Here is a 55,872-nt window from a genome sequence, read left to right as displayed (position 1 = left end):
GCAATGGTCCGCCAGCACCTTCTCTCCACGCTTGAACCTCTTTCGCGGCGACCCGCTGGTGTGGCGCACCTTTGCCCTGGCCGTCGGCGTCTTCACCTTCGCCGTGACCGCCGGAGTGGTCAGCCTCAACTCGACCGACGTGACCGTGCTCGTGCCGGCCACAGCGATACTCGCCGCGCTTGTCACGTTCGGGCTGATACGGGCATTGCAGATTCGCGCATTTCTGTCGCTCCAGCTGGCCTCTGTTCTCGACGCCGTGACCTCGCGCGGCCGCGCCGTGATCGCCGCTGTTTACCCGTTGCGCTCGGAGCCACCACCTGCGACAGACGAGCCTTCTGCGGAGCTACCCGAACTGCGGCGCACCGTGACCTGGGCCGGTGCGCCCGGTGTTGTTCAGCAGCTGGAACTCCGATGGCTGATCGAGGCGGCCACGCGAGCAGACGCATTGGTGGTGTTCCGTGTCGGCGTGGGAGACACCGTGCACGATGAGTCGCCGCTTGCCGACATCCACGGAGGTGAGCTGAGCGATCAGGTCGTACGCGCGGCAGTGGTGCGCGGCGCCGAGCGCTCGTTCGGCCAGGACCCAATGCTGGCTTTCCGGTTGCTTGCAGACATCGCGCTCCGAGCGCTGTCGCCGTCGGTCAACGACCCGGCGACCGCAGTGGATTCCATCGACGCTACCGAGGGGCTGCTGCGGGCGGTGGCGATGAGGGAGCTGGCAGTGGCGGATGTGACGGATGCCGCTGGTGATACACGGGTCCGGCTGGTGCTTCCCGCGTGGGAGGACTACCTGCGCGTCGCCATCGAGGATCTGATGCAGTTCGCGACACCGTTCACCATGGTGCTCGAACGACTCCGGCGGCTACTGGTCAATCTGCTCGAAATCTGGCCTGCCTCCCACGCACCGTTGCTCCAGCTCCAGAGCCGGGTGAACGCCGCCCTTCTCGCAGCGCAGCCGACGACGCCACGGGAATGAACCCATCCGTTCAAATTTCGATCCTTCCTCACCACGATTCGATGCGCGTGAGGAGCCAACGCAGTTCCTTGGGCGGTCCCGGGGGAGGCCTGCTATAGTCCCTCGCATGGCCACATCAGAGGGTGGAATAACGCAGCCGGGACTCAGTGTCGGACCGACGAGCGAGTTCAGTTTGTTCTTCCGCGTCAAGCCGGGCGAGGGGCCGCCATTGCGCGCCGCGCTCGTCGATCTGCAGGACACGCCTGGCTACCGGCCCGGTGACTACGGGATGGCGGTTCAGACAATTCACGAGGCGCGGTTCGTCATGTTCGACGACGACACGCGGCTCGCATTCGTAACCAGCTTCGATGGCCCGTGGGACGCCTACATGGAGGACTTCTTCACCTCTGGTCCAACCTTGGCGCTGTTCGACGTCATCTTCCGCCATGTCGAAGGATACGACGGGCTGCCCGACCTGGCCGCCCTGCGGGCCTTTATCCTCGACGCCGAGCAATCGGCAGCCGCATACGCCCGGAACTACGGCGGGACGGTGAGAGAGATCCGGAAGGCTCAGCGTGTGAACAACGCCTTCCAACAGGTGCTCGACCACCCTCAGGCCGCAGAGATCCTCCAGCATCCAGCGCTGAAGCCTCTGTTGGACGAGGCCGGCGACTAAACGCAACAGAGACGGGCACTGTCATGTCGGACCACATTTCTGGGCCACGCGCCCTCGCCAACCCGATCGCGGACATCACGGACGTGTATGCATTCCCCAGCCCCGAGCGGCCGGGCTGGCTCGTGCTTGTCCTGAACACCTTGCCGATGGCCAAGCCCTCCGATTTGTTCTCCGAGGGTCTGCTGTACCGCTTCCGCCTTCGGCCACTCCACCAGCCGAGCCCGAACGACGCCGGGTGGGGGTTCGTTCCCGGGGATGAGGAGATCGTCGTGGAGTGCGTGTTCGACGCTCCGGACGACGCTCCGGGCAATGCCGAGGAGCAGCCGAGCCGTCAGCAACAGGGCACCTGCAGTGGTCCCTCAGGACAAATCTCCTTCCTCGTCAACGATCCGCAAGGAGGTGCTGGGCACGGCATGAGGGTCTTCGCCGGCACGCGCTGGGACCCGTTCATCATGGATGCCCGCGCCGCCCTGGCGACGATCGCGACCCGGAAGCTCGCTTTCACCGATCCCGGCTCGATCTTCCTCGACGGCAAGAACGTGCTCAGCGTCGTCGTCGAGATCGAGACCAGCCTCTTGCCAGGCGGGGATCTCGTGGGCGTCGTTGCTGAAACCCTCACCAGGGGAACATTCAACGTCAGGATCGAACGAGTGGGTCGCCCCGAGGTGAAGAACATGATGCTCGCACCGAAAGATTTCGATACCGTGAACCGGGATCTCGAGATCCGCGACCTATACAACATGGATAACGCGTTCCACCTCGGAGACTCCTACCTGAGCGCCTACCGAGCGCGACTGGACGCCAACCTCGCCTTTTGGGATTCCCTGGACGGAAAGATGGACTGGCCCATTGACGCGAACGGCCGTCACCCGCTGACAGACCTGATGCTCGCTGACTATCTGATCGTCGACGTCACGAAGCCCTATCTCGAGCACGGCTCGTTCCTCGAGATCGAGCTCGCCGCACGGCGAGGCGAAGTTCACCAGACGTGCGGGGGTCGCACGTTGAACGACGATGTGATGGACACGATCTTCACCCAGCTCGTCAACGCTGGTCAGGGCCCGACCATCCGCGATGGCGTCGACTCCGCCACCCAGCAAGCCACTGGCAGCTTCCCGTACCTGGCGACGGCGAATCCGAACCCGCCCGAACCCCCCGAGCACCACTGAGCACGAAAGGCGCATGATCGATGGCGGCCACGACAGGCGTAACCCTGGAGCTTGACGATATCCAGGCCGGCGCGTTGTACGAACGCCCCTCGCCATACGTCGGAACCTATCTCTTGCTTCGCATCGCGGACCGCGCTGACGGCCGTGAGCTCGTCCGGAGACTGCACCGAATCGTCAACCCCGCCGGAGCCGCCGACACCCCGGACAACACCTCGCTCACCGTCGCCTTCACCTACCCCGGGTTGAAGGCCCTTGGTGTGCCGCAAGCGTCACTGGATAGCTTCGCGCCGGAGTTCCGTCAGGGGATGGCAGCCCGTGCAGAAGTTTTGGGGGACGTCGGTGAGAGCGCCCCCGAGCACTGGGAGAAACCGCTCGGCACCGACGATGTGCATGTCGCGATCGCTGTGCTCTCCTCCGACGAGGAGCAGCTTCACGCTGCCGTCGAGAAGGCACGCAACGCCTTGGCCGAGCTTCCGGGGGTCGAGCTGGTCTGGCATCAGGACTGCTACCAGCTCGCCACCGGCCGCACCTCCTTTGGATTCAAAGACGGGATCAGTCAACCTGCCGTCGAGGGGAGCGGCCGACGCCCCAGCAATCCCCACGAGCGACCGCTCAAAGCCGGCGAGATCGTCTTGGGCTATCCCGATGAGACGGGGGAGCTGCCGCCGATGCCCACTCCAGAGGTGCTGGGCCGCAACGGCACCTACGTCGTGTTCCGAAAATTGCACACGAAGGTGGCGGCCTATCGGGCCTATCTTCGCACTAGGGCTGCGAGCCGCGAGGAGGAAGTCCTTCTCGGCGCGAAAATGGTCGGGCGCTGGCAGAGCGGTGCTCCGCTCGCGATCTCTCCCGAGCGAGACGACCCCGAACTCGGGAGCGACCCACTGCGCAACAACGACTTCCTCTTCGCCGATGACCCGCGCGGCTTCAAGTGCCCGGTGGGGGCACACGCCCGGAGGGCAAACCCACGCGACGCATTCGACCACGACGGCAGCGTGGATGTCCGGCTCCACCGGATGATCCGACGCGGCACGAGCTACGGACCGATGCTCCCCGACGGAGTGCTCGAGGACGACGGGATCGACCGCGGGATCGTCTTCGTCTTCGCCGGCGCCCACATCAAACGTCAGTTCGAGTTCGTGAAGACTCAGTGGCTGAACGATGGCATCTTTATCGGCGCTCCGCTTGAGTCCGACCCCCTGGTCGGACCTCACGACGAGTCGAGCGGCTTCACCATCCCGCAACGACCGATCCGGCGCAGGTTGCAGAACCTCCCACCCTTCGTGGTCACCCGTGGAGGCGAGTACTGCTTCGCCCCCAGCCTGCGGGCGCTGCGCTGGCTCGCCGAACTCGACACCTGACGAGTCCACACCCGAGAGGAGCATGATGAGCTCATCAAGCACAGACCGTTGGGCAGCACTCGACTTCGGCCCACCGGCGCCGGACGTCGAGGAGACCGAGGCACCCGTGCTGCTGGAATATCTCTCCAACGGTCGAGTTGCCCTGATCACCCTCAACCGGCCCCATGCCGACAACGCGATCACCACAGAGATGGGAGCCCTGCTGACCGACGTCGTCGAGGAGATAGCCGTTCGCACCGCGGTACGGGTCGTCATCCTGACGGGAGCCGGCGACCGCGCCTTCTCGGTCGGCAGTGACTTGCGGCAGCGCAAAGCCATGACCAAGGAGGACTGGCTGCGTCAACGCCAAGCTTTCGACCGCACCCTCTACACGGTTCGCCAGCTCCGTAAGCCGATCTTCGCCGCCGTCAACGGAATCGCCTACGGGGGAGGGTGTGAGCTCGCCCAGAGCACGGACTTCATCATCGCCTCGGCCAACGCGACCTTTGGCCAACCCGAAGCCATGCTCGGCCTGGCAGCCGGCGGAGGATCACCGGCCTTGCTGCCCCGTCTCCTGCCCCGCGGCAAGGCACTGCAGATGCTGATGACCGGCGATCCAATCACTGCCCAGGAGGCATACCGACTCGGCATGGTCAACGAACTCCACGATCCCGCCCAGTTGATGTCCGCAGCCCGGCAGATCGCCGACGAGATCGCTAGCAACTCGCCAACCGCCGTCCAGGCGGTGAAGCGCGCGGTTCACCTGGGCGAGGGTGAGCCGATCGAGCAGGCGATCGCAATCATGATGGACGCACACTGGCGCTCTGCTGTCCATCCCGACCGCGTCGAAGGCATCGGCGCCTTTAACGACGGCCGCGAACCGACCTTCAGCGACTCCGATTTTTGAGAGAGCCACAACGCGCTTGACCTGCCCCAAGGAGGCTGCCATGACCGCCGCTCATGATCTCGATGCCGCACGCGCTGCATTGGTGATGATCAACCCCGCGCCCTACAACGCCGAGGCGCCGCCAACGGCACTCGACGGTGAGATCACCCCCACCGAGCTCCACTACGTGCGAAGCAACTTTGCGGTGCCCGCTCACGACGGCACCTTGGAGATCGGTGGCGCGGTAGCGAATCCGACCATCCTGACGCTCGACGACCTGCGCGCGATGCCGGCACACGAGCACACGGTCACCCTTGAATGTGCAGGAAACGGCCGCCTGGCCATGAGACCCTTGCCGACCGGTGAACCCTGGGGTGACTTTGCCGTCTCCACGGCACGCTGGACTGGCGCGCTTCTCCACGAGGTGTTGGCGAAGGTCGCGCCAGCGGCGCAGGGGGTAGAAGTCCGCGCCCAGGGTGCCGACCACGGTCCCTACCACCTTCAGGCGATCCTCCCCGATACTGACCAGGACGACCTCACCTTTGTCCGGTCCCTGCCACTCGCACACGCCACAGACCCTGCGTCAGGAATCCTCATCGCTTATGAGATGAATGGGGAGCCTCTGGGTCCCGACCACGGCGCACCGTTCCGGTTGATCGTGCCCCACTGGTACGCCGTGGCGTCGGTGAAGTGGCTGAAGCGAATCGACGTGCTCACCGAGCCCTATGCCGGCGAGTTCCAGACCGGCCACTACATGTACGAGTGGCCAGACCGACCTCCTGAATCGGTGACCCTGATGCGGCCACGCGCCCGGATCACCGATCCAGCGCCAGGCTCCACCATCGGCCTGGGGGCATACACGGTCCGGGGAAAGGCCTGGTCGGGCAACGGCCCCATCACGCGCGTCGAGGTCAGTCTCACCGGAGAAGGTGACTGGTACCCGGCACAGCTGGAACCAGCCGGGAATGGATTCCACTGGCAGGACTGGACCTTCACCTGGGACACCAACAACGTTGGAAGACACACTCTGAGAGTCAGAGCGACCGACGCCGCCGGGAACGTGCAACCCGACCTTCCGCCGTGGAACCGGCTGGGCTACGGAAACAATGCCATCGAAGTCATCTACGTCGATCGCCGATGACCACACCAGCCTCCCCGCCGTTGCTCTTCGATGCAGACCGGCCTACCGTGTAGTACCAGATCCGATCAGCAATCAATCCGTGATCCGCACACGAGGTGACTGATGACTATCAGTGTTCTGCACGGCAACGAAGCCGAAAAGTGCAGCCTTGAACCCGCCCGAGACGGTCAACGATGAGTGTGGAAAGCGACGCCCCCTCCACCGCGGCCCCCATGCGGCCTGCGGCCAGCACGCCGTCGCGGGGAATGCGACCGGATGGCACAACCAAGCGGCGACACGTCGTCGAGTGGCTCACGACAACCGATCACAAGAAGATCGGTTACTTGTACCTGATCACGTCCTTCATCTATTTCAGTCTCGGCGGCGTGCTCGCGCTCATCATGCGCGCGCAACTCTTCGCTCCCGGTCTGTCCGTGCTGCAGACCAAAGAGCAGTACAACCAGATGTTCACGATGCACGGCACGATCATGCTGCTGATGTTCGCGACACCTCTCTTCGCGGGTTTCGCCAACGTGCTCATGCCATTGCAGATCGGCGCACCCGACGTTGTGTTCCCGCGTCTGAACGCGTTGGCCTACTGGCTTTATAACTTCGGGAGCCTCATCGCCGTCGCCGGATTCCTCACCCCGCAAGGCGCTGCGTCATTCGGATGGACGGGGTACGCCCCTCTGTCCAGCACGACATTCTCGCCGGGCGTCGGTAGCAATCTCTGGGCAATCGGCCTTGCCCTGAGCGGATTCAGTACCATTCTCGGTTCGGTGAACTTCATCACCACGATCATCACGATGCGAGCCCCCGGGATGACCATGTTCCGCCTGCCGATCTTCACCTGGAACATCCTGATCACCTCGATCATGGTGATCATCGCCTTTCCCGTGCTGGCGGCAGCGCTCCTCGCCCTCGCCGCCGACCGCGTCTTCAACGCCCATATCTACGACCCGGCGAATGGCGGCGCCCTGCTCTGGCAACACCTCTTCTGGTTCTTCGGGCATCCGGAGGTGTACATCATCGCGTTGCCGTTCTTCGGCATCATTTCCGAAGTCTTACCGGTGTTCAGCCGCAAGCCGATCTTCGGGTACAAGACCCTCGTCTACGCCACGATCGCCATTGCCTCGCTGTCCATCACTGTCTGGGCACACCACATGTTCGTCACCGGTTCGGTGCTGCTCCCGTTCTTCTCCGTGATGACGATGCTCATTGCCGTTCCGACCGGTGTGAAGATCTTCAACTGGATCGGAACCATGTGGCGTGGTTCCGTCACCTTCGAAACCCCGATGCTCTGGGCGATCGGCTTCTTGGTCACGTTTACCTTCGGTGGTCTAACCGGTGTCATCCTCGCTTCGCCGCCGCTCGACTTCCACGTGTCAGACACCTACTTCGTTGTCGCCCACTTCCACTATGTGGTGTTCGGTACCGTCGTGTTCGCGATGTTCAGCGGGTTCTACTTCTGGTGGCCGAAATGGACCGGCCGGATGCTCAATGAGCGTCTGGGCAAGTGGCACTTCTGGTTGCTGTTCATCGGCTTCCACACCACTTTCCTGATTCAACACTGGCTCGGAGTTGTCGGGATGCCGCGACGTTACGCGACCTATACGGCCGACGACGGTTTTACCTGGATGAACGAGCTATCGACGGTCGGGTCGGCGATCCTTGCCGTGTCGATGATCCCGTTTCTACTGAACGTGTACATCACCGCCCGGAAGGCTCCCCGCGTCATCGTCAATGATCCGTGGGGACACGGCCGGTCGCTGGAGTGGGCCACCTCGTGCCCTCCGCCGCGACACAACTTCACGTCGGTTCCGCAGATCCGCAGCGAGGCTCCCGCGTTCGACCTGAATCATCCCGAGACAGTCGCGCGTTCACGCAGTCAACAGGCCCCTCCAGTCGTCTGACCGACCTTCAACGCGAGGGAACCGTTCAGATGTACTGGAACCGTCTCGGCCGAGCGAGCCCTCGTCGGGCTCAGCTAGCTAAGGGGTTGGCGGGTTCACCGCAAGGATGAATTCAACAGGGTGCGTGCCGTTGTTGATGTACTGATGGGGTTGACGGGAGTCGACGGTAATGGCGTCCCCGGCTGCGAGGATATGGGCGCCGTCCCCGACGACAACGGTCAATGTGCCCTGCAACACATAGGCACATTCAAGCGCTTCATGTGACCATGGCTCGTCACTGGACGTCTCACCGGGACCGAGCAACCCCTTGAGGAATTCCAGCTGTCCATTGCCGGGCGCTAGTCGCTCGTACTGGATATGCCCTTTGGGAGAGCTGATCCTCGAGCGCTCTCCCTCGTGGCTGACATGAACCACGGGAAAGGATTCCTCTTCGAAGAGAGTCGAAATCGACTGCCCGAAAACACCGGCAAGCAAACGAAGGGACCTCAGGCTTGGCTCGGTCACCCCACGCTCGATCTGGCTCAACATCGTTGGCGACAGCCCGGTTTCCCCCGAAAGACTCCGCAGGCTCATGCCTCGAGCCGACCGCAATGCCTTCAATCTCGCTCCAACCATGATGCCAACTTACACTCTCACTGCACGCTCCTGTAGAGGTTGAGCGTACAGGCCTGCTCCGCACCGATCATTCTGAGTCAAAGGAATGACGGCGAGCATCCAAGAATGCCCGCAATCTAGATGTATAGCACCTCTTTCACGATGACGTCACATGACCGCGACCCGTCAATCTTGTGCAGTCCTATTGCATGTTTTGGGTGGAGTGTAGATACTGAGTGCACAGTCGAGAGGTTCGACCTACATCGGCCAAAGCGGACCCGGGAACGGGCCGCAGTCGGCCATATCCGCGGGATGTGGCCGACTACCCTGCAACGCCGAAAACAATTGTCAAACGCTTTTCGATACAACAGTTCAGGAGCTCAAATGCAGTCTTTCGATGTGGTCGTTATCGGCGCTGGTATCCAAGGTCTGGTTGCTGCGGCCGTTCTCGCCGATGCAGGTCGCACGGTGCTCGTGCTGGAGCAGTCCGACGAGGTAGGGGGCTGCGTAAAGAGCGGCGAGGTGACGCTTCCGGGGTATGTTCACGACTTGTATGCGATGAGCATGAACCTCTTCGTGGGCTCCCCGTTCTACGCCAAGTATGGAACGGAACTTCGCGGGTTGGGACTCGACTTCGTCACCGCCGCGCATCCGTATGCCTCGGCGTTCCCCGATGGGACCAGCCTGCGGGTGAGTACTGATGAGAGCGAAACGACCAAGATGTGGGAGGACCACTCTGCCGCGGATGCCAAGGGGTGGGAAACGCTGGGCAGGCTCTACGACGACTTCACCCGGGTGTACTTCCCGCTGTATGTGAGCCCGCTACCTTCAAAGTCGCTGTTCACGGCACTTCGCGCGGCATGGGTCATTCGAAAAACCACCACGCTTGCCGAACTAGCGCCCTTGATGCTGTCCTCGACGAGAGGTTTTGGCGACAAGTACTTCTCCACCCCGGAGGCCAAGTCGCTCGCTGCGGCATGGGGAATGCATCTAGATTTCGGACCAGACATCGGATCGGGGGCGCTCTTCCCGCTTTTGGAACTCTATGGAAACATGCGCGGCGGAATGAGCGTCGTGAAGGGAGGCGCCGCGAAACTGCCGGCGGCAATCGCCAGTCTCGTGCGGGCTCGCGGAGGAATCATCCGCACCGGAGCCGACGTGACGCAGGTTCTCACGGACATCAACGGTGTAACCGGGGTGCGGCTGTCCTCCGGAGAAGAGATTGCCGTCGCGCACGGAGTCATTGCCACGACGCCGGTGCCCCTCGTGGTGAACCGTCTCCTCAGTGAGCAACGAGTGCCCGCTTCGATGACCGCGGCCGCCGACAACTATAGGTTCGGCCCTGGAACGTTCATGATGCACTTGGCATTGGACGGACCCATCCCCTGGACGGATCCGCGCCTTGAGCACGTCGCGTACGTGCATCTTGGTCCCTACGTTGACGACATGGCCCGAACCTACCAGCAGGCGATGGCTGGGACGCTGCCAGATGAGCCATTGCTCGTCATTGGACAGGCAAGTGCCGTTGACCCGAGTCGTGTCGAAAAGCCTGGCCACCACACCGCGTGGGTTGAGGTTCGAATGGTCCCCGCCGACATCCGGTCTGACGCAGCCGGATCACTGGCTGGAAGGACATGGGAGGAAGCCCGCACCGAGTTTTCTGAACGAATCATCGACAAACTTGCCCGCTACGCGCCCGAGATCAGGGAACGCATCCTGCACTCGGTGTCGTTGACTCCAGATGATCTCGAGAAAGCGAATCCCAACCTGGTCGGAGGGGACTCCGTGAGTGGAAGCCACCACCAAAACCAGCTGTTCGGCATGCGGCCGTCCCTGGGCCTCGCTCGCTACTCCACTCCCGTCGACGGCCTCTACATTTCGGGGGCGGCAACGTGGCCTGGCGGAGGGGTCAATACCATTTCTGGTCAGCTCGCCGCCGAACGGTTGCTCGGCGACACCCCTCAAGGCGGGCGACGATTCGCAGCTCGAGCGCTGCGTTCAATTGCGAAATCCGCGCGCCGAGCTCGAATGAAGAGAAGCGTGCCTGTCCCCGTGAACTAGTCGCGGACCATGGGCGGCGACGCCCGGTAGTGCCGACCGCCTGTGGTCGATCTCCAGGAACCAGATCAAGTCTTCCCGTTTGCCCTCTTTGACCACATCTACAGAAAGAGAACACGATGTCAGCACGCGTATTGATCAGCCCACCGGAGATGCATCCTGCCCCCGGGTTCAACCACATAGCCATAGCCGACGTGGGCCGCGTCGCGTACATTGCCGGCCAGGTCGCACTCGCTCCCGACTTCAGCATCATTGGGCCGGGGGATCTCGCTGAACAGACACGTGCTGCCATGCGCAACGTGGAACTTGCATTGAATGCAATCGGCGCAACGTGGCAGGACGTCGTCCGGCGAACCATCTACACGCTGACGCCCACCGAATACGCGACCATCACAAGTGCCATCGAAGAAATCCAGGGCTCTCAGGTACACCCCGCGCAAACCATTGTCGGAGTGACTGGGCTGGCAATTGAGGGCCTACTCATTGAGATAGAGGTGACGGTGGCACTCAACAGCCATTCCTAATCGCGCCGTCCTCGGACTCCTGACGTCTGCGCAGCGAAGCACGATCGCGCGCGGGTCCTCGGATGGTGCCGCGCGAAGTCCCGCGGCACCATCCGAGGACTCCAGACCTACGCAGAAGCCTGGCCGATCGCCAGCTTGTCAGTCGTGCGCCCACACCTGGTCGATCGGGATGTCCCGCTGCAGGATGTTCGATGCCGCCCGGTGGCCGGAGTACAACGCTGCAGGTACCGTCGCCGGGTCGTCCGTCCAGGTCGCCTCCCCGGCGAGGTGGAGCACTCCACCGACTGGGGTTGCAAGGTCGTCGTGGTCGGCCGTCGTCGATCCGACCGTCATGAACGCGTACGAACCGCGAGCGAACGGATCGTCCTGCCACGCGGTCCTGTGCACAGCAGTTGGGCGCTCGACGCGATCGCCGTAGAGCCGCCGCAGCTGCGCAAGGATCGACTCGACGACCCGCTCGTCATCCCAATTGCGCGTGTCTTGCGCCGCCGGTCCCGCGGCGAAGGTCAGCAGCGTGGGTGTTCCGTGCAGAGGCGTGAGGTCGTACCAGGAATGCCACCAGCGGCTTTCGGGGCCCTGCTGCCGGATCGCGTAGACGTCGTCGTCCCAGAATGTGGACGGGAACCGCAGAAAGACCTTCTCGAAAGCGTTCATCTCAAGCCGGCCCAGGGCGCCGATCAGGGGTTCGGGAAGTGGGGGTTCAATAACGAAGTCATCTGACTGAAGCACCCCGATCGGCACCGTCACCACGACGCTGCCAGCCGTCAGCGTGCCATGGTTCGTCGTCGCTGCCACACCTTCGGCTGACCATCGCACATGGGAGACGACGTGCTCGAGGCGCACGTCGAGCCCTGCCGCGAGGCGTGCGGGAAGGCGGTCGTATCCATCGGGAAACACCACCTCGTCGCCGTCGACAGAGTCGTCATCGAGACCGTGCGCGGCGAGATCCTCAATCCACGCACCATACTGCTCCTCCGTACGGTGTTCCAGGAATTCGCGAACTCGCTCGACGCGGTCGGGGCCCCAGCTCTGGGCGGCGAGGGCCGTCTCTGTCACGTCGCGATACGAGGCATCCGTATCCGAGGCCGCGATGGCTTTCGAAAGCGTGGCATCGACTGCCCGGATGTCGTCTGCGAATTGCTGTGCGGCAGCATCCGCAAGGCGCTTCCCATCAGGACCGTAGTAAGCGATCGGCCGACTGTCCGGCTGGTACCCGCCGACAGAGAACTCCACGGTACTCATCCCGAATGCCTCCGCTGCCCGACTGACCGGGTCGTCGGTGACGCCGTGGATCCAGGATGCGCCGAGGTCAGTGACGAGGCCGTCGCTGCGATCCGTCCAGACCCGCCCGCCCACGCGGTCGCGAGCCTCGAGCACGACGACGTGACGGCCGGCCTTCGCCAGCAGCCGGGCGGCGGTGAGTCCGGCCACCCCTGCGCCGATCACGATTGTCTCGAAATGATCCATCCCGTACCGTTCCCTCAAGCGTCCACCCGACATGTGCGCTCCGACACTATCGGGGACTGCCGCTCCTGTGCGAAACGGCCGTTGGAGTCAGGGCAAACCGTTCACGGTCGCCGACGTCGCCTTCGCAACGTCGCGTCCCCACTGCTCGGCACGGTCGAGTTCTCCGTCGATGAGTGGTCCCTCATATCCGTGCACGTGAAATGACTTCTGCTTGACCACAATGTCGAAGCCGAGTTCCTTGAGTTCCCGCTTGGCGGCCTTGGCTGCTGATCCGGGCAACCGAGGCGCGTTCACCCGGGTATCAAATGTGGTCGCCGCAATCGCACGACCGGGTGGGGTGAGCGCAACGAGCCATTCCCGAATTCCGCGTTCCGGGGCTCGAGGGGCTCCGCGCTCGGTGACCGCACCCTCGCGCGTGGAGGAACGCGTCATTGAGAATGCATGAGTCGGCCCCCCGACAACGACCAGGTCATAGGCGTTCACGACATTCGGCGCCGTCTCAGAATCCATGACGTCGACGTTGAACGTACCGCGCAATCCGGTGGCGATGGCGCGAGCAACCTGCTCGGTGTTGCCCCAGATCGTTTCGTAAACCACGAGTGCCTGCATGACGCCCCAATCATTGGATGTGACGTCAGACTAGGTCGAGGCATCTCAGCAAGCAAACCACTCAGCGCACCAGTCGCGTGCCTTCAGCGTCTCTTTTGGGTTGGCGTGTGGAGCGGTCGCCCGGAACCACGAGCACAGGACAATGCGCGTGTTCGGCACATTGCGCGCTCACCGAACCGATCAGCAGCCCGGTGATACCGCCGAACCCTCGGCTCCCCACAACGATGAGATCGGCGGAGGAACTCCGAGCGATGAGTACGTCTGCCGGAGATCCCTCGTGAATCGCGGTGGTGAACCAGCCCGGCCAGGTCGACCCGAAAACGGTGTCGCCAACCTGGTTCACAATCTGTTGGGCAGCCTCATCGGGGTGCCACGCAACAGGGAGAGGGGAGTAAGAGACAGGAAAGCTCCAGACGCAGATCGCCTCAACGGTCGACCCGAACGTCTGCGCGAGGCCGATGGCGTGGCGCAGGGCCTTGAGCGATCCCTCGGAACCGTCGACCCCGACAACGATTCGTGAATAGTCGTTGGGCTGGCCGGCCGAGTTCTGAATCTCGTTCATGGTGTCGACCAGTGGTCGAATTAGAACCGCTCGGGCTCGGGCCCCAACACGAAACGGCGACCAAAAAGCTCCTGCGGAGTGATCTCGACGTAGATGTACTTCAGTGTGGGAATGAGCGGACGCAGGGGAAGCTCATCGGCCGCATCGATCTCAGCTCGTTTTTCAAGAACTCGAGCGGTGCCCTTCACGACAACGCTCCAGGCTTCCTCACGTCCGACGCCGTCGGTTTCGAAAGCAATGCGGTCATTCACCGTGAGTTCCAGCAACTTCGAACCTTCCGCGGTGCGAAAGTAGAGCTTTCGGTCAGCGGCCACGAAGTTCACCGGGAAGATGTCGGGTTCATTGGCGACGCTCACGGCGAGACGACCCAGACTTGATGAGAGGAGCAGCTCCCAACATTCGTCTTCATTGAGATGTTCGATCGGGTATTGATCGTCGATGTCCATGTTTCATGGTCCCACTTCGTTACTCAGAACACGATCCCCATTCTTGGATGAGAAGGGTTCAGGCACGCCGGCCCGGGCCCGGGTATACGCCCGCTCAGGCCGAAGCCTCGGTTAAGCCTCAGGGGGCGTCCAGACCCAATCGCGAATTTCGGGCAGATCTTCAAGATGCTCCCGGATGTAGTCGTGGTGCAGAGCGAGCATCCGTTCACAATGCTCGACGAGAGCGGCAGCGCCGTCGAACTGACCTGACACGCGGTGGAGTGCCTCCAGCGTGAGGTGGAATCTGCTCATCCGGTTGACAACCACCATGTCGAACGGCGTTGTCGTCGTGCCCTGTTCGTTGTATCCGCGCACGTGAAAGCGCTCGGGGCCCGGCCTGCCGTGGAGCAGCTGGTGGAAGGCCCGCGCGTATCCGTGCCAGGCGACAACGACATCGCTGTCGGCGGTGAAGAGCCGCTGGAAGGCTTCGTCGGCGAGTCCGTGCGGATGCACGTCGCGTGGGGGGAGCACGAGCAAGTCCATGACGTTGACCACTCGCACGGTCAGGTCGGGCACATAGCGTTGGAGCAGCCAAGCAGCGGCCAGCGTCTCTTCTGTCGGTACATCTCCGGCGCACGCCAGCACGATATCGGGCTCGGCCGTCTCGTTTTCGCCGGCCTCGCTTGCTGCTTCGTTGCCGGCCCACTCCCAGATCGACGCTCCCGCCGCAGCATGCGCCCGCGCCGCCTCGATCGACAAATATTGAGGATGCGACTGCTTGTCGACGACGAGCAGGTTCACGTAGTTGCGACTTTCGAGCACATGCGCGGCCGCCGCCAGCAAAGTGTTCGCGTCCGGCGGCAGGTAGACCCGCACGACCGACCCCGACAACGAGAGAGCGGTATCGATCAGGCCCGGACCTTGGTGACTGAAGCCGTTGTGATCGTTGCGCCAACAGGTCGATGTGAGCAGGATGTTGAGGCTCGGAACCGGCCTCCGCCAGGGGAGTTCCTGCGCATGTTGCAACCATTTCGCATGCTGTACGGTCATGGAGGCGCTGACCATCGCGAACGCCTCGTAGGTGGCGAACAGACCGTGCCGCCCGGTGAGCAGGTAGCCTTCCAGCCAGCCCTGGCAGAGATGCTCCGAGAGCACCTCCATCACCCGCCCCTCCGGTGAGATTTTCTCGCCGCCATCCTCAGCTGACTCCATCAGCGCGCGGTCGGTGACCTCGAATACGGCGCCCAGGCGGTTGCTATTGGTTTCGTCGGGGCAGAAGAGTCTGAATCGCGGATCGGTTGCCGTCTCGGAGTAGATGTCGCGCAGAAGCTCGCCGAGGGGGCGCGTGCTTTCATGCTTGGTGGAACCGGGGGTGCCGACTGTGACGGCATACTCGTCGATCGGCGGCTGCACGAGCTCGGCGACGTCGGGGCCACCGTTTGCGAAGGGGCTCGCGCCCATCCGCAGCATGCCGCGGGGTGCGAGTGCTTCGAGTTCGGGGACGAGGCGACCTGAGCTGTCGAATAAGGACTCCGGCTCATACGAGCGCAGCCACGCCTCCAGTTGTGCCAGGTGTTCAGGATTCTCTCTCACCCCGGAGAGGGGAACCTGATGCGAGCGGAATGTGCCCTCCACCTGCACGCCGTCCACTTTCGACGGGCCCGTCCACCCTTTCGGCGTGCGCAGGATGATCGCCGGCCACCGCTCAGGACCGGATGCGCCGTGCTCACGCGCCTGTGCCTGAATCCCGCGGATCTCCGTGTAGGCCCTCTCGAGAGCCACGGCGAAATCGGAATGCACGACCAGCGGATCGTCGCCGGCCACGATGAACGGATTCCATCCGTGGGCGGCCAGCAGCGCGGCGACGTCGGAATCCGATTGACGGCCGAGCACGGTCGGTCCCGAGATCTTGTGCCCGTTGAGATGAAGAATGGGAAGCACGGCGCCGTCATGCGCGGGATTGAGAAAAGCGGGAGCCTTCCACGACGCGGCGAGCGGCCCGGTTTCGGCCTCACCATCGCCGACCACACAGGCGACAATCAGATCGGGGTTGTCCAGTGCCGCGCCCGTCGCATGCGCCAACGAATAGCCCAACTCGCCGCCCTCGTGGATCGAACCGGGAGTTTGCGGTCCGACATGACTCGGGATGCCGCCAGGGGTCGAGAACTGGCGGATCAGACGGCGCAGTCCTGCTGCATCCTTGCTGACCTCCGGATAGATCTCGGAGTACGTTCCCTCGAGGTAGACGTTCGCGACGATCGCCGGCCCACCGTGTCCGGGCCCAGCGACGTAGAGCACCTGAGCACCGGTGCGTTGGATCAGGCGGTTGAGGTGCACGTAGATCAGCGACAGCCCGGGACTCGTGCCCCAATGGCCGAGCAGGCGCGGCTTGATCTGCTCCGCCGTGAGAGGTTCTCGCAGTAGCGCGTTCTCCTGGAGATAGATCTGCGCCACCGTGAGGTAGTTTGCCGCGTTCCAGTACTGATTGATCAGTTGCAACTCGTCAGGGGACATCCGAGTGATCGAACCGTTCATGCGGGCCTTCATCCTGCAGAACTCACTCTGCGTCATCGGTTCCGGTAGTTGTCGCGCTCGGTCGCACAGCGACGTCGTCCGCCGACAATCTACGCCTCAAGACACGGTGCTGCGTGCTTTCCAGGCGAGACGGCGACGACTCGATAGGATCGAAGCCAGCGCTGGGGAGTTTGGGGGCGACTCTCGAGCGACCCAGTGTGGCTGTCATCCGGCGGAGTCGGGTGCAGTTCATGAGAGGGATCTTCAGGGGGGAAGGGCGCATCGGTTGACCGATCGATTGACACCGCCGCACGGCGTCGCGTTCACGCTGTTCCGACCTCGGCGCAAGCTCTGGCGACATGCCTGGCTCGCCTGCATGATGTTCACCGTTCCCGTCTTCTTATCGCTCTACGTGATCGTCATGCCGACGGGGCGCTGGCTTCCTTTTGTTATCGCTCACGTCGTGCTTCTCCTGCTGTTCACCGGTGCGGCATATCGGTTGTGGGGCGCGGGAGTCACGCTTGCCGCTGACGGAATCAGGGAGCGCGAGTATTTCAGCCGGATGGTGTTCACCCCGGTTGAGGCAGTCGCATCCGTCGACGTGATGAGCGTGCGCAACTCCTACAGCGACGACGTCGTGGAGCACGTCTTCTTTCTCGATGCCGACGGGCGTACCCTTCTCCGGTTCCGGAGCCAGATGTGGGATCGTGCTGATTTGAGCGACATGATCAACTTCTACGCTGTGCCGATCCACCGAAACGAGACGCCACTGTCGTGGTCGCAATTGCGGCGCTCGCACGGCCGCAACCTCGATGTCTGGGAACGCCATCCGATCGTGACCAGCAGTGCGGTGACGTTGCTCCTTCTCATCGTCCTGGTTCCGCTTGTGATCGGCACCCTGGCGGTGATTCAGTGATCGGGATCGGCACAGCGCGCAGTGAAGTGTCGAGCGTCTTGGCAACTCCTTCACGACGTTCAGAGACGAGCCTGCGCTTCGACCGGTTCCGGGGCACCGACTGATTCCCGCGGAATTGTCGGGACAGCGACACTCGTCAGGTGCGCGTCAGCGCGCACAACGGGCGTCCAGCGCAAGTGCAAGTTGCTCGGCTCCGCGAGATCTTGCTTGAGCAGTGAGAGTCGAGGCCGCACGGCGTCGGTTCGGGCAGTCGGAGGTTTACGCGATCCCGCCGCGAACTGCTTGATCCAGGTGGCGCCCGGGCCACGATAGCCCTGGTCTGCCGCAGCATGGAGGGTCCAGTTGGCGTCCCAGAGGTGAGTGCGGCCGAGAGCCACGAGATCGGCGCGACCGGCTAGGAGGATCGAGTTGACGTCGTCGTAGGACGAGATGGCGCCGACAGCGATCACGGTGACTCCACTCTTGTTCGCGACGCGGTTGCGCAGGCGATCAGCGAAGGGCGTCTGGTAGCTGCGGCCGAATGCCGGTTTCTCCTCCTGTGCGATCTGCCCCGAGGACACATCGATTCCGTCTGCGCCATGCGCGATGAATGCCGCCGCAATTTCAACCGCATCGTCGTCGGTGTTGCCGCCGGCAATCCAGTCGTGGGCCGAAATGCGAACGAGCATCGGCTTGTCCGCCGGCCAGGCGGCGCGCACTGCATCGAACACTTCCAGCGGGTACCGCAGCCGGTTTTCCAAGGAACCGCCGTACTCATCGGCGCGCTGGTTCGAAATCGGGGAGAGGAACGAAGACAACAGATAGCCGTGGGCGGCATGCAACTCGACGAGGTCGAAACCTGCCGCGTCGGCACGCAGCGCGGCCGCAACGTGCTCGGCGCGAATCTGGTCCATTTCGGCCCTCGTGATGGCACGGGGAAGGTGGGATGCCTCTCCGTAGGCGATCGCCGAAGGCCCGACGGTTTCCCATCCGCCCTCGTCCAGCGGATCATCGAGGCCCTCCCACATGAGTTTGGTGGCGCCCTTGCGTCCGGAATGTCCGAGCTGCACACCGATCTTCGACGACGTGGTGCCGTGTACGAAGTCGGTGATGCGTCGCCAGCCCATCGTGTGGGCGTCATCGTAGAGGCCTGTGCACCCCGGCGTGATGCGCCCGTTTGCCGAAACGCACACCATTTCGGTCATGACGAGGCCGGCGCCACCCGCCGCTTTGCTGCCGAGGTGCATCAAGTGAAAGTCCCCGGGCTGGCCGTCGACTGCGGAGTACATGTCCATGGGGGAGACGACGATACGGTTCGGGAGCTCGAGCTGCCCGATCCGGTGCGGCTGGAACATCGCGGGTGCCTTCAGCTGACTGCCCGACCGCTCGGCGAAGTCCGTGGACACCAGCTCGGCGAACTCGGGATCGCGCAGGGCCAGATTCTCGAGGGTGATTCGGCGGCTGCGCGTGAGCAGATTGAAACTGAACTCGAGGGCGTCCTGATCGGCATACTGGCCGATGTTCTCGAACCACTCCAAGGATGCCTGTGCAGCGCGCTGGGTCGACGCGACCACGGGTCGCCGTTCGGCCTCATAGGCCGCGAGCGCTTCGTCGACGCTGGAATGCTCGTGCAGGCAGGCGGCAAGTGCGAGCGAATCTTCCATGGCCAGCTTGGTGCCGGAGCCGATCGAGAAATGCGCAGTGTGCGCAGCGTCACCGAGCAGCGCCAGATTACGATGGCGCCAGTTCTCATTGCGCACCGTCGTGAAGTTGATCCACTTCGAGTTATTCGCGAAGATCTCGTGCCCATCCAGCTCCTCGGCAAAGATCTCGGAAATGGCTGCGATTGACTCTTCATCGCTCACACCGGGCGGAAGCACGAGTGCTTCGTTCGCATCAAGTCCGGCCGAGCGCCAGACATCCTCGTGCATCTCGACGATGAAGGTGCTGCCGGTGTCTGAATAGGGGTAGCCGTGAATCTGCATCACCCCGTGCGGGGTCTTCTTGATCACGAAGGTGAAGGCCTCGAACACTCGATCGGTGCCGAGCCACATGAACTTCGACCGGCGCATGTCAAGTGAGGGACGAAAGCTTTCGGCATACCGGGCGCGGGTAGCCGAGTTGATCCCGTCGGAAGCAAGCACGAGATCGTAGTCGCGCATGAGCTCTTCGGTGTCGGGAGCCAGGGTCTTGTAGAGCACGGTCACGCCCAAGTCGGCGCAGCGCTCTTGCAGGAGCTGGAGGAGCTCCTTGCGGCTCATCGCCGCGAAACCCTGCCCACCGATGGTGTGCTTCTGGCCGTCGAAATCGATGTCGATATCGGTCCAGCGGGCGAATCGTTCACTCATCTGCTGCGCGATCACGGGGTCGGCATTGCCGATACCCCCCAGGGTCTCGTCGCTGAAGACGACACCGAAACCGAATGTGTCGTCGGCAGCATTGCGCTCCCACACCGTCACATCGTGGCCCGCATCGAGCTGTTTCATCAGGGCTGCGAAGTAGAGCCCGCCGGGTCCTCCGCCGATAATCGCGATTCTCACGTGAGTAGTCCTTCGTGCTCGTTTGTCGTTGAGTGGATGGCCAGGAGCTCAGCAGCGGCTTCCGCCGCGGCGCGCTCGCGCAACCGAAAATGTTGAAGCTTGCCGCTCGGATTGCGGGGGAGCGAATCGACGAAATCCACACGCCGGGGGCATTTGTAGATGGCCAGATTCTCTTTGACGAGTGCCTTGATCGACTCCGCCAATGCGTCGTCGGTGGTGACACCGTCTTTCGCTACGACATACGCCGCAATGATGATGCCCTTCTCAGCGTCGGGACGTCCGATCACCGCGCACTCCAAGACATCCGGATGCTGGTCGATGACTGCCTCCACTTCGGGAGCGCCCACGTTGTATCCGGCGGCGACGATCATGCTGTCCGAGCGAGCCTGAAAAGTGAAATAGCCGTCGTCATCGCGCTGGTAGGTGTCGCCGGTGACATTCCACCCGTTGACCACATAGTTGGACTGGCGATCGTCGTCGAGGTAGCGGCATCCGGTCGGGCCAATAATTGCGAGGCGACCCGGCTGATTCGCCGGCAGTTCCGTGCCGTCGTCTCCGAGAATGGTCGCCCGGTATCCGGGCACGGCGCGTCCGGTTGCACCGGGGCGAATCTCGCCGTTGGCGGCAGAGATGAACACGTGCAACATCTCGGTGGCACCGATTCCATCGACGAGGCGGAGACCGGTGGATTGCTCGACCGCCTCGAATGTCTCGCGGGGCAGATGTTCACCGGCCGACACCGCGACACGCAGTCCGCGCAAGTGCTCCGCTTTGTCGGCCTTCAGAATGGCGCGATAGGCGGTGGGTGCGGTGTACAGCACGGTCACGCCGTGCGTCGAGACGAACTCGGCGAGCTCCACGGGTGTGGCGCGTTCCGTCAACAAAGTGGATGCACCGTAGCGCAGCGGAAACACCACTAACCCACCGAGACCGAAGGTGAAAGCGAGCGGCGGGCTGCCCGCACACACATCGTCAGCAGCGATCTCAAGAATGTGTCGGGCGAACGTGTCAGCGTTCGCCAGGATGTCGCGGTGAAAATGCATGGTGACCTTGGGCACGCCCGTTGTTCCTGATGTGGGACCGAGGAGCGCAACATCGTCGGCGGCCGTTTTCACGGCCTCGAACAACCCGCTTTTCGCCTCGCATGCCGCGATGAGCTGGTCGCGCTCACCCCCGACAATCACGATGTCAGCGTCAGTGATGGCGGCTTGTTCGAGGTCGTCGAGAAAACGATGGTCGGTGAGGATGACGGTGGGTGCTGTTTTGCCGACAATCGCCCGGATCTCGTCTTTGCGCCAGGCCGTCATCGTGGTGACCACCACGGCACCCGCCTTCAGGACTCCGAGCCAACTTGCGACTGCCCACGGTGAGTTCGGAAATCGCAGCATCACCCGATTTCCGGGAACAACAGCGAAGTCTTCCGTCAGAACCTGCGCGATTTGGTTGGAACGACGCTGCAGATCTCCGTATGTCCAGGTCTCACCGGCCGGAGTCGACAACGCGATGCGATCGGAGCCGAATCGAGCGACACCGGCGTCGATCAATTCTTCCGCGGCGTTCAGCCGATCCTTGTACTGCAGCTCGGGAAGGGTGAATTCGAAGGTAGGCCACGTGTCACGGGGTGGAAGGCGGTCGCGGGTGAAGCTGTCGACGTGGGCGGAGGGCGAGAGGCCCAGGGGAGCGGCGTTTTCGATGTTCATCAGTGTTTCCCCTCTGTTTGTCGGATCATGCCTTCTTGGGCAACGGTGGCAACCAGGTGTCCGGCGCGGTCGAAGAACCGGCCGATCCCGAGGCCTCGACCGTTCTGAAGCGAGCCGAGTTCCTGTACATAGAGCAACCACTCGTCGGCACGCGCCTCGCGGTGAAACCACATGGAGTGATCGAGGCTGGCGGTGACGAGGCCCGGCTCTGCCCAACCGATTCCCTGCACGCGCAACATCGGTTCGAGGATGGTGTAGTCGCAGACATAGGCGATGGCCGCGCGATGAAGCGCCGGGTCGTCGTCCAGGCGGTCGAATGCCTTCACCCAGACGGCTTGGTACGGAGTGTGCTCGCCGTCGACCGTGAGGTAGACCGGCCCATCCACGTGCCGGTGGTCGAAGCTTCGCCCGGTGGACCAGTAGTCAGCGGCTGCGCTCTCGACCCCGACCAGGTGTTCTGCGGAACTGGGAAGGTCGTCAGGAGCAGTAACCGACGGCATCGTCGGCTGATACTCGCCACTTGTCTCCTGGACGTGAAATGACGCGATGCAGAGATACACGCCCTTTCCGTTCTGCATTCCACGCACATGCCGGGTGGAGTATCCGCGGCCATCTCTGACTACTTCGACTTCATACCGAACTTCAGCATCGATGTCGACCGGACGCAGAAAATAGCTGTGCATTGAGTGCACTGAACGATCGTCGCTGACCGTTGCCATGGCGGCCGAGGCTGCCTGCGCGACCATGTCCCCGCCGTACGCCTTGGGCCACGGCACATACTGGCTCGTCGCGATGAACGCTCGGTCGTACAGCTCGGCGGGCACTTCACGCAGCGTCACCGCGGCGAGGAAGGTGCCGGAGGTCGCCGTCATGCGCGGCGGAAGCCCACGAGAACGGAGTCGTCGACCTCGTCGAGATTGACCACGATGTTGTCCGGGGTGCGTGTCGTGAGCCACACGAGCTCCTCCGTGACGGACATGTTGCACTCCACGTGCGGCATGAATGGTGGAACGAAAACCCAGTCACCCGCTTTCATGTCGAGATATTCGGAATAATTGTCGCCGAAGTAGATGCGTGCGATTCCGCGCAGCACGTAGCCGCCGGTCTCGGCTTCACCGTGGTGGTGCGGCAGTGAGCGGTACCCTGGCTCGTTTGACACTTGCCCGAACCAGATTTTGGTTGCCTCGGTGTGCTGCGGGCCGACCCCGGAAACGCGTACGCATCCGCCGGATGACATCGTGTGTGTGTCTTCCTCGCCGCTGCGGGTGACCTGCGGCACGCGGTCCCAACGCAGTGTTTCGTCGGGGGTCGTCAGTAGTTCCTCGGTGCTCATTTCTGTGTTCCCTTCTCAAAGGTGTGTGATGGTGACATCGACGCGGGGTCGAAACGAATGGTGTTGCGGAGCGAGCCGATGCCCTCGATTGAGGTCGTGACGACATCACCGTCGCTGAGGAAAAGTTGAGGGTTCATGCCGAGGCCGACTCCGCCCGGGGTTCCGCTCAGGATCACGTCCCCGGGGGACAGCGCGGTGAACTGGGAAACATAGGAGAGCAGCCGTGCGGCATCGAAGACGAGTTCGCGGGTGTTGCCGCTCTGCATGAGTCGCTCGTTCACGTGGCAGCTCACATCAAGTCCCTGAATCGGGTCAAGGGAATCGGCCGTCACGATGACGGGGCCGAGGGGAGTCGTGCCGTCGAACGCCTTGCCCTGAAACCACTGCAGAGTGCGGCTCTGCCAGTCGCGCATCGAAATGTCGTTGGCGACCGTGTAGCCGAGGATGCCGCTGTACGCTTCGTCGATGTCGGCGCGATGCAGGCGCCGGCCGACGACGACGGCAAGCTCGGCCTCCCAGTCCACGCGAGTGCTGGAATGTACGGTGATGGTGGATTCTGGCCCCGTCAACGTGTCCGCGAACTTGGCGAAGAGCGTGGGGAACTCCGGAACGTCTCGCCCGGTCTCGACAATGTGATCGCGATAGTTGAGGCCGCAGCAAATGATTTTTGACGGCCGAGGCAACGGGTTCAAAAAGGTCAGGTCGGCTTCGTCATACCGCTCGTGCGCCCCGGCGGAGGCGAGACGGCGAGCCACGCATTCCCGCCAGCCTTCAGCGGAGACGAGGGCGGAAACATCCATTTCATCGAGCAGAACCCATTGGCCATCTCCGCGTACGGCGGCATGGCTGAGTTGGGTCGACTGCATACCCACGGGTGGGGCAATGGTGGCCAGGAGCATCGTTGCAACCTCATTCTGAATATGTCGCATATTTTGCGACCGTCAGGTAGTGTCAATATAACACGGTCCCACCCACCTTGAGAAGAAGCGAATTCACATGGCACACGAGATCATCAACCCGACAACCCTGTCCAAGCCGCGTGGGTTCGCCCACGGCGTTCTCGCCGACAATGTCGTCTACCTGGGCGGCCAGACCGCCATGGACAAAGACGGCGCCATTGTTGACGGTGGCATCATTGAGCAATTTGTCTGCGCTTTTGGAAACGTGCTCGCGACGCTTGCCGCAGCGGGCGGGCGGCCGGACAACCTCGTCACGGTCACGATCTATCTCACCGACGTCGACGACTATCAGGCGAACGGCCGGGAAATCGGGCGACTCTGGCGCGAGATGGCCGGCACCGAGTATCCCGCGATGGCCGGAATCGGCGTTACACGTCTCTGGCAGCCAGAGGCATTGATCGAGATTCAGGGAATCGCCGTACTCGACGCACCCCGCTAGGGACTGTTTCCCGCTCAGCCTATTTCGCTGGAATCGCGTGAAGGATTCCGTCGGCATGGTGCCGGGCCGCTGCGCCGAGGCGTGTGTGCAGCCGAAGGAACAGCGCCTCTGCAGTCAGCCCGCTCCAGTCTTCCGGAAGGTACTCCGCCGGAAGTCCGGGATCGAGGTAGGGCAACCGGCGCCATGCCGTCACCAACTCGATGTAGTCGACGAACGCGGAATACTCTGCATCCGCGTCCGGCGTCACGTCTGTCACCGCCGCCTGCTCGTCGTGAGCGGGCCAGCGCTCGCTCATCTCGGCAAATCGCAGCAGGAAATCACGATAGAGCGCGTCGAGCTCCGTGAGATTCCACCACCGGGCGACGGTCGTTCGATTGTGCTCCGAGGTGAGATGAGTGGCGCGAAACAGCTCGACGTAGTCGATCAGCTCGGCCCGGGCGAGGGTGCGAGAGAGTTCGTCAGCGATCGTGTCCGGTGCGATCCACAAGCCAGGGGACACCTGACCGCAGCCCAGCCGGGTGAGAATGCTTCGGATGCGATGGCGCAAGTGGCGTTCGCTCTCCGGCACCGAGAACGACGCGAGAATCCACGGGTCGCCGGCCTGGGCTCTCTTCGGTGCGAAGATGCGCTCGTCGCCGGCACGAAAAACTTCGTCGAGCCGCGGTGAGAGCCGGTAGGCGGCCGACTGCCCCTTCTTGACGCTGTCCAGCACCCCCCGGCGCTTGAGACGTGACACCGACGACCGCACTCCGGCTGCTTCGACACCCAATTCGGACAGGAGCCGAATGAGCTCGGAGACCGCGAGGGCGCCGTCGTCGTTTCGGGCGTAGAGCCCGAAAATAGTGATGATCAGGTGCTGGATACGGTGAGCGTTGGTCGCTTCCTTGACCATCGTCATGAGATCAGCTTAGCGGCCGGGCGTCAACTCGACCCCCAGACGCAAGTCGGCACGCGAGAGAAAGCCGGCACGTTTCGTGCCGGCGTTCTCCGTGGATGCGCGACTCGACTGTTAGAGACCAGCGACCGAGAAGCGCTCTCTAGTCCAGAACCGCGATGCCATCAATCTCGATGACGTAGTCGGCGTCAAAGAGCGAGACGACCTGCACGCCGGTACTCGTCGGCTTGTGATCGCCGAAGAACCGGCGTCGCACCTCGAAGTACGCCGCGCTGGTTTCTGCATCCAGCGGGATGCTGAAGTAGGTGGTCAGCTTGACGATGTTCTTCAGGGTCGCACCTTCGGTCGCGAGAAGCTCGGTCAAGTTCTCGAAGATCTTTTCCGCCTGTCGAACGGGGTCGCCGGGTGCGTGCGCATCGCCGTTCGGGAGACTGGCGACCTGACCGGCAATGTAGATGGTGTTCCCGGCCCGGATCAATTCCGCAATAGGGAATTGAACTTCTTCGATGGATTCTGCAGTGCTCATTGTGTCCCTTTCTGGGCGATTCAGTCGTGGCTAGCGTGAAGACGCGAGAACTTCGGCGCCCACTCCACAGCTCACTCCGTATGCTTCCAAGCGCGGGAAGAGCTTGGTGGCGACGGCATTCAGATCCTTGATGTAGTCGGGAACGATGATGAGCATTCCGTCGAGTTCCGCCTCAAGCACGGTGTGTGCAATGCGACGCGCCAGCGTCTCGAACGATCCGATCATGGCCGCGCCGGAGACGGCGTCGACTTCATCGTCGCTGACGACGTTCGAGCCCTTTCCGATGTCCTTGGCGCTCTTGTTCATCGAATAGCCGGCCTTGACGTCGTCCAGGGCGACGGTGTCCACACCCGCGTTGAAGTGGTCAACCATCGCTTGAGCTGCTTCATCGGTCTCGGCGGGATAGAGCTCAAAGAGGCCGAACGTTCGCAGCTCCGGCTTGTTCAGTTTGCGCGCAAGCTCTTTGGCTCCGCGCGCGTCTGAGATGGCGCTCGGGTCGTCACTCACGGAGACGAACGCGATATCGCAGTTTTCGGCGGCAAACGTCAAACCCCGAGTCGACGACCCGGCGTTGACGAGCGTGGGGCGCACGGAGGGCTTCGGACCCATCGTGGCTTCCTTCGTTTCAAAGAACTCGCCCGTGTGCGTGACTGTCGCTTCGCTCCACAGTCGCTTCACGAGGCCAATCCACTCGTCACCCAACCGGTAGCGATCGCCGTGGGAGAGATCGTCGTTCCAAAGTCCGATGTGGTCGAGGTCGAGCAGGCTTGCGCCCGTCACGAGGTTGAGTCCCACACGGCCCGGGCCGATCTGGTCAAGCGTCGTCACCATTTTGGCGATGATCGCCGGCGGGAACACTGTCATATGTGCGGTCGCCATGACCGTGATGGTGTTCGTGGCCTGGAGCAAAGCCGCTGACGTCGTCAGCGATTCGAGCGACACCATCCAGTGTTCGGACGGCCCCTTGCGGCCTCGCCAGATTGACGGGCTGAGTACGAAATCGAAGCCCAGATTCTCTGCATTCTGCGTGACTTCGAGAACGTGCTCAAACGTGCCAGGAGTGTACGGGGTGTTCACGGAGTGAATCCAGCCGTTCTTGCCGACCGGGAGGAAAACGCCAACTTCGATGTTCTTGTTCATTTCGCTTCTTTCGTAGGTGTGTGGAAACACTGAGACCTGGTCGGAATCCAGTGCTCCGTCGAGGCCCAGTGGGCCCCAAGGATGCGGAACGGCACCCGGACACGTTGGATGCGAATGCTTCGGCCGTTCTCGCGAACTGTGCCCGCTAAGGTGCCGTGACTCCGGCTTCCTGCGGACGGCACGTGTCGTGTTGGTCGAGAATTCGATCACAACTCGAAACAGTGCAGGAGAAGCTCACCTACGCAGAAGGTCGTCGCTGACCCTGTATCCGCGTGGCTGCTCTCGACCGACGCCCCCAATCCATAATCATTTCCGATGAATGAGGAGACTCGAGGTAAACCGACATAGGCAACAAACGAGAGTTCAAGCGCAGTCGTCACCGACATGTCTCCCTGAACCACCGAGATTTTGTGCATCGGTGGGCTCGCAATGGCTTACATTGCGCGACCGGTCATTGGCATCGAAAATCGCTTGAATAACGATGCCGATCAGAGCCGGTGTCAGAAATGTAGCATAGGAGCGCTGGCGGTCAAGGCGAGCTCGCGTTGTTTCCCTGGCCACTCTCTTTTTGTTTCACTTGGCTCTTGACCGCAAAAATTTTCCTGCTATAGAGTTGCGTTCATCGATGTGACGTTCGCAGTTCAGACACTGCGTTGACGCCATCCTTACTCGCAATGTAAGCCGTTGCGGGAACATCGGGTCACAAAATCTCGGTGGTATCAGGAGACGCGCAGAATACGTGCGCAGGGTTCCGGTTTGCCGCCGACTGCGCCTGTGTACTGTGCCGTCTCACTTCCTCCAATCAGAGATAGTGAGAAAAGAATGCTCAAGATATCCGTCGTGGTTGGCAATCCGAAGCCACAATCACGCACCCTCAAGGTCGCGCAGACTCTCGCAGAGACCTTCTTTGACTCTGTCGAGCACACACTCAACGTGATCGACCTGGCTGAGTACGCCGAAGAGATGTTCCGTTGGCCGAACGAGAACCTCTCCGCACTGAACGCGCAGGTCGCGGGAAGCGACGTGGTGGTGCTCGCCTCGCCCACCTACAAAGCCACCTACACCGGGCTGCTGAAGGCATTCCTGGATCGCTATCCCGCGAACGGACTGGCCGGCGTTGTCGCCATCCCGGTTCTCACCGGCGCCGATCTGTCGCACTCGCTCGGGACGTTTACGTTCGCGCCTGTGCTCGCCGAACTCGGCGCGCTGGTTCCCGGACGCGGGTTCTACTTCGTCACGTCGGACATGGATCGACTTGAAGAGCGTGTTCAGCAAGCCGTCGGTGAATACGCCGCAAATCTCGCGCGTCTCGCACGAGTCGGTTCCTTCTTGCCCGCTGTGAACGACGACGCAGTCGATGTGGCCGGCCTTGCCCTCTCGGGCGGTGCGAAATGAGCACCGTGCATGCAGTCACGAGCGTCACCGTTGGGACGCCAATTGACCAGAGAGTCTTTCGCGAGACTCTGGGCCACTATGCCTCCGGGATCACGGTCATCAGCGGCACTGTCGGCGAAGAGCCATTCGGGTTCACCTGCCAATCCTTCTACAGCGTGTCGGTCGAACCGCCTCTGGTCTCTTTCAGCGTGATGGTGACGTCGACGACCTACCCCAAGATCCGGGAGTCGGGCAGATTTGCCGTCAATGTGCTCTCGGACTCGCAGCAACACATTTCGGACCAGTTCGCGCGCAAAGGCACTGACAAATGGGCCGGCGTCGAGTGGAGTTCCAGTCGGCGGAACAACCCGATCATCGCGGGAACACAGATGTGGGTTGACTGCGATATTGAATCGGAATACATGGCCGGAGATCACTACATCGTTGTTGGTCGTGTCAACGAAGTGAGCGACCAGGAGTGGCACAGCAAGACTCCTCTGGTCTTCTTCCGGGGCAAGTACCGCGAGCTGAAAGATCTTTCCGGAGCCTGATCAGTTCGATCAGGGGAGTGACGAGCGGGCGATTGACCCGCTCGTCACGCCCCACAATCGCTCCTGCCCTCAGCACGACACAAGGGCGGGATCCCATTCCACGCGCCCGATCGACAGCAGCGTGACTGAGACGGATGGTGGGCTCATCCACACCATGCAGTTCCCTTGAATGATGGAGTGCACCAATGAAGAAATTGAGATTCGGAATCGGAATCGCTGTTGTCAGCGCCCTGGCGCTCACTGCGTGCACCGGCACAGGCGCCGGTACGGGCGATTCCCAAACAGCCAAACCTAGCTACAAGATCACGGCAACGACGCCGGCGGCGACACAAGAGCTGGACAAAGTGACCTGGTCAACCTACGCCGAGCCATCCAGCCTGGACTACGCCTACGCCTTTGACTACGCATCAAACCAGATCCTGTCCAACGTCTGCGAATCGCTCTTGCGGCTCAACTCCGATCTGACGATTTCACCCGGGTTGGCCTCTGTATTTGAGAACAGAACACCGACCACCTGGGTCTATACGATCCGCGAGGGTGTGAAGTTTCATGACGGCACGACACTGACCGCCGACGACGTGGTGGCTTCCTTGAGTCGCCACCTCGACCCGGCTGTCGGATCGTACTGGTCTGCGTCTTTCGCGAATGTGGAATCCATCACGAAGACGGGAGAGCACGAAGTCACCGTGACGACGCGAACCCCCGACTCGCAGGTGAATCTCGCGTTGTCCGGCGCACCTGGCGTCGTCGAATCTGCAGCTACGCTCTCCTCGGTGGGCGCCGACTATGGCAATTCAACGGGCGGGGTGAATTGCACGGGTCCGTTTGCGCTCGACAAATGGAAGAGTGGCGAGAGCCTCGTTCTCGCGCGGTTCGATGACTACTGGGACCAGGATCTGAAAGCCAAGTCGAAAGAAATTGACTTCCTCTTCATGGAAGACCCCAACACGCGGATGAACGCCTTCAAGTCCGGGGAAGTCGACGGCGGCTGGCTGATTCCGAGCAACGCAATTGCAGACCTGAACGCGTCGGGCGCCGGTCAGGTGTACTTCGGGCTCAACACTGTGGTGAACTCCATGGTCGTATCGAACCCCGAAGGCCCCCTTGGCAAGCCCGAGGTGCGCAAAGCGCTGCTTCAGGCAATCGACCGCGACAAGTTGGTTCAGGCAGCGGAGAGTGGATACGGCTCAAAGACCAACTCATTGACGCCGCAATCCGTCTGGCCGCAGGATGATGCGTCGGTGATGGCTTCAGCATTCACGGACCTCGTCGACTATCCATATGACGTTGAGGCGGCGACCCAGGCGGTCAAGGACGCCGGAGTCGCCGGCGACGAGATCACGATCACAACCACACCCATGGGTAACGCTCACAGCGTGGTTGCGCAGGCCGTCGCGGCCGCTGCGGAGTCGATCGGACTCACGGCGACAATCAAGACGATGACGCCGGACACTTACACCACGTTGTTCTCCGACCCGGAGGCTCGAAAGGGAACCGACCTGTTCTTCAACATCTGGTACCTCTCGACTCCCGACCCGGTCGAGATGCTCTCGGTTCTCCGCACCGACGAGTTCAGCAACTATGGTTCGTGGAGCGATCCGAAGTATGACGACATCGTCAACCAGGCCATCGGCACGATGGACGCGAGTGAGCGTTCAATGGTGGCCGTCGGAGCGCAGCAGATTCTCAATGAGCAGGTTCCGTGGCTGCCGCTCTACGAGACGCCGAACCTGCTCTGGATGAACGAGAGAATCACCGGGCCCTCGCCCTCAGTGAACTTCTTGTACTACCCATGGGCTGCTCTCATCGGTGGGAAGTAGCCCACTGACTGAGTTCAGGACCAGCACACCTCACGAGCGTCGCCCCTCTCCGGAAGAAGGAGAGGGGCGACGTTTCATGTGTGCGTTTCGGGACGTTGCTACGAGCTTTCCCCGCGGATCATCTGCAGAAGGCGCAGCACAACATCTGATTCAGGATCGGCCAGGTCGAGGAAGACATCGAAGTGATTGCGGCCCGGAACCATGACGAACTGGCTGGGTGAATGCGCAGACCACGCAGCGTGAAAGGCATTGCCTTGGTCGTGGAATCCGGAACTGTCGTGTTCGGCCACGACGACGATGGCGCTCCGAGCGCTTGATGCAGAGGATGCGCCGAACTGAGGGCTGAGTTTCGTGGCGGCCGCCCCATCGAGCATGAGCCACTCATTGACAAAGGAGTCCACGAGCGGGCGCAAATCGAAGAGTCCGCTGAAAAGCAGCATTCCCTTGATGGTGTCTGCCGGCACGCCGAACTCCGCTTGCCAACCGTCGACTCCCACCATCGCGGCGAGGTGGCCTCCCGCTGAGCTGCCCAATACGAAGATGCGCCGCGGGTCGAGGCCGTGGTCAGTGCCATTGTGCGAGATCCACGCCACTGCCGTGCGAATCTGGCGAACAATCTCGTCGAGTGTGACGGCGGGGGCAAGGCTGTAGTCGACGGCCACCGTGGCCACTCCAGCGTTTGCGAGCGTCTCCGCCATGAACGCGGTGTCGTGCCGGGAAAGAAGGCGCCAGTATCCGCCGTGGATGGCAAGGACGACGGGACGAAGTTCATCGGGGGAGACCCCCCACACGTCGAGCTTCTCCTCGCTTTTTGCGTCGTAGAGGATGCCTGGATGGCCCTGCACGCGCGCTATTGATTGAAGCGATTCCGAGCGATATTCAGACATCAATCGGTCGAACGCCTCGGGTGAGACTGTCGCCCGTGCGTTGTACGCGACATCAATGTCGGGATTGCTCATGCCCAGCCCTTCGCCGCCGGCCAACGCGCGAACGTGTCCGGTGATTCAACACTCACGTGATTGCCGAGCAGACTGTCGACGGCATCGTCGGAGTCGAAGGCACTGTGAGGATTGAACGGAAAAATGATGTGGACTCTCCCCCTGCGTCAGGAGCACGAGCCACCTGTCGATTATGCCATGTCCGCCCGTCTCAGTGCGGGAGAAATGGCAGGTCACGGCAGGTTCAGAATCGAGGGTCGTTAGCGGTCGTCGCCGGACGATGGCGCCGTCACTCGCTCGCGCCATCGTCCGGCGATCTCACGCTATTCCTTGAACGCGTCCTTGACCTTTTCGCCGGCTTGCTTGAGGTCGGCTTCGACCTGATCGGCCTTGCCCTCGGCTTCGAGATCTTCGTTCTTCGTGACCTTGCCGGCAGTCTCTTTCACCTTGCCGGTCGCATCCTGGGCTGCGTTCTTGATTTTGTCTGAGCCACTCATGATCGTCTCCCTCTCGAATGTGAATCACTCAATTCGGTCGTGTATTCGACCTCCGAAAAACCTAAATCCGACCACAGATCTTCGAAAGGGATTGACAATTCCATTCGAAGGATCACCCAATCAGCACGGGCCTAGAGCCCGCCGCCCGGGCGCCGCTCGTCCACACTCCCACTCGGGCGGTCGTCGTCGACACGCGGGTCGATTTCGTCGGCACGCCGAGCCTGCTCTGACGAATCGTCGCGAAGTTTGCTCGCGTCCGACTCATAGTTCGCTGACTCCCGGCGGAGCCGTTCGGCGTCGATTTCAGCCTGTGCGGCGTCGGCCTGGGCGCGCGCCGCCTGTGCTTCGTTCTCGCGTGCGTCCAACTCAACTTGCGCCGCATTCTCACGCAGGTCTGCGGCCTTTTGTTGATCAGCAGCACGCTGTTGCTCCATCCGTTGCCGGCTACGTCTGTTTACCCCGTAGAGGATCAGTCCCACAATGACGAGCAGAACGATGATCCCGACAATGATCCACACCAGCGCAGTTGTATCCATCGGACTTCCACCTCTTTCTCTTCTTGACCCGATCCACAGCACACGATTCGTCGCGTCTAGGCCCGAATGTACTCTCGCCCTCGGTATTGAGGCAGTGCTCGAAATGGATGCGAACACGGGAGAAGCGTCGTTTCCCATTCAGTGGCAGGAATGCCAGGTCAGTGATTGGATGGGAGCCTGGCACTGCTCCTCTCAACAGCAATGCGAACTTGTCGCATGAAAGAAGAAAGGTAACCGACATGAATCTCTTGCTCATCATTGTTGTCATCGTCGCCGTTGTTCTTCTCATCACCGGTGGCTTCGTGCAGTCCCTGCAGTTCCTTCTCTGGGTGGGGATCGTTCTTGCCGTCATCGCGGTGATTCTCTTCATTTTCCGGGCCATGACGGGCAGAAAAGACGTCTGACACGGAACCTGGGGCGAGGGGTGACACGACTCCGTCGCAGCAACACTTCGGTTCCCGCCTTTGCACGGGTGCGGTCTGGCCGAGGCTTCAGCTACAGAGATCTGACCGGGGCGACCGTGCGCGACCGATCTCTCCGAGCGCGATTTGATGCGCTGGCGATTCCACCCGCGTGGACCGCGGTATGGATAGCGCCTCATGCGAATGGACATATTCAGGCGACTGGGATCGACGCCGCGGGACGACGTCAGTACCTGTACCACCCCGGCTGGCGTGAACACAAAGATCGGATCAAGTTCGAGCGGGCACTTGATCTCGCCGCAGTGCTTCCGAGAGTTCGAGGTCAAATAACGCGCACGTTGCGAGCGGGCGGCACCACCCAGGAACGCGCACTGGCCGCCGCGTTCAGGATGTTGGATGTCGGATCCTTGCGTATCGGCAACGAACAATACGCTCGGGCATACGGAAGTCGCGGAATCTCCACTTTGTTGTGTGCCCACGCGTCGACGCACGCGAACATCGTCTCCCTGTCGTTTCCCGGCAAGAGCGGGCAGCAGTGGCAGAGCGAGATTGACGACGCCGACCTCGCCGCGTTCGTGCGAGCTCGGAAACGCCGGGGTCCCGCGGCCCCGCTCCTGGCCTGGAAGAACGATTCAGGATGGCACGGGCTGTCGGCCGCAGAAATCAACGAATACGTGCGTGCGGTAGCCGGCGGCGATTTCACTGCGAAAGACTTCCGGACGCTCCACGGCACGACCGCAGCCGCCATCAGTTTGGCAAAGCATGGTCCGGAACACACCCGGCGCGCACGAGCGACCGCTCTGGCCGAGGCGATGCGTGAGGCGGCATTCGTTCTGGGAAACACGCCAGCAATCGCCCGCACGAGTTATGTCGATCCGCGCGTCATCGACCATTTCAATTCGGGAACGACGCTCGATCTCACTCGTGGCAGTTCGCCCGAATCACAGCTACGAGTGCTCCTCAGTTCAGGTGAGGGATAGTTGGGTCAGGAACGCGCGAGCGTTTTCTGGACCCGTTTCTTCCCGGCCGAGTCGTCGGCACATCGGTCCGTTAGTGGTCGTGGCCCGTGCCCGGTGTGAGGCTCGCCCGCTCGCCCGGCTTGACCACGACGAATTGGCCCATCATCCCCTGATCTTCGTGCCAGAGCAGATGGCAGTGATACATGTACGGGACGGTCGGATCGCTGTAGTCCTCGAAACGCATGATGATGCGATACTCACTTTCCGGCCGCAGGTAGATCGTGTCCTTCCAACCGGAAAGTTCCGGACCGGGCGCCGAGCCGTCGATCGTGAGTAGCTCGAACTGCACATCGTGAACGTGAAGGGAGTGTGGCATGTCCATGTCGTTGCGTACAGTCCAGATCTCCGTCGAGTTCAGCTCGACGACCTCATCGACTCGGTCCATTTGCATGCTCGTGCCGTTGATCTGAAGGCCATCGAGACTGAACGTGCGCTCGCCTGTTGCACGTGCCGGGTCGAGCCGCTCCATCGGTACTAGTGCAGGGGGAATGGTTCCGATGCTGGAGAGAGTGGCGTTCGCCCGGAGCTCCAACACCTCGAAGCTGTCGGCTCCGGCGTTCATTCCTGACACCGCCGCGTCGATCCCGAGGTCGGGCGGCAATGATTGCAATGCCACCGTCTCGCCCGGAGTCATCGACACCAGAATCTCAGCGCGCTCTCCGGGTGACAATTGGATGCTCGGGGTAGCGTAGGGCGATTCAAGCAGCCCGCCGTCGGTACCGATCAGTGCAAAGTCGCGTCCATCGGCAAAGGCGAAATCGTAGATGCGAGCCGGCGACGCATTGAGCAGGCGCAAGCGCACGACATCCGTGGTCACGTCAAGATAGGGGCCAACGGTGCCATTGACGAGTAACTGGTTGCCGATGGGGCCGACGAAGCCGCGCGTCGACGTGACGAACTCGCCAGCTGCGTCAAAACGCACGTCCTGCACGATCACGGGGATGTCGTCGACGCCATAGGTTCGCGGGAGCGGCAGAGCGGCCTCGGCATTGTCGTGCAGGATGAACATGCCCGCCAGGCCCATTGAGACATGCTTCTCGGTCTCGCCGTGCGGATGCGGGTGATACCAGAGTGTGGAGGCCGGTTGGTCGATTGTCCACTGCGGCGACCAGCTCGCACCGGGCTGCACCATCTGGTGGGGGCCGCCGTCCATGGCCGCCGGCAGATGCATGCCGTGCCAGTGCACGGTCGTCGGCTCGGAGAGGTCGTTGCGCACATTCACCACGACCTCCTCGCCGCGTTGGGCAACGAGCGTGGGGCCGAGGTATGCCCCGTTGAAGCCCCACGTCGTGGTGTTTTTGCCGTCGACGAACTGGCTGGTTCCTGCCGTCGCGTCAAGCTCGAAGACTCGTCTGCCCTGCGAGTCAAGGGTGGACTCAGCACGGGGAGGGATGATGAGCGGCCTCTCGAAGTCGACGGAGCCGATCGTGGAGATTGTTCCGCCGCCGGAGAACTGGGTGCAGGCACTCAGGCCGACGGTCACCGCGAGGGCAGCCGCCGCGAGTGCGGCAACAACGACGAGGGTGGCGCGCGGGCGGCGCAGTCGGATTGCAGGCATGCAACCAGTCTTTCGGCTGGGCCAGGGCCCAGCCATCCACCTGACCCACACCTGCGCGGTGGGGATAACCCCCGCTGACCCTCGGGCCGCGGAAGTCATCGGGACTCAGCTCGTGGGATCGTGTCGCGCAGTGGTGAGACGAGACCATCGCCGGACTAGACGCCGCCTCGCCGGGTAGGAAAGTGCTGGGAGCCGCCCGTGTGAGTGTGAACCAGCCCGGATCGGCGCAGGGCAGTTGATAAACTGCCCACAGACTTCCGCGTAATCACGCGGGTTTTTCGTACGTAGGCGCCGTGTGGCGCCGATCCTGTGGGCCACTGTCGACATTCGGCGCTGCCTGCGGCCAGCCCAACAACCGCAAGGAAACCATCTTCTCCATGTTCACGAGCATTCCGGGACTCGAATTCCTCGACGCCGACTGGCTGATCCGCTGGTTCGGTCCGTTCATTCTTCTGGGCGTGGCCAGCGTCGTCTTCATTGAGACCGGCTTCATCGTCCTGTCGTTTCTGCCGGGCGACTCCCTACTCTTCACCGTGGGGCTGCTCACAGCGACCGGCGTCGTCGATTTCCCGATCTGGGTGACCGCAGCAGTGATCTTCGTCGCGGCATTCGCCGGCGACCAACTGGCGTACTACATCGGACGCAAGGCGGGGCCCGCGGTATTCAAGCGCGAGCGGAGCCGTTTCTTCAACCCGGAGAACGTCGAACGAACCAATGCGTTTTTCGAAAAGCACGGCGGGAAGGCCATCGTAATGGCCCGATTCCTCCCCGTCTTCCGCGCCTTCGTCCCCGTCGCGGCGGGTGTTGGCCGGATGAGCTACCGAACTTTCGTGAGCTTCAACCTCATCGGCGCGTTCCTCTGGGGCGTCGGACTGACCTTGATCGGATTCTTCCTCGGCCAGATCGAGTTCGTCGCTCAGTATGCCGAATACTTCATCATCGGAATTGTTCTCGTTTCCGGAATTCCGATCCTGATGGAACTCGCCAGGGCCGGACGAGCGACTCTGTCGCGTCGCCGGGAGCGCTCGTCGGCCGAGGAAACCGCTGTCGTCTCGGACTCGGATCTCGTCGTCTGAGGGCGACCGCGGTCGATTGCTCTACCTCTTTGCGTCGAGTACCTCTGTCGGCGTGCCATCGGCATCGGCGGTTGACGCCTCGGTCGGCGGAGACGCTTCCGATGGTTGAGACGTTTCCGCTGGCTGAGGCGCTCCGGGCGGACGAGAAGCCAGATCCGAGTCGGACGGCTCAGGGCCTGAATCCGACTCCGGTGCCGGCGGCCGCTGGAGGAGCTCAACGAGCGCGAGTACGATCAGCGCGATGACGAGCGTCCAGAGAATCAATGAGATCGATATCGGTCGCACGAACACGATGACGGCGGCCGCGATGACCGCGATCGCGGCATGGATCAGCACGCGCTGGGCGTAGAGCGCCTCACCGAAACGCCCGGTCGTCAAACCGCGTCGTGCCGCCGCATTGCGTAGTGACGCCGTTCCCGCCGAGACGAAGCCCCTCAACTTGCGTGGTGTGTCGAACGGGCCGGCCAGCCAGCCGACGATGGCGACGACAAGTGCGAGTGTCAGCACAGCGACGGCGGTGTCCTGCATCGCCCCGATGACCGTGGCGTAGAGAATGCCGGCTACGTCGCTGGGCAACAGCGACGGGCTGACCGAGGTGATGAACACACCCTGTCCGATGGCAAAGGCCGCTACGGCGAGCCCCGAGGTGATCGCCAATGCAACCGCGGCCCAGATCAAGGCGCGGCTCTTGCGGCGTGCGACCAACACGCCGGCGGCGAGCAACCCGAGGGCGACCCAGGAGAGCCACGCACCGGCGGCGACGGCCAAGGAGTAGCCGAGCTGTACCGTCGGGATGGAATCCGACTGGGCGACGGTAATGGTGCGGTTGATCGTCGGAATTTGTTCGGCAATGGTAATGCCCTGCTCGACGAGGGCCGACTTCACGGCTTCGATGATGGGGGCGAGTTGCACGCCGATAGATCCATCAGAGCCGATGGCCACTGCCGCCTGGGGGTTTCCCTGCATTGTCGCAACGAACTGTTTGTGGGTGATGCGCAGCGCTTGCTCCCAGACGGTGGCGAACGTCTCTGAACTGACGAACTTTGCCACCCGGTTTTGAATCAGCGACTGCAGCCCCGCCGCTGCAGGACCTTTCAGTGCGTCGAGCGCCTTCGTCGCTGCCGGCCCCGTCCCGAGCGATGTGATCCCGTCGATTACATCCGAGGTGATCGCCGGAATGTCGACGCGATCGTTGATGAGCGTGACGACTTCGTCGGTGACGTAGGCCTGAACTGCCGCCTCTTCGGCAAGAGGGGCGTAGGTAGCGACAAACCTCTCGGTGTCGGTCAGCGTAACCTGAGCCCAGGTCGCGACGATTGCCACGGGAGCCAGGATCGCTCCGAGCACGATGAGCACTGTCGCCAGCACGGTCCAGCCCCAGGGCCGTTTGTGCGGTGCACGCGCCGACGTCGTCGTTCCCGATTCGGCGAGCAAAGCGGTGCGCACGCGAAGGTCGCGGTTCTCGGCTTCAAGTTCGCTGAGGCGACGCAGAAGCTCCTCTTGGTCTGACTCTGGCATGTCGTCCCCGATCGTCTGGCTGTGGATCATTATTGACCGATATCGGCATTCATGCCGAGGCCACCTGTGCCTTTACTCGCCGTCTGGCTCGGGATCGCCTGGGGGCGACGCCCCGTGGGTACCCCGTTTGGCTTGTCGTTCCTGTTTCTTTGCGGCATCGTCTGACTTCATGATCGTGCGCGTTTCGGCGGTGGCGCCGATGGCCGGGCTGATCCACTGGGCGCTGGGGTTCGCATCGATCAGCACCATGCGACCCATCAGCGTGAGGGGGATTGCGAGGATGGCGCCGATCGGTCCGATGATCACGGCCCAGAACAAGACCGAGAAGAAGGTCAGCGTCTGGCTGAGTGCAACGGCATTCCCGACCACGCGCGGCTGGATGATCGATTGAACGACTGCATTGATGATGCCGTAGACGACGATGACCGCGACGACTGTCGGCCATCCGCCCACCAAAAAGCCGAAAATGATCGGCGGAATGAGGGCGAAGAAGTAGCCGACGTTGGGAATGAAGCTGCAGAGAAAGGCAAGCAGACCCCAGAGAAGCGCGGCGGGTACACCCATGATCACGAGCGCGATGGTGTTGAGCACGCCCTGCACGGCGCCGAGAACGGTCGTCACGACCATGTAGCGGCGTACATTCGTCGCGTAGCCGGTGAGTGCATTGACCAGGTCAGGTCGGCTGGGGCGGAGCTGCCGCAGAATCGTCGGCACGTACACGGCGTCAGCACTCATCAGAATGAGCATCGTCAAGATGATGACCAGGGCCCCGGTGATGCTGAAAACGCTGCCCAGAAGGCCGCTGAAGAAGTTCACGATGGAGCTCGGATCGAAACTCGATTCCACCGTCTCAACTTGCTTCTGACTGATCCCGATACTTTGAAGCCAAGCACCGATGTTCTTGCCGATCTCGGCGAATTGGTCCGAGTATTGCGGGAGCATGTCAACGAACTGCGCGAACGCGATGATGAGCGTGTAAGCAAACCCGGCGAGGAGCAGGAAGACCACGAGGATGACTGAACCCGTGGCCAGCCCATGCGGTACGCCGCGCTTTTCGAGACCGGTCCGCACCGGATGGGCACAGATGCTCAGAATCAGCGTCAACAACACCGGTGCGAGGATGCCCTTGATACCGCCGATGCCGATCGCCGTCACGGTCGCAGCCGCGAGGCCGATGAGAAGGATCGTCCCACGCGGGAAGCCAGCTGACGGCGCCCGTCTTGGCTCCTCTGGCACGCTGACGGCGACGTCGGTGCTGTCGGAACTTCGCTTACGTCTCATTGCCTGCGCCGTTCTCTGCGAAGGTGAACATCCGGTTTTCCGGAAGTCGCAGCACCAGTATTACCGAGCCCGGGAAATTCCGTTGGATTTTCTCTCATCCAGAGCGGGTGGCCTTCGCCGGTGTCGAATGGCAACGACACGGTTTCCCCAACGAACTCGATGTGCCTGTTCCTCCGGGCGGCGATCTGTCAGAATCGCGTCATGTGAGTAGATTCAGCTCACTGGCGACACCACACATGACGAAGAGAGGCCGGCCGATGTTGCAGGCTGTGGGTCACATTCTTCCCATTGCGGTAGCCGTCGCGCTCAGCTCAGTGCCGATCACCGTGATCATCCTGATCCTGCTCTCTCCGAATCGCAATCGATCGGCCATTCCCTTTCTGATCGGATGGTTGATTGGATTGGCGGGCGTTGCGACAGCCTTCGTGGTGTTCGCCAACCTGATTCCGAAAAGCACCGTGCGAAAAGCAGACCTCGGTATCGCAATTGTTTTGATGGTCGTCGGGATTGCCCTCATCGTCTTTTCAATCGTCTCGTGGAGAAAGGCCCTGGGGCGGCCTCCCACCGACTCCCTGCCACGGTGGCTGCGCGCGGTGAGTTCAATCGGCCCGTTCTCGGCGTTCGGGCTCGCGATCGGCCTCAACCTGCGCCCGAAAGCATTGCTCCTCAGCGCCGCCGTCGGGGTCTCGATCACCGCCGACAACCTGAACGTCGCCTCCGGGTCAATCGTCATCCTCATCTACACCCTCGTCGCCTCTGTGACGGTCTCGATCCCCGTGATTCTCACCCTCGCCTCGCCGACACGGATGGAACCGCGCTTGATTCAGGTCCGCAGCTGGTTGGAGCGAAACAATCGCACGGTATCGATCGTGATCATGCTGGTGATCGGTGTTGTCATCTTCAGCAACGGGTTGACCCGGCTCTAAACAAAGGGGGAGCGAGCCGAATCGCCATCTGGCTCAGGATGCTTCGAATGAGCGACGGTGACCAGTGTGTCGAGCACCGTGCGCACCGAAGCGCGCAGCAATGTCTCCGGTCGGCTGAGTACGTCGATCTGACGACCGATTCGAAGTGAGCTGAAGGGGATCAGTACGTAGCCTGCATCGGGACCCGGCTTCATTGTGTAACGCGGCATCAGTGCCAGGCCGCCTCCGGACGCGACGACGCGACCCGCCACAAAGAACTCGTTAATGCGATGCGCGATGGAGAGCGGCCCCCCGGACGCCATAGCAACGATGTCGAGCGCGCCCGCGACGGGAAAGCCGCGATGCGGGCTGATCCACTTCTCTCCCGCTACATCGGCGACGCTGAGGGAGGTGCGCGTCGCGAGTGGATGTCCGCGCGGAACTGCGACATCGAACGGCTCGTAGAGCAGGGGTGTCACGGCAAGGTGGACGGGCCAACGCTGCTCATGGTCGATGCGGTGAGCGATGACAAGGTCGTAGTCGGCAACGAGCGCCGAGAAATCGGACAGAGGAAGGTCTTCGTCGCTCACACTCACTGGGGGAGCGCTGTGGGCGGCCAACGCCTCGATCAGGGCGCCGAACCACGCGAAGCCCGCGCTGTGGAAAGCCGCGACGGAGACCGGGGTGACAGGGTCCTCACGAAAAGCTTGAACCGCACGCTCGGCATCGGCCATCGCGATCGACACGCCCACCGCGGCCCGGGCCAGGGCCTCTCCGGCCTGGGTGAGCACGAGTCTCCGGCCACGTTTCTCCGTCAACCTGACCGCGACATCCCGCTGCAAAGCGCTCAGCTGCTGGGAGACCGCACTGGGCGTCACCAACAGCGCACGAGCAACGGCGGTGACGCTGCCGCGTTCGCCGAGTTCCCGCAGAATCATCAACTGATGCAGATCCATAAGCGAATGCTAAACCTATCCTTCAGGAAGGCGTAGTTATTCTTCACCACAATGACTGTCACGATGGACCTTGTGAACGTCATCTCCCGCATCTCCGCTCGTCGCATCGACCTGGTGCTCATCCTCGTCGCGGTGGTGTGGGGCGGAAGTTATCTGGCCGCCAAGGAGCTCACAGAGCAGGCGAGTGTGATGGTGGTGCTCGGCCTCCGATTCGCTGTGGCGTTCGTCGCCCTGCTGGCCGTGTGGCTCGTCGTACGCGGAGAACTGCCGACTCGTCGCGAATGGGCGGTCGGCGGGATTCTCGGGCTGACTCAAGCGTCAATCCTCCTGCTGGAAACGGCCGGGGTATCGGTGACGTCGGCGACGAACGCCGGACTCATCATCAGTTTGACCATCATCTTCACGCCGATTCTGGAATCGGTGGTGGCGCGCAACTGGCTGCCACGTCCCTTCTTCATCGCCGCGGTGATCGCCGTGGTCGGCGTTGCGTTGCTGGTCTCCGGGAATGGGTTTCAGACCCCGAACGTCGGTGATCTGCTCGTGCTCGCCGCGGCGTGCGTGCGTGCGTTCCACGTGACAATGCTCGGTCGGCTCACTCGCTCCCATTCGTTCAGCGTGATCACGATCACGCTGGTGCAGATGCTGGTCGGCACGACGATCTTCGTCGCTCTGGATGCGCCGGGATTCGTCGACGCGGCGATCGACTTCGGTGTCGCCGAATGGCTCGGCGTGCTCTACCTCGGGCTCGCCTGCAGTGTCTTCGCGTTTCTCGCTCAGTTGTGGGCAGTGCAACGCACCTCGGCAGCGCGCGCCAGTCTGCTGATGGGGACCGAACCGATTTGGGCGGTGCTCGTCGGGGTGAGTCTCGGTGCCGAGACCCTCGGGCTGATCGGCCTTGTCGGTGCTGCCCTGATCATCGGCGGCACGTTCTGGGGGCAGCGGATCGAATCAGGACACCGCACGTCGACGGATGCCCCGGTGGTCGAGCTTGTCGAGCGATGTACTGCGCCTGTCGAAGTGACCCGGTGAGCCGATGTCGAGACGAGGTCACGTGATCTCGACAAGCTCGATCACCGGTTGCGCTCAATCACCGCTAGAGGTCGAGCGAGTCGTTCGGCTCGAGAGCAAAGAACTCGCCACCACCCTGCTCGGTTGCGGCTTGAATCCGCGCATTCGAGAGGTTCTTGCCGGCCCGGGAGAGCACCATCTCATGGGTGGGAAAGCTGCGCAGCGGTTTCACCGCGAGTACGTAGTCGATGACCTCGCTGATCTTCAACCAGGGTGCACCGGCCGGAACCGCGAGCGTGCCGACCGCGACGCCCTCCGGAATCGTGAATGAGTCTCCGGCGTAGTAGAGCTCATCGTTGACCAGCACACCGACGTTGTCGACCACCGGGATCGAGGAATGGATGACGGCGTGCTTGCCGCCAAAGAATCGCAGTGTGAACGGTCCGACTTCAACGGTGTCACCGGCCGCGACCACCGTCACCGGGTGGTCGGTGCTTGCCGCCGCGACGCCGGCCGGACCGTAGATCGTGGCGTCGGGACTCAACTCGAGAATGCGGTCGATTTGCTCAGGCGTCCAATGGTCCGCGTGCTCGTGGGTGATGACGATCCCCACTGCATGTGCGGTGTCGGTCAACGGTGTGGTGAACGACCCGGGATCGACGTACAGCTTCTGACCGGAGAGTTCGAGGATCAACGCGGCATGTTCAAGCTTGGTGAGATGCATGGGTCGAGCCAACACCCCCCGCCGCTTCTTTGCAACAATCGGGGGCGCCGACACGTCATCCGGGGCGTCATGCGTGACCGCGTGGCACATCGGTGGTCCGCGCAGCCGCCATAATCTCCTCTATGCCTGTGCTCGCCCTCCGTATCGCCGTGGCGATTAATCCGCAAGCCTCATTCGGTCATCGCCGTGATGTCGGACCCCGTGTCGTCGATGAACTTCGCGCCATCGGTCACGAGGTGTTCGCCCTTGAAGAGGCGAACATCGAGTTGTTACGCCTTCGTGTCGAAGAGCGCGTCGCAGCCGGCATCGACGTGCTCGTCGTCGTCGGGGGAGACGGGATGGTGAGTCTCGGCACGAATATTGCGGCAGGCACGCCGCTGCCCTTGGCGATTGTGGCGTGCGGCACCGGAAACGATCTGGCTCGAGGGCTGGGGATTCCGACGCAGGATGTCGAGGAATCGATCATTCACCTTCTCGAGGGGCTGGAACGAGAGCCTCGCGTCATCGACGCCGCCCGAATTCGGCATGGCGAACTGACCACCTGGTTCGCCGGAGCGCTCTCCGCGGGCTTCGATGCCATCGTCAACGAACGTGCAAACCAAATGACACGCCCGAGGGGGAAGAGCCGCTACACATTCGCAATTCTTCGTGAGCTGCTCACTTTTCGTCCGATTTCATACCGGCTGACCGTTGACGGTGTTGCCAGCGAGCGACGCGCGATGTTGATTTCCGTGGCGAACAATGTGTCGATCGGAGGGGGAATGAAAATCGCTCCCGACGCGCAAATCGATGATGGGTTGCTTGATCTGTTCATCGTAAAACCCCTGTCCCGCGTGGCGTTTCTTCGCGTCTTCCCGAAAGTATTCTCCGGAACGCATACGCGGCATCCGAAGGTTGAATTGACGCGGTGCCGGAGCGTGCGGATCGACGCGGACGGGGTCGTCGCCTATGCCGACGGGGAACGCGTCGGGGCCCTCCCTGTGCAGGTCGACATTGTGCCGGGAGCCCTCCGCGTGTACGTCTGAATCGCTCAATTTGATCCTGCTGCGGAACCTATGACATACTCAATGAGTTGCAAAACGGCCCCATCGTTTAGCGGCCTAGGACATCGCCCTCTCACGGCGGTAACGCGGGTTCGAATCCCGCTGGGGTCACCAACACAGAACCCCCGAAACCTTGATTCTTCAAGGATTCGGGGGTTCTTTTTTGTTCTGCGACTTGTCGGCCGGTCTCACGAGGGGGATCCTGGAATCACCCTTGGTCCGGCGATCCGGTAGAGTTTTCTCTTGCGAAGGGGAGTATCCCTCTGAGCCTGATTCAGGCTCTACGCCGCGATCGTCAATACGGGCTGCACCGCTGTAGCTCCGGACGCGGTGGCACCGGTTTTCGGTGCGGGAGAGACTTTCGGGATTTGTGCTACCCGCACCCCGACCGCTGAAAGGCCCCCCGTGGAACTTGCTCTCCCGATCTGGTTTGAAATCGGATCCCTTGTCGTTCTGACCTTGATCTTGGTCGCCGATCTCTTGATCGTGTACAAACGACCGCACGTCCCCTCGATGAAGGAGGCGAGCCTCTGGGTCGCCTTCTACGTGGGCCTCGCTCTTGTCTTCGCTCTGCTGATGCTGATCTTCGCCGGCGGCGAATTCGCGGGTCAGTTCCTCGCCGGTTGGATCACTGAGTACAGCCTCTCGATTGACAACCTCTTCGTGTTCGTCATCATCATGGCGAGGTTCTCTGTTCCCCGGAAATACCAGCAGGAAGTGCTGATGGTGGGCATCATCATCGCGCTCGTGCTGCGCGGCATTTTCATCCTGCTCGGCGCGCAGCTGATTGAGAACTTCAGCTGGATCTTCTACATCTTCGGCGCCTTCCTGCTCTACACCGCTGTGCACCAGGCGCTGTCGAAGGAAGAAGACGTCGAGGACGCCGAGAACGGCGTCATCCGCTACCTGCGCCGCCACATCAACATCTCCCCGTCGTTCGACGGCGCAAAGGTTCGCACTCTCGTCGACGGCAAGAAGATCTTCACGCCGATGATCATCGTGTTCATCGCGATCGGTACAACCGACCTCATCTTCGCCCTGGACTCCATTCCGGCGATCTTCGGTATCACGACCAGCCCATTCATTGTGTTCACGGCCAACGTGTTCGCCCTGATGGGACTGCGCCAGCTCTACTTCCTGCTCGGCGGTCTGCTCGACCGTCTGGAGTACCTCAAGTACGGCATTGCGTTCATTCTGTTCTTCATCGGAGTCAAGCTCGTCTTCCACGCCATGCACACCAATGAGCTGCCGTTCATCAACGGTGGACAGGGAATCGAGTGGGCACCGGAGATCGACACCTGGACGTCGCTGGCGGTGATCCTTGTATCGATGGCGGTGGCCACGATCGCGAGCCTCATCAAGGCGAGCCGGGACGCCCGCCGTCGCGGACACACACTGGCCGAGGAAATTCGCCCGGTCGACGGAGAGTAACCGCTCCTTGCTACGGTTGACATCCGGTGGCCGTGACAACTGACGTTGCCTGGCTGCCGGATGTCGCACTTAATGTGAGTGAGGGCGACTGATGTGCCGAAAGAATTGAACGGAGCGCCGGTGAGCGAACACGGAGAATCAGATCTGGTTCTGGCCACGGAACACACTCATCTCCGTTTCAGCGCACACAGCCACGTTGGCCTGGTGCGGAGCGCAAACGAGGACAGTTTTCTCGCCGGATCACCCCTCTACCTTGTCGCTGACGGGATGGGCGGCCATGCCAGAGGCGAAGTGGCGAGCCAAACCGTCGTGCGCGTCTTCGATGAGCACATCGAACGAGACCTGCCGTCAACACCCGAACGCATCCTCGATGCCATCCATTCGTCAAACGATGCCGTTCACGACCTCAGCGCGGCCGACGATGTCGGCGCGGCCGTCGCCGGAACCACGCTGGCCGGAGTGGCACTCGTCGACGCCGGCGAGGGGACCGGCTTGTGTTGGATGGCCTTCAATATCGGTGACTCCCGCATCTACACCTGGGACGGCGCCCTTCTGTCTCAACTCAGCGTCGACCATTCGGCGGCCCAGGCAATGATCGACGCCGGGCTCCTGCGCCCAGAAGACGCTGAGACGTGGCCGGAACGCAACGTGATCACCCGTGCGATCGGGCTGTCGGATCATGCCGATGCGGATGTCTGGCTTCTTCCGATCGACGGGCGTCAGACGTTTCTGATCTGCTCAGACGGCCTGAGCAACGAGTTGTCTCTCGGCGAAATGACCCGCATTCTGGCTGATTTCGACGCTCGGGGCGCTGCGGGAACAGGCGAGACAGAGCTCACTCGCGCCGAGGCTCTGGTGAACGCGGCGCTGGCCCATCAGGGGCGTGACAACGTGACGGTTATCGTCGTGGAGTCACTCTCACGCCCGGTCGAGGTGTTAGCCTAAATCCATGCTGTCCGGTCGACTTCTTCTTCTGTGCCGCGACGAGTCCTCGTTCTAAGGCCTCCCTCGTCGCGGAGTCTGTCGTTGGCTGACCACCACCTTCTTGAGGAAGAACAACAACAATGAATGACGCATCAACGTTGAGCGAGCACCCCCGTACTCTGGCCGAAAAGGTCTGGGACAAGCACCTGGTCGCCAAGGGTGAAGACGGTACGCCCGACCTCATCTACATCGACCTGCACCTCGTGCACGAAGTCACCAGCCCGCAGGCATTCGACGGCCTGCGCCTGGCCGGTCGCCCTCTGCGCCGCCCCGACCTCACGATCGCGACGGAAGACCACAACACGCCCACGCTGGCGATCGATCGGCCGATCGCTGATCTCACCAGCCGTACCCAGATCGAAACCCTGCGCCGCAACTGCGAGGAGTTCGGCGTTCGACTGCACTCTCTCGGCGACATCGAACAGGGCATTGTGCACGTCGTCGGCCCGCAGCTCGGCTTGACCCAGCCGGGCATCACCGTGGTCTGCGGCGACTCGCACACGTCGACGCACGGCGCATTCGGAGCGATGGCCTTCGGCATCGGCACCAGCGAGGTCGAGCACGTCATGGCGACCCAGACGCTGCCCCTCAAGCCTTTCAAGACGATGGCCATCACCGTGGACGGCACCCTCCGCCCCGGCGTCACGGCCAAGGACATCATCCTCGCCGTGATCGCGAAGATCGGCACCGGCGGCGGTCAGGGCTACGTGCTCGAATACCGTGGTAGCGCCATCCGTTCGCTCTCGATGGAGGGCCGGATGACGATCTGCAACATGTCGATCGAAGCCGGCGCCCGAGCCGGAATGGTCGCGCCGGATCAGATCACCTACGACTACCTCGAAGGCCGCCCGCACGCGCCGGTCGGGCAGGACTGGGACGACGCCGTCGCCTACTGGAACACGCTGGCCACCGATGAAGGCGCCACCTTCGACGCCGAGGTCATCCTCGACGCCGACACGCTCGAACCCTTCGTCACCTGGGGCACCAACCCCGGTCAGGGCGTTTCGCTCTCCGAGCCCGTGCCGAACCCGGCCGACATCAGCGACGCCAACGAGCGTTCGGCCGCCGAACGGGCCCTCGAGTACATGGACCTCGTCGCCGGAACCCCGATGAAGGACATCCGTGTCGACACGGTCTTCCTCGGCTCCTGCACGAACAGCCGGGTCGAAGACCTGCGCGCCGCCGCCGAGATCATCAAGGGAAAAAAGATGGCCGACGGCATCCGGATGCTCGTCGTCCCCGGTTCTGCCCGCGTGCGCCTCGAAGCCGAGGCGGAAGGCCTCGACAAGATCTTCACCGACTTCGGCGCCGAGTGGCGTTTTGCCGGCTGCTCAATGTGCCTCGGCATGAACCCGGACCAGCTGGCCCCGGGGGAGCGCTGCGCCTCGACAAGCAACCGCAACTTTGAAGGCCGACAGGGCAAGGGCGGACGCACCCACCTCGTGTCTCCGCTCGTCGCCGCCGCCACAGCCATCCGTGGCACCCTGTCAAGCCCGTGGGATCTCGATCCAACGGCGAAGAACGACCTGACCCTGGACGGAGCAAAGTAGTCATGGAAAAGTTCAGCGAAGTTACCGGCGTCGGCGTGCCCCTGCGCCGCTCGAACGTCGACACCGACCAGATCATCCCCGCTGTGTACCTCAAGCGCGTCACCAAGACGGGCTTCGAAGACGCACTCTTCGCCGGCTGGCGCGCCGACCCCGAATTCGTGCTGAACCAGCCCGCGTACCAGGGAGCCCGCGTTCTCGTGGCCGGAGCCGATTTCGGCACCGGTTCCTCCCGCGAACACGCCGTCTGGGCCCTGCGCGACTACGGGTTCGACGTGGTGCTGAGCCCGCGTTTCGGCGACATCTTCCGCGGCAACTCCGGCAAGCAGGGTCTTGTTGCCGGTCAGATCACCGAGGAAGACGCTGAGCTTCTGTGGAGCGCCATTGAGGCGAACCCGGGAATTGAAGTGACCGTGAATCTGTTGGACAAAACAGCTCGTATCGGCGACCTCACAGTCTCGTTCGAGATCGACGAATACACTAGATGGCGGCTGCTCGAAGGTCTCGACGACATCGGCCTAACCCTGCGCGATGAGGCGCGGATTTCTGAATTCGAATCCCAGCGGGAGTCATGGCGACCCCGCACTCTCCCTGCAAGGTAGGTAATTTGTGAGCACACTCGGTGAAGACGCGCAGAACCATGGCGCAGCCGTCGGCCTCCTCGGTGATCGGATCACCATCCGCGGCGGAACGCCTCTGGTTGGACGTATCGAGCTGAAGGGTGCGAAGAACCTGGTGACCAAGGCAATGGTCGCCGCGCTGCTCGGCGAAACGCCGAGCGTGCTGAAAGATGTTCCGAACATCAGCGACGTGCGCATTGTGCGTGGCTTGCTGGAGGTTCACGGCGTCCTGGTGACCGACGGCGATGAGCCTGGCGAACTGATTCTCGACCCGGTCAACGTTGAAAGCGCGCACTACGCCGACATCGACGCCCACGCCGGTTCCTCGCGCATTCCGATCCTGTTCTGCGGACCGCTGCTGCACCGTCTCGGTGAGGCATTCATCCCCGACCTGGGTGGCTGCCGCATCGGCGACCGTCCGATCGACTACCACCTCGACGTGCTGCGCAAGTTCGGTGCCGTCGTCGAGAAGCAGGCCAACGGCATCCGGATGTCTGCGCCCAACGGCCTCAAGGGCACCAAGGTCGACCTGCCCTACCCGAGCGTCGGTGCGACCGAGCAGGTTCTGCTCACCGCCGTGCGTGCCGAGGGGATCACCGAGCTCAAGGGCGCGGCGATCGAGCCGGAGATCATGGATCTCATCAACATCTTGCAGAAGATGGGCGCGATCATCACCGTCGACACCGACCGTGTGATCCGCATCGAGGGTGTCGAGCGACTCGAGGGTTACCAGCACCGTGCGCTCTTCGACCGCAACGAGGCTGCCAGCTGGGCTGCCGCAGCACTGGCCACCGACGGCGACATTTTCGTCGGCGGGGCACGCCAGGCCGAGATGATCACCTTCCTGAACGTCTTCCGCAAGGTCGGTGGCGCGTTCGACATCCACGACGACGGCATCCGTTTCTACCACCCCGGTGGAGAGCTGAAGCCCGTCATCATCGAAACGGATGTGCACCCCGGGTTCATGACCGACTGGCAGCAGCCGCTCGTCATCGCCCTGACCAAGGCGCACGGCGTGTCGATCGTTCACGAGACCGTCTATGAGCAGCGCTTCGGCTTCGTCGACGCCCTGGTCGAGATGGGCGCGACAATTCAGATTCACAAGGAATGCCTCGGCGGACACCCGTGCCGCTTCGGCCAGCGCAACTTCAACCACTCGGCCGTCATCACCGGGCCGACGAAGCTGCACGGCGCCGACATCGAGGTTCCCGACCTGCGTGGTGGCTTCAGCCACCTCATCGCCGCGCTGTCGGCCGAAGGCACGTCCACGGTCAGCAACGTCGGAATCATCGCTCGTGGCTACGAAAACTTCATCACCAAGCTGGAGCTGTTGGGGGCTGACTTCGATCTCGAAGGATAATAGGGCTGTGCCATCGAAACCCACCCCTGAGTCCTCCGCGTCGTCGCCTGCGTCACGCGTGCGCTCGGAGAAGAGCCGTCCGTCGATCTTCTGGCTTTTGGCCGCGATCGCTCTGCCATTCATGAATCTCGTCGCCAAGTACGAAATTCAAGACCGGGAGAAGTTTCCGCGCACCACAGCATTCGTGTTCGCACCCAACCATTACAGCGAGATCGATCCCGTTGTGATGGGTGTGGTGGCCTGGAAGCTCGGGCGTCTGCCCCGGTTCATGGCGAAGGGCTCCCTCTTCAAGATTCCGGTCATCGGATATCTGCTTCGGAAGTCAGGCCAGATCCCCGTGCAGCGTGGCGGTTCCGTGCGTGGCAGCGAGCCGGTGAAGGCTGCTGAGCGACTCGTTGAGAACGGCCAGATGGTTGTCGTCTACCCGGAAGGTTCGCTGACTCGCGATCCTGATCTGTGGCCGATGCGTGGCAAGACCGGCGCCGTTCGCATCGCGCTCGAGCACGACATCCCGATCATTCCGGCAGCGCACTGGGGAACTCAGGAGTTGATGCCCCGCTACTCGAAGAAGATCAGTGTCTTTCCGCGCAAGACGATCACGGTGAAGATCGGCGACCCGGTCGACCTGTCCCGTTTTCAGGGGCTCCCGCTGAACGCAACAACGCTGAATGAAGCGACAGCCGTGGTGATGGATGCCATCACCGCGCTGCTCGAAGACTTGCGCGGGGAGAAAGCCCCTGCAGTGCGGTGGAACCCTGCCGAACACGACCAGAAAGAGACCGGCCGTTTTGAAGCCTAAGGTTCAGCCTGCCCCCCGCGTTGCTGTGCTCGGAGCCGGAAGTTGGGGAACGACGTTCGCCAAAATTCTGGCCGACGGTGGAGCAGACGTCATGCTCTGGGCGCGCCGACCCGAGCTCGCCAAGGAAATCGCCGAGGGGCGCCGCAACAGCGACTACCTGCCGGGCATCAACTTGCCGGTCGGGCTGCGCGCCACGTCACGACTCGATCTGGCCCTCGCCGGTGCCCAGCAGGTGTTCGTCTCGGTTCCCAGCCAGTCGCTGCGCGAGAACCTGATCGCCGCCGAGCCGTATCTCGAGCCCAACGCGATCATCGTCTCCCTGATGAAGGGCGTCGAGCGCTCGACCGGCCTCCGCATGAGCGAGGTCATCGAGCAAGTGCTGCCGATCGATCCGTCGCGTATCGCCGCGATCTCCGGGCCGAACCTGGCGCTGGAAATTGCCAAGGAGCAGCCGACGGCCGCCGTTGTCTCGTCAAGCAGCCTGGAGACGGCGCAGGCCGTCGCGATGCTCGCGAACACCCGCTACTTCCGTTCCTATGTGAACACGGATGTCATCGGCACTGAGTTCGGCGGCGTCCTGAAGAACCTCATCGCCGTGGCCATCGGCATCGTCGACGGTGTCGGCTACGGCGAGAATACCAAGGCCTCAATCATCACGCGCGGACTCGTCGAAATGACCGACTTCGCCGTCGCCTACGGCGCTCACCCCGAAACACTCGCCGGTCTGGCCGGCCTCGGCGACCTGATCGCCACCTGCCAGTCGCCGCTGTCGCGCAACAACACGGCGGGACGCCTTCTCGGCCAGGGTTACAGCATCAATGATGTGACCAAGCAGATGCAGCAGACCACTGAGGGTCTCGCATCCGTCGGCCCGATTCTGGAACTGGCGCGCGCCAAGGGCGTCGAAATGCCTATTGTCGAGCAGGTGCGCCAGGTACTTGCCGGAACATTGAACCCGAGGGACATCGCGCCCCACCTGACCACCGACTCTGGGGAACCGCAGGGCGAAAGGACGATTGATGACGGACAAGCTCACGGTAGCGCTGCTCTTTGGGGGTCGCTCAAGCGAACATTCGATCAGCTGCGCCACAGCCGGCGGGGTACTGGCGGCAATTGACCGCGACCGCTACACGGTCATCCCGATCGGGATCACGCGCGACGGCGCGTTCATCCTCGAAGCGGACGACCCCACCAAGTTTGCGCTGAACCCGGCAGCGATGCCGGAGGTTGTCGACAACGGCACCCGAGTGATCTGGCCCGACAGCGCGGGCAACACGACGTTGCGGGTGACGGATGGCGGCGAAACGCGTGACCTGGGTGACGTCGACCTGGTCTTTCCGATCGTTCACGGGCCCTTCGGCGAAGACGGCACCCTGCAGGGGATGCTCGAGTTGATCGGTCTGCCCTACGTGGGTTCCGGCGTGCTCGCCTCGGCGCTCGGCATGGACAAGCACTTCACCAAGACGGTGCTGATGCAGGCCGGAGTGCCGGTGGCGCCGTGGCGCACGATCACTGCCGACGCGCACGCGGCCGACTCCACGCTGGCAGAGCAGGCGCTGACCGAACTCGGTCTTCCCGCGTTCGTGAAACCGGCCCGCGCCGGGTCGAGTGTCGGCGTGAGCAAGGTGTCGACTCCGAATCAGCTGGCCCAGGCGTTGGCGACGGCGTTTGCCGAAGACCACAAGGTGCTCATCGAATCGGGCCTGGTCGGGCGCGAAATCGAGGTCGCCGTGCTGCAAGATCGCCCGGGAACGCCCACCCGGGCATCCGTCGCCGGTGAGGTGATCGTCAGCGGTCGCGACTTCTACGACTTCGCCGCCAAGTATGAGGGGGCGGCCGGCATCGACCTGGTCTGCCCGGCCGATCTCTCCGCTGCGGAACTGGCCGAGATGCAGGCGCTGGCGATTCGCGCGTTCGACGCGATCGGCGGAGCCGGGCTCGCCCGTGTCGACTTCTTCTTGACCGCTGACGGCTGGGTCGTCAACGAGCTCAACACGATGCCGGGCTTCACCCCGATCTCGATGTTCCCCACGTGCTGGTTGGCCAGCGGCTTCACCTACCCGCAGCTGATCGACGAGCTGATCGAGGTGGCACTCGCGCGGGTCGGGCACGGATCGTAGCCTTCGACCCGATCCATCACAGGTACGTCAGCAGCCCCCGATCACGGATCGGGGGCTGCTGACGTTGACGGGTGCTACGGGGTCGGCGCGTCAGAGGGGAGCGTCACGTCATCGGCGCCCAGACACGCTCCGGTGGTCGGGAGAACGCTGACGGCGTTCGTGAGGTCGGCCAGCACGGTTGATCCGGCGACAGCTTTCGAATCGACGACGACCTCGACGGCGGGCTCCCGCCCGTACGTCGTGAATCGGTAGAGGGGGGCGTCGGTGTCGTCTTCAATCCAGTCGACGCCGTTGATGCTCACGCATGGCAGGGTCGTCGGCCCGGGAACCTCCACACCGCAGTGCAGCAGAATCGACGACGCGCCGGGTTCCCCCCATGCGCCGGTCGACTGCGCGTTGGTTTCCAATTCCGCCTTGTCGGCGACGGAGGTGGGCAGATGAACGATGACATCGGCACATTTCGCGTTCGTGGCGTCGGGGGCCGGCTGCAGCGGAACAGCCGCGGCACAGCCGGAGAGCAGCAGGGCGCCGACGAAGAGAACGGGGACCGCGAGTGCGGCGGGGCGGAGTGCGGCGTGGCGCGCGCGGAATCGGAGAGTCATCCCTTTCAGGCTACCGTTTCAGATATGACGAATGCTGCGAGCACCCCTCCTTCGCCGAGATCGGCCAGTGCCGACACGCTGACCCTGGCCGACCTGAGCGAGGGCGAAGTGCTTGCTCGCATCTTTCCGCGTCTGCCGCACGCTGACGCCGAACTGCTCGGCCCCGGTGACGATGCGGCGGTGATCGCCGCACCGGACGGGCGCTTCGTTGTGACCACCGACATGATGATCCACGGTCCTGACTTCCGGCTGGCCTGGTCGACGCCGAACGACCTCGGCTGGAAGGCTGCAGCCACCAACCTCTCGGATGTCGCGGCCATGGGTGCGACACCGTCGGCGCTCGTCGTGGCCATCGCGGCGCCCCCGCACACACCGATCAGCGTGATCGAGGGCATCGCCGACGGACTGCGAGCCTGCTGCGAAGCCCTGTCCCCGGGCTGTGGGGTCGTTGGAGGCGACCTGTCGGCGTCGGACACCCTCACGCTGGCCGTGACGGCATTCGGCGATCTGGGCGGGCGCGCCCCGGTTCTGCGCTCGGGCGCGCGTCCCGGCGATGTCGTGGCGATCGCTGGTCGCCTGGGCGCCGCGGCGGCCGGTCTCGAACTGCTGTTTCGGCACGGTGTCGACGAGGCGGGCAACCCGGATGCCGCGCGTGCGGACGAGCTGAAGCTCGCGCATCCTGAGGCCCTCAACGCCCAGCTTCGCCCCGAACCGCCGGTTCTTCTCGGCCCGGTCGCCGCGCTCGGCGGGGCGACGGCAATGCTCGACGTCTCTGACGGGCTCGCCATCGACGCCGGACGGATCGCCCGTGCGAGCGGCGTCGGCATCGATTTCGACTCATCGGCGCTGGGGGAGCGCATCGAGGTCGCGCTCGGCGGTGGAGAAGACCACGGTCTGCTCGCGACGTTCCCCGCCGACGTGCCGCTACCCACCGGATTTCGGGCGATCGGGGTCGTCACGGCGAAGGCGGGATCGATTCTCGTCGATGGTGCCCCGCACGACCAGAATGGCTGGGACCCCTACCGTGGCTGGAACGGTGCGGTCGGCTGATCCCTCGCGCCGAGTTTGAGATTTGCGGTCGAAACACCCTGGTGTGCCGGGGTGCTTCGACCGGAACGGTCAAACTCGGCGACGTGTGATGGGCGGATGCGCACGGTCAGATGGTGAGGTCAGGCGTGAGCCAGTCAGCAGATCAGGCGTCGGGGAGGGCCGGCTCCACGTACCAGACGATCGTCTCGCCGTAGGCCTTGCGACGCGAGGGCACGAGGCCGGTGCCCCACACGGGCTCGGGCGAGCGAGAGCCACGCTCCAGAACCACGAGGGCGTCCTCGGAGAGCAGGGGAGCGAGCGCCGCTAGGTTCTGGGTCAGCTCGGCCTCGTCGAGGTCGTAGGGCGGGTCGATGAAGACCAGGTCGAACTCGCCGGTGGCCGAGTTCAGGAAGGCCTGCACCGACTGACCGGTTGTCGAAATCTTGGGGGCGTCGCGTGAGGGGGCCATCCGCAACACGGCCTCGGTGTTCTTGCGGCACATTGCGGCGGCGCTCGAGGCCTTCTCGACGAGCACAACAGAACGTGCTCCGCGACTGGCGGCTTCGAGGCCCAGGCCGCCGGAGCCGGCGTAGAGGTCGAGCACGCGGGTGTGGCTGATGGCGTCGCGCGCGTCGAGCGCCGAAAAGATCGCCTCGCGAACACGGTCGCTGGTGGGGCGGGTACCGGTCTTCGGAACGGCCAAGGTCAGGGAGCCGGCGAAACCGGCGACAATTCGAGTCATCTCTCTTTGAGCCTATCGGCAGAGCGAGGCGGGGAATGAAAAGATAGGGGGGTGACTGACGCTGCGCCGATTCTGCCCAACCCGTCGGCCGAGCCTTCGGCGCACGCCTCCGGACCCGCCAAGCCGCTGATCTATGACGCCACCCTCGACACCAAGATCTCGGCCGTCGTCGG

The 55,872-nt window shown here is 62.7% G+C and carries 54 protein-coding genes and 1 tRNA gene (2 of these 55 only partly in view); 31 read left to right on the top strand and 24 right to left on the bottom strand.

All coding sequences use genetic code 11. From position 1 onward, the window contains the following. The 7 genes from AC1DCF_RS00770 to ctaD form a co-directional block, all read left to right on the top strand. Positions 1 to 976: the 3' portion of a DUF2254 family protein gene (locus AC1DCF_RS00770; protein ID WP_477209349.1), read on the top strand. 224 nt of this gene lie to the left of the window's left edge; only the last 976 of its 1,200 coding nucleotides appear in the window; the start codon falls outside the window, past its left edge; its stop codon occupies positions 974 to 976. 106 nt (positions 977 to 1,082) lie between these two features. Beyond that, a complete protein-coding gene (locus tag AC1DCF_RS00765) occupies positions 1,083 to 1,631 on the top strand; it encodes a hypothetical protein (protein WP_441790370.1) in 549 nt (182 codons plus the stop codon). A gap of 23 nt (positions 1,632 to 1,654) precedes the next feature. Continuing rightward, the gene (locus AC1DCF_RS00760) at positions 1,655 to 2,800 is read left to right on the top strand and encodes a DUF4331 family protein (RefSeq protein WP_477209348.1); all 1,146 of its coding nucleotides are present in this window, start codon (positions 1,655 to 1,657) and stop codon (positions 2,798 to 2,800) included. A gap of 20 nt (positions 2,801 to 2,820) precedes the next feature. Beyond that, positions 2,821 to 4,161, top strand: a complete 1,341-nt coding sequence (locus tag AC1DCF_RS00755; protein ID WP_477209347.1) for a Dyp-type peroxidase — start codon at positions 2,821 to 2,823, stop codon at positions 4,159 to 4,161. Between the two features lie 25 nt (positions 4,162 to 4,186). After that, positions 4,187 to 5,047, top strand: coding sequence for an enoyl-CoA hydratase/isomerase family protein (locus AC1DCF_RS00750; protein WP_477209346.1), 861 nt, complete (start codon positions 4,187 to 4,189; stop codon positions 5,045 to 5,047). A gap of 40 nt (positions 5,048 to 5,087) precedes the next feature. Then, positions 5,088 to 6,167 (top strand): sulfite oxidase, encoded by a 1,080-nt coding sequence (locus AC1DCF_RS00745; protein WP_477209345.1) that lies wholly within the window; start codon positions 5,088 to 5,090, stop codon positions 6,165 to 6,167. Positions 6,168 to 6,412: 245 nt separating this feature from the next. Continuing rightward, positions 6,413 to 8,059 (top strand): aa3-type cytochrome oxidase subunit I, encoded by a 1,647-nt coding sequence (gene ctaD, locus AC1DCF_RS00740; protein ID WP_477209810.1) that lies wholly within the window; start codon positions 6,413 to 6,415, stop codon positions 8,057 to 8,059. A 78-nt stretch (positions 8,060 to 8,137) separates the two neighbouring features. Here the strand turns inward: ctaD and AC1DCF_RS00735 are convergent, their stop codons facing one another. Further along, positions 8,138 to 8,674, bottom strand: coding sequence for a helix-turn-helix domain-containing protein (locus AC1DCF_RS00735; RefSeq protein WP_477209344.1), 537 nt, complete (start codon positions 8,672 to 8,674; stop codon positions 8,138 to 8,140). A gap of 363 nt (positions 8,675 to 9,037) precedes the next feature. On the opposite strand from AC1DCF_RS00735, the gene AC1DCF_RS00730 reads away from it, so the two are divergent. Together AC1DCF_RS00730 and AC1DCF_RS00725 are read left to right on the top strand one after the other, a co-directional pair. After that, positions 9,038 to 10,714 carry a phytoene desaturase family protein gene (locus tag AC1DCF_RS00730; protein ID WP_477209343.1) on the top strand — a complete coding sequence of 559 codons (1,677 nt, stop codon included), beginning with the start codon at positions 9,038 to 9,040 and terminating at the stop codon, positions 10,712 to 10,714. 116 nt (positions 10,715 to 10,830) lie between these two features. Then, positions 10,831 to 11,235 carry a RidA family protein gene (locus AC1DCF_RS00725; RefSeq protein ID WP_477209342.1) on the top strand — a complete coding sequence of 135 codons (405 nt, stop codon included), beginning with the start codon at positions 10,831 to 10,833 and terminating at the stop codon, positions 11,233 to 11,235. Between the two features lie 138 nt (positions 11,236 to 11,373). Here AC1DCF_RS00725 and AC1DCF_RS00720 read toward each other — a convergent pair whose 3' ends face one another. The 5 genes from AC1DCF_RS00720 to AC1DCF_RS00700 all read right to left on the bottom strand — a co-directional run bounded on the left by AC1DCF_RS00720 (position 11,374) and on the right by AC1DCF_RS00700 (position 16,833). Beyond that, positions 11,374 to 12,702 carry a flavin monoamine oxidase family protein gene (locus AC1DCF_RS00720; RefSeq protein ID WP_477209341.1) on the bottom strand — a complete coding sequence of 443 codons (1,329 nt, stop codon included), beginning with the start codon at positions 12,700 to 12,702 and terminating at the stop codon, positions 11,374 to 11,376. Positions 12,703 to 12,789: 87 nt separating this feature from the next. Then, complete coding sequence (locus AC1DCF_RS00715) at positions 12,790 to 13,311, bottom strand: flavodoxin family protein (protein ID WP_477209340.1); 522 nt, start codon at positions 13,309 to 13,311, stop codon at positions 12,790 to 12,792. Between the two features lie 61 nt (positions 13,312 to 13,372). Beyond that, positions 13,373 to 13,873 carry a universal stress protein gene (locus AC1DCF_RS00710; protein ID WP_477209339.1) on the bottom strand — a complete coding sequence of 167 codons (501 nt, stop codon included), beginning with the start codon at positions 13,871 to 13,873 and terminating at the stop codon, positions 13,373 to 13,375. A 20-nt stretch (positions 13,874 to 13,893) separates the two neighbouring features. Then, positions 13,894 to 14,319 (bottom strand): pyridoxamine 5'-phosphate oxidase family protein, encoded by a 426-nt coding sequence (locus AC1DCF_RS00705; RefSeq protein WP_477209338.1) that lies wholly within the window; start codon positions 14,317 to 14,319, stop codon positions 13,894 to 13,896. Between the two features lie 111 nt (positions 14,320 to 14,430). Then, positions 14,431 to 16,833, bottom strand: a complete 2,403-nt coding sequence (locus tag AC1DCF_RS00700) for a phosphoketolase family protein (protein ID WP_477209337.1) — start codon at positions 16,831 to 16,833, stop codon at positions 14,431 to 14,433. Positions 16,834 to 17,098: 265 nt separating this feature from the next. Here AC1DCF_RS00700 and AC1DCF_RS00695 point away from each other — a divergent pair, with 265 nt between their 5' ends. After that, positions 17,099 to 17,728, top strand: a complete 630-nt coding sequence (locus AC1DCF_RS00695; RefSeq protein WP_477209336.1) for a hypothetical protein — start codon at positions 17,099 to 17,101, stop codon at positions 17,726 to 17,728. Positions 17,729 to 17,787: 59 nt separating this feature from the next. On the opposite strand, the gene AC1DCF_RS00690 is transcribed toward AC1DCF_RS00695, so the two are convergent. Genes AC1DCF_RS00690 through AC1DCF_RS00670 form a run of 5 tightly spaced genes read right to left on the bottom strand, consistent with a single transcriptional unit; the run spans position 17,788 to position 24,179 of the window. Continuing rightward, positions 17,788 to 20,247 (bottom strand): bifunctional salicylyl-CoA 5-hydroxylase/oxidoreductase, encoded by a 2,460-nt coding sequence (locus tag AC1DCF_RS00690; protein WP_477209335.1) that lies wholly within the window; start codon positions 20,245 to 20,247, stop codon positions 17,788 to 17,790. After that, the gene (locus AC1DCF_RS00685; RefSeq protein WP_477209334.1) at positions 20,244 to 21,947 is read right to left on the bottom strand and encodes an AMP-binding protein; all 1,704 of its coding nucleotides are present in this window, start codon (positions 21,945 to 21,947) and stop codon (positions 20,244 to 20,246) included. Before AC1DCF_RS00685 ends, AC1DCF_RS00690 begins: the two co-directional genes overlap by 4 nt. Continuing rightward, positions 21,947 to 22,819: an acyl-CoA thioesterase gene (locus AC1DCF_RS00680; RefSeq protein WP_477209333.1), complete on the bottom strand. Its 873-nt coding sequence runs from the start codon at positions 22,817 to 22,819 to the stop codon at positions 21,947 to 21,949. The genes AC1DCF_RS00685 and AC1DCF_RS00680 overlap by 1 nt, the downstream gene beginning before the upstream one ends. After that, complete coding sequence (locus tag AC1DCF_RS00675) at positions 22,816 to 23,280, bottom strand: cupin domain-containing protein (protein ID WP_441790389.1); 465 nt, start codon at positions 23,278 to 23,280, stop codon at positions 22,816 to 22,818. The genes AC1DCF_RS00680 and AC1DCF_RS00675 overlap by 4 nt, the downstream gene beginning before the upstream one ends. Then, positions 23,277 to 24,179: a fumarylacetoacetate hydrolase family protein gene (locus AC1DCF_RS00670; protein ID WP_477209332.1), complete on the bottom strand. Its 903-nt coding sequence runs from the start codon at positions 24,177 to 24,179 to the stop codon at positions 23,277 to 23,279. The genes AC1DCF_RS00675 and AC1DCF_RS00670 overlap by 4 nt, the downstream gene beginning before the upstream one ends. 97 nt (positions 24,180 to 24,276) lie before the next feature. Between AC1DCF_RS00670 and AC1DCF_RS00665 the strand changes: the two genes are divergently transcribed. Further along, complete coding sequence (locus AC1DCF_RS00665; protein WP_441790391.1) at positions 24,277 to 24,678, top strand: RidA family protein; 402 nt, start codon at positions 24,277 to 24,279, stop codon at positions 24,676 to 24,678. A 19-nt stretch (positions 24,679 to 24,697) separates the two neighbouring features. Here the strand turns inward: AC1DCF_RS00665 and AC1DCF_RS00660 are convergent, their stop codons facing one another. The 3 genes from AC1DCF_RS00660 to AC1DCF_RS00650 form a co-directional block, all read right to left on the bottom strand. Then, entirely contained in the window at positions 24,698 to 25,576 is an 879-nt protein-coding gene (locus tag AC1DCF_RS00660) for a PaaX family transcriptional regulator (RefSeq protein ID WP_477209331.1), read from the bottom strand. Positions 25,577 to 25,715: 139 nt separating this feature from the next. After that, positions 25,716 to 26,099, bottom strand: a complete 384-nt coding sequence (locus AC1DCF_RS00655; protein WP_477209330.1) for a RidA family protein — start codon at positions 26,097 to 26,099, stop codon at positions 25,716 to 25,718. A gap of 30 nt (positions 26,100 to 26,129) precedes the next feature. After that, on the bottom strand, positions 26,130 to 27,239 hold the full coding sequence (locus AC1DCF_RS00650; protein ID WP_477209329.1) for an LLM class flavin-dependent oxidoreductase: 1,110 nt from the start codon (positions 27,237 to 27,239) through the stop codon (positions 26,130 to 26,132). An 822-nt stretch (positions 27,240 to 28,061) separates the two neighbouring features. On the opposite strand from AC1DCF_RS00650, the gene AC1DCF_RS00645 reads away from it, so the two are divergent. The 3 genes from AC1DCF_RS00645 to AC1DCF_RS00635 all read left to right on the top strand — a co-directional run bounded on the left by AC1DCF_RS00645 (position 28,062) and on the right by AC1DCF_RS00635 (position 30,984). Continuing rightward, the gene (locus AC1DCF_RS00645) at positions 28,062 to 28,634 is read left to right on the top strand and encodes an NADPH-dependent FMN reductase (RefSeq protein WP_477209328.1); all 573 of its coding nucleotides are present in this window, start codon (positions 28,062 to 28,064) and stop codon (positions 28,632 to 28,634) included. Next, the gene (locus AC1DCF_RS00640) at positions 28,631 to 29,164 is read left to right on the top strand and encodes a flavin reductase family protein (protein ID WP_477209327.1); all 534 of its coding nucleotides are present in this window, start codon (positions 28,631 to 28,633) and stop codon (positions 29,162 to 29,164) included. Before AC1DCF_RS00645 ends, AC1DCF_RS00640 begins: the two co-directional genes overlap by 4 nt. Positions 29,165 to 29,349: 185 nt before the next feature. Beyond that, on the top strand, positions 29,350 to 30,984 hold the full coding sequence (locus AC1DCF_RS00635; RefSeq protein ID WP_477209326.1) for an ABC transporter substrate-binding protein: 1,635 nt from the start codon (positions 29,350 to 29,352) through the stop codon (positions 30,982 to 30,984). A gap of 98 nt (positions 30,985 to 31,082) precedes the next feature. Here the strand turns inward: AC1DCF_RS00635 and AC1DCF_RS00630 are convergent, their stop codons facing one another. The 3 genes from AC1DCF_RS00630 to AC1DCF_RS00620 all read right to left on the bottom strand — a co-directional run bounded on the left by AC1DCF_RS00630 (position 31,083) and on the right by AC1DCF_RS00620 (position 32,955). Beyond that, a complete protein-coding gene (locus AC1DCF_RS00630; protein ID WP_477209325.1) occupies positions 31,083 to 31,943 on the bottom strand; it encodes an alpha/beta hydrolase in 861 nt (286 codons plus the stop codon). A gap of 302 nt (positions 31,944 to 32,245) precedes the next feature. Beyond that, positions 32,246 to 32,419: a CsbD family protein gene (locus AC1DCF_RS00625; protein ID WP_441790393.1), complete on the bottom strand. Its 174-nt coding sequence runs from the start codon at positions 32,417 to 32,419 to the stop codon at positions 32,246 to 32,248. Positions 32,420 to 32,550: 131 nt separating this feature from the next. Continuing rightward, positions 32,551 to 32,955, bottom strand: a complete 405-nt coding sequence (locus AC1DCF_RS00620; RefSeq protein ID WP_477209324.1) for an EGFR-like transmembrane domain-containing protein — start codon at positions 32,953 to 32,955, stop codon at positions 32,551 to 32,553. A gap of 239 nt (positions 32,956 to 33,194) precedes the next feature. On the opposite strand from AC1DCF_RS00620, the gene AC1DCF_RS00615 reads away from it, so the two are divergent. Further along, positions 33,195 to 33,359, top strand: a complete 165-nt coding sequence (locus AC1DCF_RS00615; RefSeq protein WP_477209323.1) for a hypothetical protein — start codon at positions 33,195 to 33,197, stop codon at positions 33,357 to 33,359. Between the two features lie 20 nt (positions 33,360 to 33,379). Continuing rightward, complete coding sequence (locus AC1DCF_RS00610) at positions 33,380 to 34,357, top strand: DNA topoisomerase IB (protein ID WP_477209322.1); 978 nt, start codon at positions 33,380 to 33,382, stop codon at positions 34,355 to 34,357. 70 nt (positions 34,358 to 34,427) lie between these two features. Here the strand turns inward: AC1DCF_RS00610 and AC1DCF_RS00605 are convergent, their stop codons facing one another. Continuing rightward, entirely contained in the window at positions 34,428 to 35,954 is a 1,527-nt protein-coding gene (locus tag AC1DCF_RS00605; RefSeq protein ID WP_477209321.1) for a multicopper oxidase family protein, read from the bottom strand. 377 nt (positions 35,955 to 36,331) lie between these two features. Between AC1DCF_RS00605 and AC1DCF_RS00600 the strand changes: the two genes are divergently transcribed. Continuing rightward, positions 36,332 to 37,030, top strand: coding sequence for a DedA family protein (locus AC1DCF_RS00600; RefSeq protein WP_477209320.1), 699 nt, complete (start codon positions 36,332 to 36,334; stop codon positions 37,028 to 37,030). A 21-nt stretch (positions 37,031 to 37,051) separates the two neighbouring features. Here AC1DCF_RS00600 and AC1DCF_RS00595 read toward each other — a convergent pair whose 3' ends face one another. Further along, complete coding sequence (locus AC1DCF_RS00595) at positions 37,052 to 38,548, bottom strand: hypothetical protein (RefSeq protein ID WP_477209319.1); 1,497 nt, start codon at positions 38,546 to 38,548, stop codon at positions 37,052 to 37,054. 72 nt (positions 38,549 to 38,620) lie between these two features. After that, entirely contained in the window at positions 38,621 to 39,829 is a 1,209-nt protein-coding gene (locus AC1DCF_RS00590) for an AI-2E family transporter (protein WP_477209318.1), read from the bottom strand. Positions 39,830 to 40,065: 236 nt separating this feature from the next. Between AC1DCF_RS00590 and AC1DCF_RS00585 the strand changes: the two genes are divergently transcribed. Then, the gene (locus AC1DCF_RS00585) at positions 40,066 to 40,755 is read left to right on the top strand and encodes a GAP family protein (RefSeq protein ID WP_477209317.1); all 690 of its coding nucleotides are present in this window, start codon (positions 40,066 to 40,068) and stop codon (positions 40,753 to 40,755) included. Here AC1DCF_RS00585 and AC1DCF_RS00580 read toward each other — a convergent pair. Continuing rightward, positions 40,752 to 41,690, bottom strand: coding sequence for a LysR family transcriptional regulator (locus AC1DCF_RS00580; protein ID WP_477209316.1), 939 nt, complete (start codon positions 41,688 to 41,690; stop codon positions 40,752 to 40,754). The two genes, AC1DCF_RS00585 and AC1DCF_RS00580, sit on opposite strands and share 4 nt — an antisense overlap. 51 nt (positions 41,691 to 41,741) lie before the next feature. On the opposite strand from AC1DCF_RS00580, the gene AC1DCF_RS00575 reads away from it, so the two are divergent. Further along, positions 41,742 to 42,719, top strand: coding sequence for a DMT family transporter (locus AC1DCF_RS00575; RefSeq protein WP_477209315.1), 978 nt, complete (start codon positions 41,742 to 41,744; stop codon positions 42,717 to 42,719). A 64-nt stretch (positions 42,720 to 42,783) separates the two neighbouring features. Here AC1DCF_RS00575 and AC1DCF_RS00570 read toward each other — a convergent pair whose 3' ends face one another. Next, complete coding sequence (locus AC1DCF_RS00570) at positions 42,784 to 43,422, bottom strand: MBL fold metallo-hydrolase (protein WP_477209314.1); 639 nt, start codon at positions 43,420 to 43,422, stop codon at positions 42,784 to 42,786. A gap of 122 nt (positions 43,423 to 43,544) precedes the next feature. Between AC1DCF_RS00570 and AC1DCF_RS00565 the strand changes: the two genes are divergently transcribed. The 10 genes from AC1DCF_RS00565 (at position 43,545) to AC1DCF_RS00520 (ending at position 53,326) form a co-directional block, all read left to right on the top strand. Next, a complete protein-coding gene (locus AC1DCF_RS00565; RefSeq protein WP_477209313.1) occupies positions 43,545 to 44,447 on the top strand; it encodes a diacylglycerol/lipid kinase family protein in 903 nt (300 codons plus the stop codon). Positions 44,448 to 44,503: 56 nt separating this feature from the next. Beyond that, a tRNA-Glu gene (locus AC1DCF_RS00560) sits at positions 44,504 to 44,579 on the top strand. Between the two features lie 291 nt (positions 44,580 to 44,870). After that, complete coding sequence (locus AC1DCF_RS00555) at positions 44,871 to 45,896, top strand: TerC family protein (RefSeq protein WP_477209312.1); 1,026 nt, start codon at positions 44,871 to 44,873, stop codon at positions 45,894 to 45,896. A gap of 120 nt (positions 45,897 to 46,016) precedes the next feature. Beyond that, positions 46,017 to 46,841 carry a PP2C family protein-serine/threonine phosphatase gene (locus AC1DCF_RS00550; RefSeq protein ID WP_477209311.1) on the top strand — a complete coding sequence of 275 codons (825 nt, stop codon included), beginning with the start codon at positions 46,017 to 46,019 and terminating at the stop codon, positions 46,839 to 46,841. 119 nt (positions 46,842 to 46,960) lie between these two features. Continuing rightward, the gene (gene leuC / locus AC1DCF_RS00545; RefSeq protein ID WP_477209310.1) at positions 46,961 to 48,430 is read left to right on the top strand and encodes a 3-isopropylmalate dehydratase large subunit; all 1,470 of its coding nucleotides are present in this window, start codon (positions 46,961 to 46,963) and stop codon (positions 48,428 to 48,430) included. A 2-nt stretch (positions 48,431 to 48,432) separates the two neighbouring features. Further along, entirely contained in the window at positions 48,433 to 49,029 is a 597-nt protein-coding gene (gene leuD, locus AC1DCF_RS00540) for a 3-isopropylmalate dehydratase small subunit (RefSeq protein WP_477209309.1), read from the top strand. Between the two features lie 7 nt (positions 49,030 to 49,036). After that, positions 49,037 to 50,407 (top strand): UDP-N-acetylglucosamine 1-carboxyvinyltransferase, encoded by a 1,371-nt coding sequence (gene murA, locus AC1DCF_RS00535; RefSeq protein WP_477209308.1) that lies wholly within the window; start codon positions 49,037 to 49,039, stop codon positions 50,405 to 50,407. Positions 50,408 to 50,414: 7 nt separating this feature from the next. Then, the gene (locus AC1DCF_RS00530; protein WP_477209307.1) at positions 50,415 to 51,206 is read left to right on the top strand and encodes a lysophospholipid acyltransferase family protein; all 792 of its coding nucleotides are present in this window, start codon (positions 50,415 to 50,417) and stop codon (positions 51,204 to 51,206) included. 25 nt (positions 51,207 to 51,231) lie between these two features. Further along, the gene (locus tag AC1DCF_RS00525) at positions 51,232 to 52,323 is read left to right on the top strand and encodes an NAD(P)H-dependent glycerol-3-phosphate dehydrogenase (RefSeq protein WP_477209306.1); all 1,092 of its coding nucleotides are present in this window, start codon (positions 51,232 to 51,234) and stop codon (positions 52,321 to 52,323) included. Beyond that, entirely contained in the window at positions 52,226 to 53,326 is a 1,101-nt protein-coding gene (locus tag AC1DCF_RS00520) for a D-alanine--D-alanine ligase family protein (RefSeq protein ID WP_477209305.1), read from the top strand. Before AC1DCF_RS00525 ends, AC1DCF_RS00520 begins: the two co-directional genes overlap by 98 nt. Before the next feature lie 74 nt (positions 53,327 to 53,400). Here AC1DCF_RS00520 and AC1DCF_RS00515 read toward each other — a convergent pair whose 3' ends face one another. Then, positions 53,401 to 53,928, bottom strand: a complete 528-nt coding sequence (locus tag AC1DCF_RS00515) for a DUF3515 domain-containing protein (protein WP_477209304.1) — start codon at positions 53,926 to 53,928, stop codon at positions 53,401 to 53,403. A gap of 24 nt (positions 53,929 to 53,952) precedes the next feature. Between AC1DCF_RS00515 and thiL the strand changes: the two genes are divergently transcribed. Further along, a complete protein-coding gene (gene thiL / locus AC1DCF_RS00510; RefSeq protein WP_477209303.1) occupies positions 53,953 to 54,978 on the top strand; it encodes a thiamine-phosphate kinase in 1,026 nt (341 codons plus the stop codon). Positions 54,979 to 55,120: 142 nt separating this feature from the next. Here thiL and rsmD read toward each other — a convergent pair whose 3' ends face one another. After that, the gene (gene rsmD / locus AC1DCF_RS00505; protein ID WP_441790415.1) at positions 55,121 to 55,699 is read right to left on the bottom strand and encodes a 16S rRNA (guanine(966)-N(2))-methyltransferase RsmD; all 579 of its coding nucleotides are present in this window, start codon (positions 55,697 to 55,699) and stop codon (positions 55,121 to 55,123) included. Between the two features lie 129 nt (positions 55,700 to 55,828). Here rsmD and AC1DCF_RS00500 point away from each other — a divergent pair, with 129 nt between their 5' ends. Beyond that, positions 55,829 to 55,872: the 5' end (the start) of an ATP-dependent DNA helicase RecG gene (locus AC1DCF_RS00500; protein ID WP_477209809.1), read on the top strand. It continues 2,134 nt past the right edge of the window; 44 of the gene's 2,178 nt are visible here — the first part of the coding sequence; its start codon is at positions 55,829 to 55,831; its stop codon lies beyond the right edge, outside the window.

The organism is Leifsonia sp. 10L418 (assembly GCF_056395445.1).
Note: the sequence above shows the minus strand (reverse complement) of the source record. Positions and strands in the feature narration are given on the sequence as shown.

Excerpts from the sequence above, each read along its gene's own strand:
- AC1DCF_RS00765 (WP_441790370.1), top strand. The coding sequence starts at position 1,083 with ATGGCCACATCAGAGGGTGGAATAACGCAGCCGGGACTCAGTGTCGGA.
- AC1DCF_RS00760 (WP_477209348.1), top strand. The coding sequence starts at position 1,655 with ATGTCGGACCACATTTCTGGGCCACGCGCCCTCGCCAACCCGATCGCG.
- AC1DCF_RS00755 (WP_477209347.1), top strand. The coding sequence starts at position 2,821 with ATGGCGGCCACGACAGGCGTAACCCTGGAGCTTGACGATATCCAGGCC.
- AC1DCF_RS00750 (WP_477209346.1), top strand. The coding sequence starts at position 4,187 with ATGAGCTCATCAAGCACAGACCGTTGGGCAGCACTCGACTTCGGCCCA.
- AC1DCF_RS00745 (WP_477209345.1), top strand. The coding sequence starts at position 5,088 with ATGACCGCCGCTCATGATCTCGATGCCGCACGCGCTGCATTGGTGATG.
- ctaD (WP_477209810.1), top strand. The coding sequence starts at position 6,413 with ATGCGACCGGATGGCACAACCAAGCGGCGACACGTCGTCGAGTGGCTC.
- AC1DCF_RS00735 (WP_477209344.1), bottom strand. The coding sequence starts at position 8,674 with ATGGTTGGAGCGAGATTGAAGGCATTGCGGTCGGCTCGAGGCATGAGC.
- AC1DCF_RS00730 (WP_477209343.1), top strand. The coding sequence starts at position 9,038 with ATGCAGTCTTTCGATGTGGTCGTTATCGGCGCTGGTATCCAAGGTCTG.
- AC1DCF_RS00725 (WP_477209342.1), top strand. The coding sequence starts at position 10,831 with ATGTCAGCACGCGTATTGATCAGCCCACCGGAGATGCATCCTGCCCCC.
- AC1DCF_RS00720 (WP_477209341.1), bottom strand. The coding sequence starts at position 12,702 with ATGGATCATTTCGAGACAATCGTGATCGGCGCAGGGGTGGCCGGACTC.
- AC1DCF_RS00715 (WP_477209340.1), bottom strand. The coding sequence starts at position 13,311 with ATGCAGGCACTCGTGGTTTACGAAACGATCTGGGGCAACACCGAGCAG.
- AC1DCF_RS00710 (WP_477209339.1), bottom strand. The coding sequence starts at position 13,873 with ATGAACGAGATTCAGAACTCGGCCGGCCAGCCCAACGACTATTCACGA.
- AC1DCF_RS00705 (WP_477209338.1), bottom strand. The coding sequence starts at position 14,319 with ATGGACATCGACGATCAATACCCGATCGAACATCTCAATGAAGACGAA.
- AC1DCF_RS00700 (WP_477209337.1), bottom strand. The coding sequence starts at position 16,833 with ATGAACGGTTCGATCACTCGGATGTCCCCTGACGAGTTGCAACTGATC.
- AC1DCF_RS00685 (WP_477209334.1), bottom strand. The coding sequence starts at position 21,947 with ATGAACATCGAAAACGCCGCTCCCCTGGGCCTCTCGCCCTCCGCCCAC.
- AC1DCF_RS00680 (WP_477209333.1), bottom strand. The coding sequence starts at position 22,819 with ATGACGGCGACCTCCGGCACCTTCCTCGCCGCGGTGACGCTGCGTGAA.
- AC1DCF_RS00675 (WP_441790389.1), bottom strand. The coding sequence starts at position 23,280 with ATGAGCACCGAGGAACTACTGACGACCCCCGACGAAACACTGCGTTGG.
- AC1DCF_RS00670 (WP_477209332.1), bottom strand. The coding sequence starts at position 24,179 with ATGCTCCTGGCCACCATTGCCCCACCCGTGGGTATGCAGTCGACCCAA.
- AC1DCF_RS00665 (WP_441790391.1), top strand. The coding sequence starts at position 24,277 with ATGGCACACGAGATCATCAACCCGACAACCCTGTCCAAGCCGCGTGGG.
- AC1DCF_RS00660 (WP_477209331.1), bottom strand. The coding sequence starts at position 25,576 with ATGACGATGGTCAAGGAAGCGACCAACGCTCACCGTATCCAGCACCTG.
- AC1DCF_RS00655 (WP_477209330.1), bottom strand. The coding sequence starts at position 26,099 with ATGAGCACTGCAGAATCCATCGAAGAAGTTCAATTCCCTATTGCGGAA.
- AC1DCF_RS00650 (WP_477209329.1), bottom strand. The coding sequence starts at position 27,239 with ATGAACAAGAACATCGAAGTTGGCGTTTTCCTCCCGGTCGGCAAGAAC.
- AC1DCF_RS00645 (WP_477209328.1), top strand. The coding sequence starts at position 28,062 with ATGCTCAAGATATCCGTCGTGGTTGGCAATCCGAAGCCACAATCACGC.
- AC1DCF_RS00640 (WP_477209327.1), top strand. The coding sequence starts at position 28,631 with ATGAGCACCGTGCATGCAGTCACGAGCGTCACCGTTGGGACGCCAATT.
- AC1DCF_RS00635 (WP_477209326.1), top strand. The coding sequence starts at position 29,350 with ATGAAGAAATTGAGATTCGGAATCGGAATCGCTGTTGTCAGCGCCCTG.
- AC1DCF_RS00630 (WP_477209325.1), bottom strand. The coding sequence starts at position 31,943 with ATGAGCAATCCCGACATTGATGTCGCGTACAACGCACGGGCGACAGTC.
- AC1DCF_RS00625 (WP_441790393.1), bottom strand. The coding sequence starts at position 32,419 with ATGAGTGGCTCAGACAAAATCAAGAACGCAGCCCAGGATGCGACCGGC.
- AC1DCF_RS00620 (WP_477209324.1), bottom strand. The coding sequence starts at position 32,955 with ATGGATACAACTGCGCTGGTGTGGATCATTGTCGGGATCATCGTTCTG.
- AC1DCF_RS00615 (WP_477209323.1), top strand. The coding sequence starts at position 33,195 with ATGAATCTCTTGCTCATCATTGTTGTCATCGTCGCCGTTGTTCTTCTC.
- AC1DCF_RS00605 (WP_477209321.1), bottom strand. The coding sequence starts at position 35,954 with ATGCCTGCAATCCGACTGCGCCGCCCGCGCGCCACCCTCGTCGTTGTT.
- AC1DCF_RS00600 (WP_477209320.1), top strand. The coding sequence starts at position 36,332 with ATGTTCACGAGCATTCCGGGACTCGAATTCCTCGACGCCGACTGGCTG.
- AC1DCF_RS00595 (WP_477209319.1), bottom strand. The coding sequence starts at position 38,548 with ATGCCAGAGTCAGACCAAGAGGAGCTTCTGCGTCGCCTCAGCGAACTT.
- AC1DCF_RS00590 (WP_477209318.1), bottom strand. The coding sequence starts at position 39,829 with ATGAGACGTAAGCGAAGTTCCGACAGCACCGACGTCGCCGTCAGCGTG.
- AC1DCF_RS00585 (WP_477209317.1), top strand. The coding sequence starts at position 40,066 with ATGACGAAGAGAGGCCGGCCGATGTTGCAGGCTGTGGGTCACATTCTT.
- AC1DCF_RS00580 (WP_477209316.1), bottom strand. The coding sequence starts at position 41,690 with ATGGATCTGCATCAGTTGATGATTCTGCGGGAACTCGGCGAACGCGGC.
- AC1DCF_RS00575 (WP_477209315.1), top strand. The coding sequence starts at position 41,742 with ATGACTGTCACGATGGACCTTGTGAACGTCATCTCCCGCATCTCCGCT.
- AC1DCF_RS00570 (WP_477209314.1), bottom strand. The coding sequence starts at position 43,422 with ATGCATCTCACCAAGCTTGAACATGCCGCGTTGATCCTCGAACTCTCC.
- AC1DCF_RS00565 (WP_477209313.1), top strand. The coding sequence starts at position 43,545 with ATGCCTGTGCTCGCCCTCCGTATCGCCGTGGCGATTAATCCGCAAGCC.
- leuC (WP_477209310.1), top strand. The coding sequence starts at position 46,961 with ATGAATGACGCATCAACGTTGAGCGAGCACCCCCGTACTCTGGCCGAA.
- leuD (WP_477209309.1), top strand. The coding sequence starts at position 48,433 with ATGGAAAAGTTCAGCGAAGTTACCGGCGTCGGCGTGCCCCTGCGCCGC.
- AC1DCF_RS00520 (WP_477209305.1), top strand. The coding sequence starts at position 52,226 with ATGACGGACAAGCTCACGGTAGCGCTGCTCTTTGGGGGTCGCTCAAGC.
- AC1DCF_RS00515 (WP_477209304.1), bottom strand. The coding sequence starts at position 53,928 with ATGACTCTCCGATTCCGCGCGCGCCACGCCGCACTCCGCCCCGCCGCA.
- thiL (WP_477209303.1), top strand. The coding sequence starts at position 53,953 with ATGACGAATGCTGCGAGCACCCCTCCTTCGCCGAGATCGGCCAGTGCC.
- rsmD (WP_441790415.1), bottom strand. The coding sequence starts at position 55,699 with ATGACTCGAATTGTCGCCGGTTTCGCCGGCTCCCTGACCTTGGCCGTT.